This window comes from Flavobacterium sp. KACC 22763, assembly GCF_028736155.1.
Taxonomy (GTDB): Bacteria; Bacteroidota; Bacteroidia; order Flavobacteriales; family Flavobacteriaceae; genus Flavobacterium.
Genome location: NZ_CP117879.1, coordinates 5,478,790 through 5,536,460, shown reverse-complemented (window position 1 = coordinate 5,536,460; position 57,671 = coordinate 5,478,790). Strand labels below are relative to the sequence as shown.

The window sequence follows — 57,671 nt, the reverse complement described above, 5'->3', positions numbered from 1 at the left end:
AACGAAGAAGGCATCTTTTTTGATGTGCTTGTTAACAACCAAAAAAAAATACCCGAATATCTTGCTGTTGATGCTGCAAAAAAATTACTGCTGAAAAATAATAAAGATTTTTGGTTGATAAATGATTTTGATAATGTAACAATTAACAAATTACAACCACATTTAGAAGAAGCAAAAGCCATAGCCCTCGAAAGCACTGGAGGTTATAATGATTGGTTTACAGATTTAAGTAAAAAATCTCGAGCTGAAAAATTTTTAAATGATGGAGGTAGATGGTCTAATGGTCAATTAGTTGAAATACCAAGTGAAAATTACTTAAAAGCAAAAATAAATCCTGATGAAAATGTATATTTAAGCGTTGATATTGCATTCTATAATAAAAAGGATGTTAGAATAAGCGGTATGATTCAGGAGATCGATGGCTTATTAATAAACAATAGTACAGATAAAATTGAAAATATTATTAGTATGAAACTAGCAAAAAGAAGACACAGTTTCGACACTGATAACAATAAGTTAACATTAATGAAAAACTTACCTGATGACGGTTTGGAAATGAAAAACTATATATTAAACAATCCTTTATTTACTTTGTCAGATGAAATTAAAAACAATGCTATAAAAGCCAAAATCATTTATACGGATCTAAAAACTGGAAAAGAGATGATCGTTTCCCCTTCAATATTTAAATTAAAAATCAAGTCATCTTATGATCCAATAGAAAATTTTCAAAAAATACATCCAGAGACTCTTAATACCACTAAAGAAATATTAATAGAGAGCTCATATCAATCAATAAAAAATAAATTTTAATCATGAGAAAAACGAGAGCAATATATTTTGAATACAACGGTACTGTAGAGCATTTCGATTTTGGCACATTTTCATTATGTATGTATTATGCTACATTAATAAATTCTTTAAAGGCAAAAAAATTGTTTGAAGCTACTATTTCAGAATGGAAATATAGAGTTGAATATGATTTACCTGAAGACAATTTTACATCTGATGATGATATTGCACACTTTCAAATCTCAGAAATAACAGAAGCAATTGAATTTATTGAAGACATTTTAATTCCTTCTTTAAACAACGAAACAAAAGATATCTTATTGAAATATGGTGGGAAATCAAATTTCATAAAACTATATTATAGTAATGCTGGGTTTCTAAAATTTAATGGAATTACTGAGGATGAGTTTTTTGAAACTAAAGGTGAATCTTTAGCATATCACATGAATAGATTAAAAATAATACTGCAATATTCTTTAGATTTTAGTAAACCGTTTATGGTTTATGTAAACTAATAGAATACCCGATCGCGCAGATCTATCCCCCGCTGGCGCGAGCGTCCCGCTCGTGAACGCAAAGTATTTCTTACATTAGCTCAAAAATAATAAATGAGCAGAAAATACAAATTTGGAGATAAAACTGGAGCTTACTTTATAAGTTTTGCTACGGTATATTGGATAGATGTTTTTACGAGAGAAGAGTATTTTGGGAGCATTGTAGAATCATTAGACTACTGCAGAAAAAATAAAGGAATGGAGATTTATGGTTACTGCATAATGCCAAGCCACATCCATTTAATTTTCAGATCTGAAAATGGAGATCCTTCTGGCTTAATACGAGATTTCAAAGGTTTTACTTCTAGAAAAATGCTCAAAGCAATTGAAGAAAATCCGCAAGAAAGCAGAAAAGAATGGATGCTCTGGATGTTTGAAAGAGCAGGAAAGAAAAACAGCAATGTAAAATTCAGGCAATTTTGGCAGCAAAATAACAAACCTATTGAAATCTGGTCTTTAAAAGTTTTTGAGCAAAAGTTAAACTATATTCATAATACCCCTCTCGAAACTGGTTTTGTAACTAATCCTGTAGATTGGAAATACAGCTCTGCTAGAAATTATGGCGATAACGATCAAACTGTTTTAGAAATTGATATTAATTGACTTTCCTGTGTGTGCACGAGCGAGACGCTCGCGCCAGCAGGGGGCAAAAACTATAAAAAACAAAATTAAAGTTCTTACTGAATTCGAGAATATACTTTCATTAAAGGGTGTAAGAGACGATTTCAGATCTTTTATGTCTGTTCAATTTCCAAATGATAATATTGACGCATTTAATATTATGAGTGAACATATTGATCAAATCGAAAAAGAATTTAACAGATACAAATATCTAAAAAATAAAAATTTACAAATAAATTAAAAAATAAAAATGCTAATAACTCATCATTTTCTAGTTTTATGGGCAAGTAAATGGCGGGAGTATTTCAGAAAAAGTGCCAAATAAATTACCGCCTCGGTCTTTGAAAATCTTAATACTAGGATGATTACATATGATGAAACTATCTATATAAAGTCTCGATAATTTATTAGGGTTAATAATAACAATAGTATTACGTAAGTTATTGATACAATTAAGCTCAATTAATGCTTTATTTTTAGTTACATCTAAAATAGTAAGTTTATTATAGGCACAGTGAATGTTCCTCAAAACTTCATTATTCTCAAACTTAAGAGTTGTGATTAAATTATTATAGCAAATAAGATCAGTCAAATTATAGTTTTTACTTAGATCAAGAGTTTTCAGTTGATTATTACTGCAATTTAATTCTGTTAAATTTGTATTCTTACTTAAATCAAGTTGCGTTAATTTATTATGAATACAATAAATTTTTGTCAAAGCCTTATTTTTACTCAGATTTAAAGTTGAAATTTTATTATCAAAGCAATCCAATGTAGTCAAAGATGTAAAATATTCGATTCCCGATAAAGATGTAATATTCTTTCTTCTAACACTTATTACTCCATCATATGAAGCAACAGAAGAATGATTTGAAATGAATTTACCATCAGGAGTAAAAGCCAATGGAACTATTGTCTTTAAATAAGCTTTAAAATTTGCATCTGGTATTTCGGCGTATACTGGAGGTGGGTCATTTTTTTTAAAACAGCTATAACTGATATTTGCAATTGTAAGCATTACAGAAAAGATTATTATCCTTATCAAAACTGTCTTCTTCTTTTGCGTTCTAAATGTATTTTTTACCATTATTTCTTTAAAATGTCAATTATTGTATGCAAGTTTATAAATTAAATAATTTTTGAACAACACATTTGTAAGTTTTTTCAAAAGAAAACCCGATCGTGCAGATTTATCTCAGCAACGATAGCGCGGATTTGCAATCCGTGCCCGCAAAGATTGTTTTGTACCTATCTTGTCTTAAAATAGATTTACAAAAAATAATAACAACTCAAAGACAAAAAATCTTTGAGTTGTTTTAAAATCAAAAGAGAAAACCAAATCTCTTAAACTCCAAAAAAATACATTTTAAAAACTCTGGAAACTTAAAACCATAAGTTTCCTTACCCTACTATTGGCTATATCTAAGCCAATACAAACCTTATTTCTTTGTTTTACACTTCTGTAAAATAAAACCTATTGTGACGCCACTAACACAATTTTTAAACATTCAGATTACTTGCAATCATCCAAAATCAACAACTGTTTGTAAGTAACACATTTATCTGAATGCATTACGGTAAGCCCCTATAAGCCCGATTAAAAGCCTGTAAATTATTAAAAACCCGTAAAATTAATTAAAAATGAGTACAAATCACAACAGAATCAGAGTGGCGGATTTAGAAAAAAATCAGCCAAACAAAATTTTAAAAACAAATCAGAATGGTGAATTAGAATTTAGCGATGCAAACAATCTTCAAGTCGAAAGTTACAATGCCCTTGACTGTACCACCGAAGGAAAAGCTTTAGATGCCAGACAAGGAAAGGTATTAAAAGATATGATTGATAATGTCAATGTATCTCCTCCTTCTTTAGTGAATGATCTTACAACAGGAGGAACAACAAAAGCACTGACGGCTGAAATGGGAAAAACTTTAGAAAACACAAAGCTTACTGCATCATTAGCAACAGATGCAGAAACCCAAATAGCATCAACGGTAACTGAAGATAAAAAAGTTATTAGTCGTTCTAAATTGTTTAACTGGTGGGAGTGGGTTAAGAAACAATCTCAGACAATAACTGCAATCTGGACTTTCAAACTTGGTATAAAAGTAAATAACAGCACCGGCAATTATATTTATTCAACACAAATACTTGAAGACATGATAATTGCTCAATTAACTAGTGCTGGATATGGTACATATAAAGTTCAATACGGTTGGAATACTATTAGAATGTTTAATTCAAATGGTTATTATACACAGCTTGGTTTTATATCTTCAACACAAAATAACAATGTTAATCTTCCAAATAAATCAGGGACAGTTGCATTATTAAATGATTTTGTAACAACCGCCCCAGGTACTGCAACTGTTGCTCCTCTAGTGATTCCTAATGGAGTATTAACAATTGTTCCTCAAAATGGAGCAATTGAACGTGATATAAATGGTCAATTATGGGAAACTCATAACGGAGTTAGATCAAGCTTATTAACCACAAATGATATTAATATTGACCAATTTCTCGCTACAACATGGAAATCATCAATTACGCAAACGGCTTTTCTAAATTCTTCAATCAATAGTACTAGTGTTAAAACAGTATCGCTGCCTTCAAATGCTTTAGGCAGTTCTGATTCTGCAAATTTTCTTTTTAAAACATTTGACAAATATCATATAAAAAATTCGTCATACGAAACCCTTACACCACCTGCCTCAATAACTTTTGAAGTGTTTTTAAAGGGTAATGATTGCACATTCGGAGGGAATCAGTACATTAAATTGTATTCTTCCAAAAGAACAGATATACAAACAAATCAGTCGATTCGAAATTGTGAAATAGCCCTACATACCAATCTTGCAGTAATCAACGGTAACCCAGCATCATCATCTTTGAGTTTTTCATCACTTGCCTATGATAATTATGGAAATGTTTCGCAAGAAAATTTTAATCAATATTATTTACAAGCACTAAACGGTAATTACATAAAATTTAGCAATGCCTCTATATCTTTAGAGTATAGGATTTCTTGCGAGTTTAACGATCCTACAAATATTAATCGTAACAATGCTGAATGTCGTTCAATTTTTGATAATTTCTCATCTCTTTTCTTAAAATTATAAAACTGGAAATCTCAAATCCTAGAAGGTAGAAATTCTCTTAAAAGTAAATATGAAAGCTCAAAGACAAAAATCTTTGAGCTTTATTAAAAATATATTTTAAAGCTTAATCGAAAACTTAAAAAATACTAAATCTCCTGCTCTTTAATCATTTTTCTACAAACTTACCCTATTTATATCCACTCTCTTTACAACTCTGTAAAGCCCTAGAACATTCATGTTAAACCGCTAAGCAGCTCTTTTTTAAGCTCCATTTTTAGGCTCATCTTTACACTGTCAAAAGAAAAAAGAGTATAAAAACCTCTTAAAAACAAAGTCTTTTGAAAAAAATATTAAGGGAATAAATTGTTCCAACTGCTTAGAAAAATCCCTAAAAAAATTATGCATTTACACCCCAAAGATTGGTTAGATCTAACTACAATTTAATCATTCTGAATACGAACAAAATTAAAGTCAAAAACAAAATTAGAATATGCCAACTAATCCAATTCCTGCGATTCCAATTCCTACAGCACGATATTATCCGAGATTGTCCGAGATAATTACTGTAGACGATTTACCTGAATTCTTATCGTTTGTCGAAGATGGCTTGAACTCCATTTTTGATAAAATTCATTACAAAAATTTACAATATTCAAAAGGATATCGTGGTGATTCTGCCTTTTACAGTCTTGATATTGTTTCAAGTACAAAATTGGCCCTTCCCCTCCCTTTTGGTCTAGGTTTGGTTCTTAATCCAGATCTAAAAGACAATGATTCTTCTATATCATCATTTCCCATTACGTTAGAATATCAGTGGGAAATTCTGGCTTTCTTAAAAACATTTAGCGCCAGCAGTTTCTCCTTTTCTATGGAGGATTTTTATACTGTAGGACTTCAGGTTTTCCGCATCAGCGAAGAACAGGTTGTAGCTCATATGATGAATATTTTTGTAGAAGCTCAAGAAGGAAAAACAAAATATGAACAGCTTTTAGCTGATATTAATACATTTGATGAAGTTAGCAGTGATCCTACATATCAGGAATTAAAATTTCCAGAAAATGTAGAGCAATCTATTCAAAGTGTTATTGATGTAATCAATACGAATCCTCTTTTTACCAAATCGATTCCGTTATTACTTTTCGGAATTTACATTGCTAGAAATGGTTTTACTTTAGACGAAATCAAACAAAAATTACAAGATTTCTACAACATTGTAGCTCCAGACGGAATCGAAGCTCACATTAAAAGAATTATTACTCCAAAAGCGAAAGCAACCTTAGCTTTAAGCGCCGGTATTGAGTTTCCAAGAAACATCTTAAAACCTGTCCTTTCTAATGGGGCTGATTATGGTAATGGCACTGAAAAATCCATATTTATATTTGGTCAAGCGCAATTGTATGCTGATACCGAAGAAGGCATTGGCTATCAATTAGAAATGGGAGGCTCTCTTGCACCTTCAAATTATGCCATGATTGGCAATACGGGTTTACTTCTTCAATTAGACACTTTAAAAGTCGATTTAAGCAAGAAAACCAATATCTCAGAAGCCGATGCTGACGGACGTCCAAATGATTTCGTTGGAGTATATGCTCACGCTGTTTCGGTAACTCTCCCTTCAAAATGGTTTAATAAAGTTCCTGAAACTCCAGGAAGCACAACTCCAACACTACAAATTGGTGCTTCAGATTTATTAATAGGTACAGGTGGGCTTTCTGGAAATATTTATCTGGAAACAGTTCCGAGTACAAATGGTACTTTTAGTTATTTCAACGACAAATTCAATTTTAATTACCCAATCACCATGTTCGAAAAGGACGAAAACGGTGTGGCTAATAAAAAAGAAATTGCTGATTACCAATCTTTACTTGTCTTTTTACAAGAATTGAACAGTAAAAATTTGCCTTATGCATTTGATTATCCTTTATCGTTAACAACTATTAATGATTCAACCACTTATGTTTTTACCGAAGCAAAAGATTATCAAAGCTTTGTAACCGAACTTTACGACAATACGCTTTGGAAAACTATTGGTTCTGAGAAAAAAGGATTCAAAGTAGGCTTCAATAAATTTGATATTACTTTCAAACAAAATAAAGTTGTCAGCTCTAATATCAAAGGAGCTTTAGAAATTCCTAAACTTAAAGAAAAAAACGGCACTCCATTAAAAGTTAATCTTGAAGGACATTTGTATGATGACGGAGATTTTAACCTTACTGCTTCATTCCCAAAAGATAATAAACCGCAAGCAAATCTTTTTGACCTTGTAAATATTGATTTCCACAGTTTCGAACTTGGTAAACAAGATGACGATTACTATTTAGGCACTTCTTGTTATGTTTCTTTCCCTCAAGATACTTTAATGGGAAGTTTATTAAAAGGAAAAGGATTTGAGGTTGAAAAACTGCGTGTGTACAGCGATGGAAATATTGAAGTCGAAGGAGGATCAATTCCTATTCCGATTAGTCTTTCTGTTAATTTAGGTCCAGTTCAAATGGCGGTTACGAACATCAACTTTGGTTCAACCCAAATTAACGGCCGTAAATATAATTTCTGGGGATTTGATGGAGCAATCAGTATTAATCCGCTTGGAGTTGATGCTCGTGGTGAAGGAGTAAAATATTATTATTCTACAGATGGAGGTCCAAAAGATTCATTTATCAGAATCCAAACTATTGAAGTAGATTTAATTATTCCAGGAACCGCTACAGAAGCTTCGGCTATGGCCATTATTCACGGAATGATTTCGCTTCCTGAGCCTGGAAAATCTAAAGAATTTATTGGTGAGGTTGGTTTAAAACTGCCAAAAGCGAAAATTTCTGGAAGTGTTGGCATGCGTTTTATGCCTAAATATCCTGCCTTCTTAATTGATGCCAGTATTGAATTGCCTGTTCCTATTCCGCTTGGATTCTTGTCTATTAATGCCTTTAGAGGTTTATTAGGATTTAGATATGTCGCTACGAAAGAAGCTGTAGGATTAACAAAAGACGATTCATGGTATAAATATTACAAACATCCGAAGCCGGGTATCAATATTAAAAAATTCAGTGGCCCGCCAGATTCAATGCAGTACAATTCTCCATTCTCTATTGGAGCTGGAGCCACTTTTGGAACCGTTGCTGATGGCGGACATGTATTGTCATTGAGAGCCATGCTTTTATTGTCTCTGCCTACTCTGTTTTATATTGAGGCGGGACTGAATGTTATTTCTTCAAGATTAGGACTGATTGAAGATGACCCGAGTAATCCACCGTTCTTTGCCATGGTTGCTTTTGGAGACGATTCATTAGAATTAGCAGCTGGGGCTGATTTCAGCATTCCTAAAGACAGCGGACAAATTATTAAGCTTCATGCCTTATTAGAAGCTGGATTCTTCTTCAAGAATCAGAAGCCTTGGTATGTAAATCTTGGCTCTAAAAATGATCCAATTACAGCAGAAGTTTTGACCTTATTTACAGCAAAATCTTTTATTATGATTTCTGCTCAAGGTATCGAAGCTGGAGCAAGATTAGATTTCAAATTACAGCAGAGTTTTGGTCCAGCCAAAGTTAAATTATGGGCTTATTTGGAGATGGGCGGAAAAATCTCGTTCAAACGTCCTCAAATGGGTGGTTACATTAGCGCTGGCGGAGGAATTCAGATTAAACTGTGGATTATTAATGTCGAAATTGCTTTAGATACCATATTCTCTGTAGAATCATTTAAACCTTTCTTGATTTATGCCAAACTAGAACTGAGTGTTCGTGTGAAGATTGCTTTCGTAAGGGTACGTAAAAACTTCACTGTTGAACTGCAATGGGACATTAACCGAGTTATTGATCGTACGCCATACAGCCCGCTTCCAAAGGGAACTGTCGGTGATGGTGAAGATGACAGAACATTGGAAAATGTTAAAGGGGTTCATATGTTGACCAACCAGGCATTTACTTTGGATTATTTCAAATCTGCTGGTGAAAAAAATTATGATGAAGACAAACTTTATCCAGACGGTACGCCAAGACCTGAGTTTATTACGTCAGTAATTCCTTTGGATACTTATATCGACATTAAAACGGCTAAAGGATTAGTACCTAGTACTGAATTAGCCAAAAAAATTGGCGGATATACGGTTGAGCCTAAAAACTATACAGACATGATGCCTCCTGAAGGAACATCAAAAGCGGGTAGAAAAATACGACAGGTTAAGCATGAATACGGAATCAAATCGATCAATTTAAAATCTTGGAATGGCTCTGCTTGGGTAGATTATAATCCGTTTGAAGCTGTTGTAGAGAATAAAGAAGGGCCTCGTAATCAGGTTAAAGATTTGCCTTGGGCACATTGGCAAAAAGCAATTGATCAGTACGATTCTATTCGAGTATTAGCAACAAACCCGTTCTCGTTTTTAAGTGCGGCAGAACCAGGCTGGCATGTTCCTGAACAATTAGGAATTACGTCTACAAAACTATTCTGTTCATCAACAGAAATTGAAAAACAGCATATGGATTTCCTTAACAAACAAATTGGAAAGCGTTACTATGTGCCAATGCAGTATGAAGCTGACAAAATAAACAAATTGTTTTTTAGACTTATTGGAGAACTTCCTTTAATTGTTGGCAACTACACTATGGAAGGTGGTGATTTTATGAGCATTACTGCTGATCAGAATAATTTTGGGTACCGTAGATCTTTAACTTTTAAAAACGAAAACGAATTAGAAATCATTTTCCCAGAATCGTCTATTGATCCTGAATTAAGGCTTACCACTCAGGCAAAAGAAGTAAAAATTACAGCTTATACTGCCACATTTAATGATGGCGATAAATTAGTATCATATATGCCTGTAAGCTTTAGCAAAACTAAGACTGACGAATTTTCTCTAGAACAAACTTACTTGAAAGCGGAATTTTCAAATGCAATAACCTTATATACTGAGGAAATTGATGGTCAGAAGAAAAAAATAGATAAAATTGTAATTAGTCCCGTTTCAGCAAATGCAAAACGTATTAAAGAAATCAGAAATGAAATTGCAGCTTTATTTGATGATACTTACGATGAGCGTAGTGGAGAAACTGAAATTACGCTAACAGATCCTATAAAAATTACCAAATACAATTCGTTAATGACTGAATTGACCAATCTGAAATTGGATGCTGGTAATGAAAATCCTAATGCCGAAAGTAATCCAAATGCATTGACTTTTACTCATTATTATGGCTATAATGGAAGAGCTTTATATGATTTCGATAAGGTAATTAAATTCAAAGATTCGTATGTAGTAACATTCCATCCAAAAGAGAATCCTAAAACTACAATTCTATTACATGTCAATTCTGATGGTGCTATTATTGGAGAACGTTTAATCAATGGAATTGTAACTTCTCTGCAGGTTGTAAATGATCATTTGTTAGTAACCCAAGCCTTAAATGCAGAACAATGCAAAGGAATTGGAGAAGCAACAATCGATCTTGACTTTATTATAGGATGCTCCTCTCCTATTGCTGCAACTGCAATTGTTGAAATGGATGAAGAACTAAATCCGATTCTAGGAACGCAATATTTAAATACTTATTCTTTAGGCTTTAACAAAATATTGCCATTAGCCAATAATGATCTTCTTTGGATTAATAATACATCATCAACTGAAACTCAAATCAGTTGGATAAAAGGAAGCGACAGAACTGTGGTTTATCGTTCTAAAGTTAACGGAGAAGCAGTTAAAGTTCTCCAGTATAATGAGAATGAATTTAGTTTAATTACTAAGGATAAAAAAGTTATTCGTTTAGGCGTCAACAATGTATCAAAAGTAATTTCTGTAACGGATACAAAAGTAATTTCTACAACTGATGTAGTTGAAATTGTCGATGCCATAATTGCCAATAATAAAACGCTGCTTTCTGTTAAATTATCGAATGACAAATTTGCCTTGGCACAAATTGATGGAGACACTCTATCATTAGTAAAAAATGACAACATTTTTGATTCGGCAATTTATTTATCTAATCAAACATTAAATGATCATTCAGTTGTGGCTTACAATACGCATTATTTATTTGTATTGAATGAAACTTTGACCCAAGCAAGATTAATTAAGAGAGAATCAAATGTTACGGATGCTTCAATCATACATATTCAAAATGAACCATCTGTAAATGAAATTCTGATGCTTTCTAGCAAGCCAAAAGAAAAAGGTGTTTATTTTTCATTGTTTAACGATACGTTTAATAATTGTTCTTTACATCCTGCCGAACAAGTTTCTGTCACTAATTCCACAACAACTTTAACAAACGGAAGTGTCAATTATTCAGCACTGGATTTAATCAACGGATTAGATTTTAGAAGAAGTATTAGAAAATCAAACATAATTACAACTGATGCTGTTATTTGTTCAAATCTAGTAAATACTGAAGATCCAGAACTTAATTACACTACTTGTATTCAGAGAGTAGATTGGTTTAGTAAAGAAGAGTATTATCATAATAAAACGATTTTGGATATTCCTGCCGTAGCTGAGCAATTACAAGCGATGAAAAATGCGGTCGAAACAACAGTACAGCCAATTTGGAGACCAAATACGACATACTGTTTAGATTTTACCTTAACAGATACGGTTGATGATAATAAAAAGAATCCTGTAGAATTTAAATATTATTATGGATTTAAAACCCTTGGACCAGTTGGGCATTTCCCAGTTAAGGATCCTGAAGCAATTGATCCTCAAAATCCGCCGGCGAAAAATGAATTGACAGCATTGTCTAAATCTCCGCTCACTTCATTGAGAAATTATTTGGATTATAACCGTTCTTATCCAAATGCAGATGGAAGTTTATTACAGTCTAAACCTTCATTCTACGGCAGTGAGCAATGTGATATTTCTTTATTCTTTACGAGTACATATACTTCTCACATGTTTAAAAATTGGGCAGAATACGAAACGGAAAGACCTGAGATTAAAGGAAAACTTAATCTTTTCATTAAAGATCCGCTAACTGATCTTCTTATTGAATATCCTATAAAACCATTGGTAGAAGGACAAGAAGAAATCGCTTATCCACAACCGATAGAAAAAGATAATAGCGAAGAATGGACTGATGATAATGATCCTAGAATTCCATTGGGTGTTAGAATGTTAAACAATTTTATTGAAGATCCTTCTAAGACGCGATGCGCTCTTGTGTTAGGAAATCCTTTAAAACCAAAATCATTAAAATACAAAACAACTTTAACCAATTTAAAACCTTCTAAACTGTATACTGTTTTAGTCAATAACTTTTTTGATGGTGCTCAAATAGGAATTTCAAGCGAAAGCAAAAACATCCTTGTTCATCAATTTGGATTCCAGACTTCGCGTTATGAAGATTTTAAAGAACAAGTTCAGAGTTATTTTGTTGATAAAGAAAAAACTAAAGAAGCTTTGTATGATGTGAATGTTAATCTTGATCAGGAACGTATTGATGCTTTGCATTATTTAATCGCTCCTAAAACTGATACTGCTACAAATGCATTGAGCGATTCAATGGCTACAAAATATCAACATTTATTTGATCGTGCGACCGAAGGAATCTTAAAACTCTCTCCTCTTGATCCTGCTCAGGGTACCGAGGTGAATAGAATTATTGACACGAATACTGGAGCGACGATAGCGCTTTTAGTTCGAAACCCAGAGCCTTTTAATATTCCTAAAATACCTTTAGAAGAAATTCAAGATACTATTTCTGTTTTAGATGAACTAGGAAATCCAATATCTGGATACAGTGTACTGCATTCAAAAGATTACTCGCAAGCTTTGATCATGCATAGCAGCAAAATCATTTCTGGAATAGAAAACTTGAAAATCAGGTTTAAATACAAAATGTGGAATAACGAAGGAAGTGGTCCTTTAACAAACACAATTGATACGCAGATACTGCCATTATACAATACAAATCTTTAAAAAAATAAGAAAAAAATGAGTTCTATAAATCTTCAGGAAAGCCAGCTCTCGGGCTGTGCAACTTATGTAGCAATTGTAGTCGACGAATCTGGTTCGATCAATGGAAACGAAGCACAGCAGATTCGTGACGGACTATCTTTATTTATCAATTCTCAAAAACAAAGTAATATCACACTTTCGTTAATCGGAATGTCTAACAGCGATACTGCTGTTAGACTCGATAACGTCATTCAGAAAAAAATTTCGAGTAATTATCAAGATTTTATTGATTGGATTGATTTATATGGTCTTGGAAATGAAAGCATTCAATCAGATTATTGGGCTTCTGGTTTAAATGTTGCCAAAAACTTATCTGTTACTCCAGATATTGTCTTTGTAGTTACTGACGGTCTGCAAGTCAATAATTCTGAGTTTTTAAAAAATCTGTTTACTGAGTTAAATCTTAACTCAAAAGTTTTTGTGTACGGAGTGACAAGCTCGTTTGATACTATTGAAGAACTGACAACACCGCTTACAACCTTTTTAGGAAGAACACCAATTTTAAAAAATGATCAGACTTCTGCCTTAGATTCAGATTATATCAGAGTTCCCGATTTCAATACTTTAGGAATCGAATTAAATAAACTTGCAACCAATTTATCTGATTTACAGATTGGCTGTTTTCCTAGCGTCAGCATTATTGACGATAATTTAGCTTATCCTTCTTTAAGAAAAGGCATTAGAATTAGTAAACCATGCGGAACTTTACTTCTAAAAAATAAAAGCCGAGTTCCGCTGACTTTAAGTGGCGGAACAAAAATTCATAGAGAAAAAAATCTGAATGGGCTTATTTTTAAGCTTGATAACTCGGTAACTATTCCAGGAAAATCCGAAGTTGAAGTTCCTATTCGAATTGAAGGGAAAGCTTTAGCACTTGGTCATTTTTCAGCTCTTGTTGATCTAAACAATGTTTTTAATCCTTTAGGAATTAAGATTGATTTTAATGTCGGCAGAGAATCATCAATAATTGATATTTCTTCAGAAAAAACAAATCTGCAGTCGGCCTATTTACAAATCGCCGCAGCAGGTTCAAGAGGAATTGACAGTACAAGAGGAATTCACCTTCGATGGGTGCTGAATGGCAAACTGGGGGAAAATCACCTTCCTAAAGGTGAATTGTACGATGGCGAAAATTCTAATTCTAGTTTTAATAAACCTGATGACTTTGTAAAAGTCTACAGAGCGCCTTATACAAAAATCAGCCAAACAGTAGACTTGACTCAAAATCCAAATGTTGTTGACAACAAAAAGGCGCTTTGGATTTATAAAACAGCAAATCCGCAAAGATCGGTTTATGTTAATTTTAAAGATGACAAGAAATATAAATCAATTAAACTTAGCATTGATCCATTAACTAATCCTGTTGGTTTTATGCAAGCCTATGGAAATAGTTTGGTGGAAATTGAAACCAAAACAGATTTATTCTTTGCTGCCGAATTAGATTTTTCATCTTCAAATGCTTCAAAAAGTGTAAAACTGGAAACATTATCTGTTGCCGAAAACAAAATTACCGCTTCTAAAAATGTTAGCAACCGTAAAACCTACAATTCAGAGCAATTAAATAATAAAATTCGTGTAGTTGCTGAAAATGGAAGAAGTATTCGATTTAAAGCCAATTATTGCCTTTTAAATGCTATTCAATTTGAGTTTTATTCTGATTTCATTACTAATGCTAATGCAAACGGAGACTGGATTTTGAAAGGAAAATATGGTCTTGACACAAATGACTTTAAAGTTTTTGAACAGCTTGAACCAAAGTTAAACGCTGTTCATGGAAAATGGTTAAAATTTAATGATGGTGAATATGTAAACATTAAAAACTATAAAGCAAAATGGAACAGACCAACGGTTGAAAATGATATTACTGACGAAAACATCAAAGATATTGTACTGGAATATATCAAGTTAAGTAAATCCGATAATCCAAGAGCCGAAAAAAGTATTCCTTTTGGTGATCGCATACCTATTAATGATCCAAAAGATGGAGAAGTACAGCAATACGCTGACAATTTAACCGAAATATCGTATCTGGATATCTTAAACATTGCTGCAAACGATTATCACGTTGCACGTATGTTAGGTTTAGGTTGTTTAGATCTTGATGAAGAAGTTTATAATGGCGAGTACATTTACTTAACAGAATATACCACTTTTGGAAGTTTAGAAGATGGCATAGAAGGAAAAGAAATGCAGCATCTTTCGATGAGTATTCCAACTTCTGTAGATACAGAACGTATGCCTCTTCCTGTTCAGTTAAGCAAAATTGTTCCTGGATTAAATGCTGGTTCAGATGAAAACTCAAATACCCAAATTACAGATCTTGAAGGTTACAGTTTTGATGGAAAAAAAAGGTATGTGAGCTTGTTTATGGATGATGTAATGGATTATGATACTGTCAATCCCTATTCAAAAAATGACTTTTTCAAATCATCATCAGAATATGATGGAAGTACTTTTACTTTTCCTGTATATTTAGGAATTGATCATAAAATTGCTTCTGAAACAACATGGAAGAATCCAGAATTATCACACGATGTTGAATACAAAAGTGTCAATCAAAATCTAAAAGAATCAGAATTTGAAACCGTTCCAATTAATATTCCTGAGCCTGGAAAATCAGTTTTAAATGCTATTCAGGAACAAACTGGAGAAAACACCTATATCTATCAAGGATACGGAATTAATATTTTCTCGAGAGCCACATCTGGACGTCAAATTAGTATTAAATCTGACATTAAACCTGCCAATAATTTAATGCCTCCGAGCAATATGAATGCTCTTTTGGTTACAGAGGAAAATCCGTTATTATTTACTTCTCAATCAGAACAACAACTATTAGGTAAGATTACTGGTGCAGATAAAACATTAGTCAGAATTATGTTTGATTATTATTCTGCTCAGGAATTGTTAAGTTATCCTGTTCCAAAAGAAATATCTGTTGAAGATGCAGAAACCGATACAGAATCTATTTTTCCTGATACTGAAGAAATATTGGCAGATCATTTTAAACTGTATTACAAAGACGGACTTCCTGAAGTTGAATATGGTGAAATTGAAATTATTGACAACGATACTGCCAATAACCTTACTGCAATTGTAAAAATAAGAGAGTATAGAATTATCAGTAGTGGTCAGCAGGTCAAAATTGGATTAGACGATGCAAATAAAACCAGGTTTACTGGGGGGATTTTAACTATTGGAGATCAAAATTATATCATTCAAAATATCGAAGTTAAACTTAAAAAAGATGAAAATTCTAATGATGTTTTTGACTATGCTCTAATTGAAGTACTGAAAAAAGAAGTAACTGACAAACTTCATGCTGATGGAGATGCTACAATCGATTCTGAACAAATTCTAGACATTAAATATCCTGAAAGCAGATTATGCACACTGGTGCAAAATATGCAGACAGTTTCAAATTGGCATGATCCACAAATTGATTTTACAGTTCAATATCCTGAAAATTTAAATAAGATTCACCGTGAAGTTATTGATCACACCAATGAAAATGGAGAGAATCTGCAAGTCGAAAAAACAAGAGGAGTTTGGAATAAAGCTGTAATTGAAAGAGTTTTTGAAGATTCGTATGAAATGGATGAAAATGGAGAGTACAAAGTAGATAAAGAAGGCGATCTAATTCCATTACCAAAAGGTCAGAAAAAACATTTAGGATTATATAAAGTTATTTTCAAAAACTTTAGTTTACCTCAGCATCTTCAATTTAAATCGGAGAAAGAAAACTCTGTAGAATGGTCAAATGGTATTGTAAGATTGTTTACAAAAAATGCTTTTAAAGAAGGAAATTCGGTCCCTGTAAAATCGAGAAAAGAGTTTAAGGTTTTTAAAACCGAAAACATTGGTACAACTGGAAATCTAGTCTTATATATTGACGATCCTGATTTTAAACTTGGTAATTACGTCACACAAACCATGGCTGAGGACTATGATGAAATTTTAGGTTCTGAAGATGGTCCTCGTGAAGAAAATGAAGCTCCAAGCTATACAGATGAAATTGTTTCGCAAAGTGTAAACTACTATCCAAGTTACAAGGTTTACTTGTATGCAGATCCAGTTTCGGGAATCACAAAAGAAAACATTCAACCAAGAGAAAATGAAAATACTCACTACTCTAGTTTTGGAATCAGTACATATTCAAAGCCAGCTATCGGTTACAAATCAAAAATTAGTATTCCTTGTCCAATGTATGCTGTCAAGGTCGAGAAAACTGAAAAACCTGAAGAGATCATTGGCGGTAGTTTGTACGCAACACGTCCAGATTTTTACAACCGTTCGACTTTTACTTTCACAACTAAGTATAATCAAGACCGAAAACCTTATGGATTATTGCATTACAGAGCCAATGATGAAGACTTGTTGAATGTTTTATTCAAACCAACAACCGTAAGTACAATCCGTGAAGAATTAAACAAACTGGGTGGAAATGATGAAATTGACTTTAACAATAGATGGGCAGACTTTTTAGATTTTAATGAACTTGCCACAAGAGGTCAATATGATATTTTTCCAAAAAATAATCTTGAAGAAAATTATCAATTTCCAATGCCTGACAATGACGAGTTTATAGAACTAATTAATGACTTTATCAAATGGCATAACAGCACTTTAGATGTAAATGCAAAAAAAGCAGAAGAAATTATTTCAATAGAATCACTTAATCAGGTTCTTATTTCTGAAGATAAAGGAGTTCAGGAACCAATGTTAGCGGTATATTTTATTGAACAAGCTATTTACAATGCCTTTGTTCCATTAACTGAAGTGCCTGTAATTTATGAGTATATCAAAGGTAATGAGTATGTGCCGGTTAATAAAAAACAAACCATTAAAGATAAAAACGGAAATGCTTTAAAACCAACTGATGCCGATTTTGATATTGCTCCAATGATGAAAGTTGTAAATGAAAACCAAAACAGAGTCCAATTTACCGATTTTAATCTGGATGGAAATTCGCAAAACATCTATTTCTACGCTGTTCGTGAAATGGACATTAAAATGAATTTTGGAGAGTTTAGTGATCTTTTAGGACCTGTGAAATTAGTGGCTTCTACTCCACCTAAAACTCCCGAAATTAAAAGAATTATACCAATTCTTGAAAATAAAGTATTAGGAATTAAGCCCGCTGTTCAGATCGAGTTAAATGCATATCAGCCAGAATATAAAATTAGAAAAATCAATATTTATCGCGCTAATACAATGCTTGATGCCCAATCCATAAGAACAATGAAACTGGCTAAAGAAATTGTAATCGATGAAGATACTTTATCGACAGATTTTGAAAATGTATGGACTGTTTATGACGATTTTGAAGATTTAGAAGAAGTTCCTTTTGGAGATGGTCTTTTTTACAGAATCACAGTTTCTAAACAAATTGAGTATGCTGATCCAGAATCAACTACCGAAAGTCCGATTAAAAATGTTGATTATGCACCATCACAGCCTTCAAAAATTACAGCAACAGTTATTGTTGATAATGTTTCGCCTGAATCTCCAATTTTGGAAGCTTCTCGAACTGTCACGGGAGCAAATGGTGAAATCTTAAAGACTGTCGTCTTCAACTGGGAAAAAACAGTTTATAATGGTAAATATCATTTATACAAAATGAACGGTCAGGGGAATTGGGAGAAGATTCATGAAGTTTCAACAAATCTCAAAAATGTTGCCTTACCGCTTCAGCAGACTAAATTAAAAACGGATGAATTGATTATTAAAAATGAAGACGGTGACAGAATCTACCATCATTTTAAAGCAATTTCAGAAAACGCATCAGGCATGTTAAGCAGCGACGAAAAAATCCTAACTCTTTAAAACTTATAAATACCAATGGATCTAATCATTGGTATTTATTTCAGACCTATTAAAACATTTAAAAGCAAAGAAATAAAACTAAATAAAATGGCAACAAGCAGAAATGACTTTCACAACAAATTCAACAATGGGGATATTCCGTCGCACTTTGACTTTGTCGAAATTTTTGACAATTTCGTTCATAGAGACGATGACAAGGCCAATTTACAAATGGTCGAAACAGGAACAGATAACCAACGATACATCACTCCCGCGCTTTTAAAAGCCGCATTTCAAAATGCGGGAATTATTGCCGGTAATTGCTATGTTCCTTACAAAGAGTTTCAAGATAACTTTTCAGGATCATCTATTCAGCTAGATTCTACTCCTATTGCAGACAGCGCTAAAGTCTATAAAAACGGACAGTTACTAAAAGAAATTGAAGATTATAATGTAAACTATGACAGTGGTGTCCTTACATTTTCGGAACCTATAAGCGGTCGAAATATTGAAATAAATTACTGGTCTAAAAATTTTGATACTGAATCTGAAGGATCTGGTTCTAATCCGATTCTTGGCAGTTTGTCTATTCCTTTCAAAGAAAATTTTGATGAACTAACTTTTAATAATGATAAAATCACTTTAACAGAAATTCCCGTAAAAGACAGTATCAGAATTTATAAAAATGGTCAGCTGCTTCGAGAAGGCACAGGCAAAGATTATGATGTAGATTATAACAATGGTCTTATTACATTTTCAGCCGTAATAAGCGATCGTAATATCGAAGTTGATTATTGGTACAAAAGCACTGTCACTTTATCCGATTTGGAGTTGAACACCAAATATGTTGATTTAACAACGGCTCAAACAATTGGAGGAAATAAAACTTTTACAGAAGCTGTTGAAGGTAAAAGCTTTATTAAAACTGGCGGAACTTCAAATCAATTCTTAATGGCAGACGGCTCGGTATCAACTTCTCCAGGTTCTGACTACGATGCTGGACATTCTATAGGCGTAATTCCTTTCACCGGAGGTTATCAAAAATTCAGCAACGGATTAATATTGCAATGGGCTCGTTTAATGAGTAATGCTAATACATACACTTTCCCTTTAACCTGGCCACATGGTGCTTTGAGTGTTATGGTATCGACTATAAGAACAAATTCAGGAAGTAGAGGATACAATCACGTAGCCAATGTTACAGAGAGCACTTATTATGCCCTTATCGATGCCAATGAAGGATATATGTTCGCAATTGGATATTAACTATAAACTAAAAAATTTAAAATTATGTATAAAGCAACATATAACGTAAACGGAGAATACACAGGTTTTTATGTAGAAAAAATTCATGAAAACATTCCTCAACCTAATATTGAATTGACTGAAGAAGAATGGCAGCAAGCATTGTCAAAAAACTATAGAGTAATTGAAGGCAAACATTCCTTTTCTCCAGCTACTCAAAATAAAGAAGAGCTTTTAGAAAATTTGAGAATCAGAAGGAATGCACTGTTAGCTGAAAGTGACTGGACACAAGTAGAAGATTCTCCTCTTTCTGAAGAGAAAAAAGCAGCTTGGAAAAATTACAGACAAGAACTTAGAGATTTAACCTATTTAAAAGATGCAACTGTTGTCACTTGGCCAACACTTCCACTATAGATTCATCTCTCTTTTATGGTTTTCGAAAACTTAAAAAAATCAATGTTCTACTAAAATAAATATGGAAGAAAATATAACATACAAACCTTTTGCTTATATAGATCAATATACTCCAGCAGAAGGGACAACGGTTTATTATAATACCGAAAAAACCTTAGCCGTAAAAAAGAATGATTGCTCCTATGGAACATCTGGAAATCTAGTCACTTTAACTGCCCCTGCTAATAAATTTGTTTCAACGGAAAGCGTTGCAGACGCAGACCAGCAAGCTCAATCATGGTTAAATGCAAATGCACAAGCCTATGCAAACAATACCGGAATTTGCACTATTAGAACTACTGCATGGAGAGGAGAAAACCCTTCTTGTGTCTTAGAACCATCGACAACTTTGTTGCCTTTTGATTATATGATCATTAAATATAAATGGGCATTTGGCGCAGGTATTGACCTAGATACTTTTACAGGTTTTGTAAATACTGGCATTAATACTTTAGACAATAAATGGGTCGGATTTGGACTTGGCAGTGAAGTTCCTGCAAGTGCTTTGGCTCAAGATTCTTATGTAATGTGGGGTGGAGATGAAACGGATAAAACTGGTGTTGAAACCTGTCTTATAAATTTCAAAAAAACAAAAGAGGATTACTCTACTTTAAATGATATCCAAGTAAGAATGGCTGGTGTCTGGTGGGATTCAAAAAACACTGGAAATATCGATGTAGAAATCACAACCTACCTTGGTGGAACTATGGAGAAAGCAGGCAAAGACATTGTAAATAACAATGGACAGCAGGTGCAACAGCTGAATTTTTCAAAAAATGTCTCAATACAAGGAAAGCGTTTAACTATAGACCAAGTTAGCAATATTGGCTACATTAATTATTCTAGCAACCTCTCAACTGCAAATGTTGTGATAAATTATTAAAAATATGGGAAATACAGGATACAAATCTTTTGAAATATTAGAAAGATATTATACCGATGATGGTACTTCAACGGGAGAAACAAAGCTTAATATAAAAACAGATCCAGATTATATTGCTCCTTTTCTAGATGAAATTGATTGCCCGCCAGGCGCAAGATTTTATAATACCAAACAGACTAAAACTATAACTAGAAACAATTGTGGTGCCGGATATTTGGGTAGTGATGCCATACTTACAGCCTATCCAAATCAGTTTGTTTCGAATGAAAGTGTATTAGACGCAAATAACCAAGCAATTGCTTGGTTAGAGGCTAATGCTCAGATATATGCGAATAATGCTGGAACATGTGTACTTGATAACGTTCCTCCAAGTGCTAGTGTTTTAGCAGCGTCTTCAATTACTTCAAATTCATTAAAATTGTCTTGGACTGCTGCGACAGATAATCTGGGAGTCGTTGGTTATGAAATATATCAAAATAATATTTTTTTAGCCCCAACCACAGCTGATACAATTCAGTATGATGTAACAGGATTATCGCCAAACACGAGTTATAGTTACTATGTAAAAGCAAAAGATGCAGCTGGAAATTCATCTACATCTAATACAATAACTGCAACTACAAATGCAGCGACAGCAGATACAACTGCGCCAACAGTACCAGCTAATTTCTGGTGTGTTCCTGTTGGTTCAGATAATGTACATCTTGAATGGACTCCTTCAGAAGATGAGGATAGTCCCATAAACTATGAGCTTTCCCGTGGCTTCTACGGTTCTTTTGTAGTTTTGAAAAAAAATCCAGACACTTTTTATAGTGATAGAGTTTTATCGAACGGAACATACACCTATAGGCTTCGCGCAATAGACCCTAGCGGCAACGCTTCTGCTTATAAGGATGTCTCTATAACCATAAATTCCTTATAAAAATTGCATCAACTAATAATCTTTGGAGTATAAAAACCCAAAAAGATTATTTCCCTCCGAAAAAATTTTATACAAAATACCACAAAATGAGCACAAACCACAATAGAATAAAAGTATCTGATTTAGAAACAAATGAACCCAATAAAACTTTAGTTACCAATGAAAATGGCGAATTAACTTTTAATACTATTCCTGAAAAAACTTTTAAAACAGTTAATGGAGAATCAATTCTTGGAAATGGAGATATTGACCTGTCAAACAAACAGGATACTTCGAATCAAATTAGTGTGACATTGCCAACAACTGTTCAAGATTCATGGCATGGAAAAACAGTAAAATTTTCTGGCAATGGAACACTTACAATTCCTAGTTCGTTTATTAATTCAGGAATGTGTTTTGAAGGAATCACCAAAATAGGGACGAGTTTAAGCTGGTCTGTTACGTCTCCCAAAACATTTGAATTTGGACTACCTCCCACAGTTGGCGAAAAACAGATTTTTACATTTATGCAAAACGAAGGTCAGCATTCAATAATGATTTTAGGATTATAATTATGGGATTAAGAAAAACAATTTTTGGCAGATTAAAGTATAATCCTAACACATTTATCGGTGGAGTTTCTTCAATTTTAAATACCCCCGCTTTAGTTGCTTCTAAGCTCGGTATTTCAGCAAGTAGAATTAAAAGTTTCTCTATATCGGGAGATAATATTCAATTTGCCGTTACTGGTGGAACTTATGCCTCTATGAGTAATTGGCAGAGCAATACAAATATTACCTATTTTCATGATTTAAATGGATTAGTTAGCGCTTTACCAAATTATTGTTTTAGATATTGCTCTAATATGGTTGAAGCAAAATTTAAAAATCTTAAGATCGTTCCTGCTAACTGTTTTGATGGAACTGCTTTAAGTGGTACAGGTAATGATTTTAGTTCTGTAATACAAGTGGGGAATGCAACTGCTAATGGTGCATTTTATAATATTGCTTCTTCAATGCCAACAATTATAAATTTACCCAATTTAGCTACTTGCTTTGAGACAGCAGCTCAAGCTAATTTTGGTGGTCATGCTATACTCTCAAATAATTTGACATTCAACGTACCATTGTCGCTAATGACTTCTAATGCAGGGAAGCCTAACGCTTCTTTGACTTTAGCCGCTTTAAAAGCAGTTAATATTAATTATATAGGGTACATTGATAACACTTCGTTTAATACTGAAATTGGAAATTATACAGGCGGATTTATCAATAAAGGACAACTTGCAAACTTCTTAGGATTTGGAAGTGGAGGACTTGTAAATTATTACATTGATGGTTCGCATACGAAATTTAAGGCGCTAACAAATTATTCAATAAGTAGTTCGAGATTTAATAGTAATAGTTCAATTACGCATTACTACGATTTAGATGGTTTTGTTTCATCTGTTGGTTCTAACGCCTTTTACATGGCAACTAACTTTAAAAACCTAAAAGTAAAAAATGCGCACACTTTAAATAGTTATTGTTTAAGAAGTACAGGATTTATTGGCGATAATAGTGATTTTAGTTCTGTAACTACTGCTGGGCTGGAGGTTTTTACGGCTTGTGCAGCTGTGACTAATATCAATTTCCCTTCAATGACAAATTTAGGTGGTTCAGTTGTAAATAATGGAGTTTTTAATAGTATAAAAACAGGCACCATAATTACGGTTCCTATCGCTTTACAAACTGCAAACGGAGGCACTCCTGATGGCGATTTGGTTTACGCATCTGGAACTAGAGCGGCAGTAATTCTTTATATATAATAAAAAAATGAGCACAAATCATAACAGAATAAAAGTAGCCGATTTGGAAACAAGTCAGCAAAATAAAATTTTAATTACAAACTCCAGTGGTGAACTGGAGTTTAGTGATATTAATAATATTAAAGCAGATAGCTACAATGGATTAGATTATACCCAAGAAGGAAAAGCTTTGGATGCTAGGCAAGGGAAAGTTTTGAAAGATTTAATTGATAATATTAAAGATACCCTTAAAACTTATTTCGATACCTTATATCTAGGGATTTCAAATGATCAAAACATATCAGGAATTAAGACTTTTCTTTCTGGAAAATTTGGTCTTCGAAATACTGCAAATACGTTTACCTCTTTTTTTACAAATTCTAATACTGCTTCAAGAACGTATACTTTACAAAATAGAAACGGAACTTTATTAGATAATACCGATTTATCAACAATCAATTCTTCTTTAGCAACAAAACAATCTGTCTTTACAGGCACTATAAACTACATTCCAAAGTCTTTAAACTCAACAACATTAGGCTCAAGTAGATTAATTGATAATGGTATTTCTTTTGGAATAAATACATCTAAAGCTCCTACTAAGGACATTACATTGGGAAATCAATCAACAAAAGAAATTGGTATAGAACAAAGTACTAACCAAAGTTCAGGTGTTGATTTGACTATTTCAGCTGGGAGAACAATTAATTATGGAATTGATAATGATTTTGTTCCTTTAAATAATTCAACAGCTACAAAGTATGCGATGGCTGTAGATTCATATGGCAATCTATATTGCGTGGGAAATCAAATATGGGTTAGATATTACGGTACGAGTATATTTGTAAATATTGGATTACTAGGTACTGCTGGCGCTCATGGAGGAATTTGTTTTACCCCGTCTGGAACATCTTATATTGGTTCTTCAAATGGGAATGTGTATCGTCGACTCGCTGGAGAATCCACATACTCAGTTTTTGCATCTAATTTAGGAGATATTAGAGGATTAGCTTGTGCTCCAAATGGAGATGTTTATTTGGCAAATAGAGCCCAAATATATAAAATGGCATCAGGAGATGATGTTTTTTTATCCTGCAATCAAACCATAAGGTCTTGGTGGGCGTTATGTGTTTCTCCAAACGGAGATGTTTATTGTTGTGAAGATTCTGGCAATGTATACATACAAACTAATGGAAGTACAACATTTGTTCAAGTAGGTTTTGGAAATTTCCGATCAATGTGCGCTTCCCTAAACGGTGACATTTATGGAGCAACGGAGTTTGGACTTATATATAAAAGAACTTCAGGTTCTGGATCATTTATTGTTCAAAATGCTCCCACTGGCACCTGGAGAGGGATGGCTGCCGATGCAAATGGAAATATCTATGCAGGTCTTAATAATGGTGATGTATATGTTCAAATAAATGAGAATGTAGGTCTCCCTGATTTACATGGAGGAGCTCTTAACTTTAAGGCTGGTACTGGTAAAGGAATAGGTCAATCGAGAATTCATTTTATTACTGGCCAAAAAACAACTTCAGGAACTGATATGCAAATTGAAACAGTCAGAGCATACATTGATGAAAATGGTTATATGATTTGGACACAAATGCCAACTCATCCAGACAATGTTTCAGCAATTGCAGGAGGCCTTCCAATTGGTTGCGAATACAAAACTGCTACTGGAGACCGTAAAATAGTTTATTAAAAAATACCACAAAAAATGGATACAAACCACAACAGAATAAAAGTCGCTGATCTTGAAACAAATCAGCATGATAAAATTTTAATAACAAACTCCAATGGAGAATTGGAGTTTGGTGACATAACCTCAGCCTTAGATTTTAAAACAGTCAATGGAGAATCAATCCTTGGAAATGGAGATATCGACTTATCAAACAAGCAGGATATTTCAAATCAAGTAGAAGCAAATTCAAGCCAGACTATTCCATCTAACTGGCATGGTAAAACCGTACTCTTTACAACTAACTGCACAATTACAGTACCAGCTTCACTACCTCAAAGTTTTATTTTTAACGGAATCACATTACCAGGAGTAAGTGTGACTTGGGCAATTACCGCACCACATACTTGGTTATTCGGAACTCCATCTGTAACAGCCGAAAAACAGATTTTTACTTTTACCAAAAGAGGAGATACAAATAGTGTTTTATTATTAGGAGTATAAATATGGGAAGTTTAATTCAAAATACCATTTTTGGGAGAAGCAAAAACTCTTTTGTTGCTACTTGGCGAACTTCGAACACATCTATTGGATCTAGTACAACAACGCAGATTAAACTTCCATTAGTTTCATCGGGAACTTATAACTTCACAGTTGATTGGGGTGACGGAAGCTCTAATAAAATTACTTCTTGGAATCAAGCTCAGGTTATACATACTTATGCAGCAGCAGGAGATTATACTATAAGAATAAACGGAACTTGTACAGGATGGCAGTTTAATAATACTGGAGATAGATTAAAAATATTATCTGTTTCAAACTGGGGCAACTTAAATATTGGAGCTAATTTATCTTCTCATTTTGGAGGATGCGCTAATTTAAATCTTTCATCTGTATCTGATATTTTAAATTTAAGTGGAATTGGTTCTTTGGCAGCGATGTTTTCCAACTGTACCTCATTGACTACGATTAACAGATTGAATGAATGGAACACTTCTAATATTGGAAGTTTTTCATCAATGTTTAATGGCGCTACAAATTTTAATCAAGATATAAGTGCATGGAACGTTTCTTCGGCTACCAATTTTAGTAGCATGTTTTTATCTACGTCAAATTTCAACAATGGAGGAAGCCCAAATATTAATAATTGGTCATTAAATACAGTTTCCACATCTATAAATATGAACAGCATGTTTTTTGGCTCAAAGTTCAATCAGCCGATAGGTTTATGGAATACTTCTGGAGTAAATAATATGCAGAGTATGTTTCAAAATAATACTTCGTTCAATCAAAATATCGGTTCTTGGAATGTATCAAGGGTTTTAAATTTCTCTGCAATGTTTCAAGCTGCAACTTCGTTTAACAATGGCGGTAGCAACACGATTAATAATTGGGTATTAAGTAGTACTGGAACAATAATTATATTTTCAATTTTTCAAAGTGCTACAAATTTTAATCAGCCATTGAACAGTTGGAACACTTCTAAGATTCTAAGTATGGCTCAAATGTTTCAGTCAGCAACATCATTTAACCAAAATCTAGGAGCTTGGAACGTTTCAAATGTAACAAATTTTAGTTCAATGTTCAATGGAGCAACTGCATTCAACAATGGAGATAGTCCGGATATTAATAATTGGATAATTAACACAACTTCTGCTGTAGCAATGAACAGTTTATTTAACGGCGCATCCTCATTTAATCAACCAATTGGCAGTTGGAATGTATCTAGCGTAACAACTTTTCAACAAATGTTTTTAAACGCAACATCTTTCAATAATGGAGGAAGTTCTAACATCAATAACTGGTCTCTAAATACCACATCCGATTTTAATATAGCCGAAATGTTTTGGAATGCATCTGCATTCAATCAAAATATAGGATCATGGAATGTCTCTAGAGCAACAACATTTAATCAAATGTTTCAAAATGCTAGAGCGTTTAACAATGGCGGTAGCAGCTCAATTAATAATTGGACATTAAGGACTACTGGAACAATAGTGACAAATATGTTTAATGGAGCCTCTTCATTCAATCAACCTTTGGGTAATTGGAATGTTTCAGGCGTGACAAATATGGCTGGTATGTTCCAATATGCCACTGTTTTCAATCAAAATATTGGGGCGTGGAATACGACAAACGTTACAAATATGAACTTAATGTTTAATGGAGCTAGAGATTTTAATAATGGCGGCTCTTCAACTATCAACAATTGGAATACAGGAAATGTGATTACTACACAAAGAATGTTCTCTAAAGACAATGCAGCCAATGTAGTCATGACATTTAACCAGCCGATAGGCAATTGGGATATGTCAAAAAACACTGATATGAGTTACATGTTTGGTGCTTTCCAAGGCACATCTCCAACATCCTTTAATCAGGATATAGGTTCTTGGAATGTTTCTTCGTGTAGCAATTTTAGTGGAATGTTTAATTTATGTTTTCCGTTTAATAATGGAGGTAGTCCAACCATTAATAATTGGACTCTAAAAACTACTGGAACAATCAATATGTCAAATATGTTTTGCTATGCAACATCCTTCAACCAAAATATTGGCTCTTGGAATATGTCCAGGGTAACAAATATGAGTAGTATGTTTTACAATGCGAACGTATTTAATAATGGAAGTAGTCCTACAATTAACAATTGGGATACTGGAAATGTAACTAATATGGCAAGTATGTTTTTCTGGCTTTCTGGGCCAATTCCTACATTCAATCAGCCAATTGGAAATTGGAATACTGCTAATGTAACAAATATGAATGGGATGTTTGGAACAAACAATGGCACATATTCTTCGCCATTTAATCAGAACATTGGGGCTTGGAATATATCAAATGTAACTAATTTTGGAGGTTTTATGCAGAACAAAAAAGTAGCAAATTTCTCCACTGCAAATTTAGATGCTATTTATAATGGTTGGAGTTCTAGGCCAGTAAAAACTCCGATTACAATAACATTTGGAGCAGCGAAATATACATCAGCATCAAGCGCAGGAAGAGCTTTGTTAACTGGCTCTCCTAATAATTGGGTAATTACGGATGGCGGTGTATCTGCATAACTAGTAAAATTGTAACATTTAAGAGTAACGAAACTTGTAACACGTTTATAAAGTTTGCTTAACAGTTTTTCCTTTAACCGCCCCCTCATTTCTAGTCTTAATTGGAGGATACAATTCAAAATTACTACAAATAAAAACAACAATCCTTTTTAAACAAGAAAAAATACCACAATATGAGTACAAACTATAACAGAATAAAAGTCGCTGACTTAGAAACAAATGAATCAAACAAAATCCTAATTACTAATGAAAAAGGTGAATTAACCTTTAATACTATTCCTGAAAAAACTTTTAAAACTATCAGTGGTGAATCAATCCTTGGAAGCGGAGATATAGACTTATCAAACAAGCAGGATGTTTCTAATCAATTAGAAGTAAATTCAAATCAGACTATTCCATCTAACTGGCATGGTAAAACCGTACTCTTTACAACTAACTGTACAATTACAGTACCAGCTTCACTACCTCAAAGTTTTATTTTTAACGGAATCACATTACCAGGAGTAAGTGTGACTTGGGCAATTACAGCACCACATACTTGGTTATTCGGAACTCCATCAGTAACAGCCGAAAAACAGATTTTCACTTTTACAAAAAGAGGAAATACAAATAGTGTTTTATTATTAGGTGTATAACTATGGGAAGCTTAATACAAAATACCATTTTTGGGAGAAGCAAAAACTCTTTTGTTTCTACTTGGCGAACTTCAAACACATCAACTGGATCTAGTACTTCCACACAAGTAAAACTGCCGTTAGTTTCATCAGGAACATACAACTTCACAGTTGATTGGGGCGACGGAAGCTCTAATAAAATTACTGCTTGGAATCAAGCTCAAATTACACATACTTATGCAGTAGCAGGAGATTATACAATTAAAATAAACGGCACTTGTACAGGATGGCAGTTTAATAATGTAGGTGACAGATTAAAAATATTATCTGTTCAATCATGGGGGAAACTAAAATTAGGCACATCATTGTTTAATCATTTTCAAGGATGCTCAAATTTGAATCTTTCTAGTGTTTCTGATATTTTAGATTTGTCTGGTACAACTTCAATTAGTGGTTTATTTGCTGGTTGTACTTCCTTGACAACAATAGGAAGGGTTAGTGAATGGAATGTTTCTGCTGTAACAATTATGAGTGGTGTATTTTCAGGTGCAGCAGCCTTCAATCAAAATTTAGGTTCTTGGGATGTTTCGGCTGTAACCAATTTCTCTAATATGTTCTCAAGTGCATCTTTTAATAATGGCGGAAGCAATACTATTAACAACTGGACAATTAATACTACATCCGCTGTATTAATGAATGGAATGTTTGGTGGTGCATCTGTATTTAATCAACCAATAGGATCTTGGAACACTTCTAAGGTTTCTAATATGAGTCAAATGTTTTTTAATGCTGCTGTGTTTAATCAGCCTATAGGTTCTTGGAATACATCAGCTGTAACTAATATGAGCCAAATGTTTCAAGCTGCATTTAAATTTGATCAAAATATTGGCTCTTGGAACGTTTCAAATGTGGTTAATTTTTCAAACATGTTTCGAGGTGCAACCGTATTCAATAATGGTGGAAATTCAAATATTAACAACTGGACAATTAATACAATTAGTAATGTATCATTTGATTCTATGTTTTATAGTGCTTTAGCTTTCAATCAAAATATCGGTGCGTGGAATGTTTCTAATGTTACCAATATGGCATCCATGTTTCAAAGTGCAACAAAATTCAACCAGAACATCGGTTCTTGGAATGTTTCAAATGTTACTAACTTTGGAAGTATGTTTTCACTAGCTACTGAATTTAACCAAAATATAGGTGCTTGGAATGTCTCAAAAGTTACAAACTTTCAATCAGTATTTCAGGGTGCGTCTTCATTCAATAACGGCGGTAGCACTGATATAAATAATTGGGTTTTAAATTCAATAAACATGATTACAATGGCAAGTATGTTTGCTAGCGCTATATCATTTAATCAGCCAATTGATTCTTGGAATACACAAAAGGTTACAAATATGGCAAGTATGTTTCAAGGCGCTACTTCATTTAACCAAAATATAGGCGCTTGGAATGTGTCTGCTGTGATTAATTTCTCATCAATGTTTGCTAGTAATCCAGCGTTTAATAATGGAGAAAGTTCCGATATAAATAATTGGGTTTTAAATACGGTATCTACTGTTACAACGCAAGCTATGTTTAACCTTGCAACCGCATTCAATCAACCATTAAATAGTTGGAATACATCAAAAGTAACTAACATGCAAAGTATGTTTAGAAGCACTCCATTTAACCAAAATATTGGTTCTTGGAATGTTTCAGCGGTCACAACTATGGCTCAGATGTTTGATGGAGCAAGTGCTTTCAATAATGGTGGAAGTTCAACTATAAATAATTGGACTCCTTCATCAGTTATCAACATGAATGCTATGTTTATAAATGCATCATCCTTTAACCAAAACATAGGTTCTTGGGACGTTTCTAAAGTTACAAACATGTTAAGTATGTTTCAATTTGCTTCGACGTTTAACAATGGAAATAACAACTCAATTAATAATTGGATAACAACGTCTTGCACTAATATGCAACTTATGTTTAGTGACGCATTTGCATTCAATCAACCTATAGGTTCCTGGAGTATGACTAGCGTTACGAATATAGCAGCCATGTTTAGAGGAGCCTCAGCATTTAATCAGCCATTAAATTCTTGGAATGTATCTAACATTACAAACATGACTAGTGTGTTTCATACTTGTCGTGTTTTCAATCAGCCTCTAAATTCATGGAATACATCGTCAGTTACAAGTATAGGGAGTATGTTTTTAAATGCAAATGCATTTGACCAAAACTTAGGTTCTTGGAATGTTTCAAATGTAACAGATTTTTCGAATTTTATGTTATTCAAAACACCTGCTACATTTTCAGCAGCAAATTTGGATGCTATCTATAATGGTTGGAGTACAAGACCTGTAGTGTCTGGTCGAACAATATCTTTTGGCACAGCAAAATATACATCTGCATCAAGTACAGGAAGAGCAATTTTAACTGGTTCGCCTAACAACTGGGTAATTACTGATGGTGGAATTTAATCCCTGATAAAATCTTTTTTTCAAAGAATAAAACCTTCAACAAAATTGAAGGTTTTATTTTATACTAAAATTATACTCTTTTTCTAAAGCTAAAAGTAGCATATAACAACCAATCAAAAAAATCACTATTTTTAAAGTAACCATCATTCTTCGTATTATGACCGATAAATCACAACTTTTAAGTTCCATTTTCAGACATCTTGACGGCTTGGTTACTGCTCCTGTAGCAATAGCGCTTAAAAATAAATCCTTACTTGAATTTATTTTAGACAAAAAGCAAACGCAATTATCTGAGCTTACAACTGTTTTTAATGCCAACGAAGGCTATCTAAATGTTGCTTTGAGAGTTTTGGCTTCTCAGGGATTTCTGGATTATGAAGTCGATAACAAAACACAGGAAATCACGATTTCAATAAACGAAAAAACAGAAACAGCGTTTTCATTATTTTATCTTTATGAAGATGTGGTGAGTTTGCTACAGTTATCAATTCAGTTTCATTCGCGTTTATTTGAAGATGTTCCTTTTGAAAAGCTCAATACAATTTTTGAAAAATATAAAAAAAGATACGGAATTGAACCTTCAGATGATCTGTTGAAAAACAGTATTCAGGAGCAGATTTTAAAACATATTGAAGGCTATTTAATCGGACCAACAATTGTGCGATTAGCAATGAACGGAATGTTTCATAAATATTTTATGGAAACTTCTTTCAGGCCCGAAGAATTTCATAAATCGCCCGAAAATTTTAAAAAGATCTTAGACTTTTTTGTTCATCTGGGTTGGTTTCTGGAAAAAAATGGCAATTATCAATTTACCGAAGCGGGTTTGTTTTTTGCCAAAAGAGCCAACGCATATGGCGTTACGGTTTCTTACTTACCCACTTTTGCCAAAATCGAAGAATTAATCTTTGGAAATCCAGATATTTTAAGAACTGCCGAAGGTGAAACCGAACTTCATGTAGATCGCGAAATGAATGTTTGGGGAAGCGGTGGCGCTCACGATACTTATTTTAAAGTAGTCGACGAAATCCTGATCAAACTTTTTAATCTTCCTATCGAAGAACAGCCAAAAGGAATTCTAGACATGGGTTGCGGAAATGGTGCTTTCTTACAGCATATTTTTGAAGTAATCGACAGACAAACTTTAAGAGGAAAAATGCTCGACGAATATCCGCTATTTATAGTTGGGGTCGATTATAACCAAACCGCTTTGAAAGTAACCAGAGCCAATCTTATAAATGCCGATATTTGGGCAAAAGTAATTTGGGGCGATATCGGACGCCCTGATTTACTCGCCAATGATTTGAAAGAAAATTATAATATTGATCTCAAAGATCTTCTCAACGTAAGAACTTTTCTAGATCATAATAGAATTTGGCAAGATCCGAAGCATAGTAACGAAAATAGAGTCAGTACCTCAACAGGGGCATTTGCTTATAGAGGAAAAAGAATTAGCAATAATTTGGTTGAAGATAATCTTTTGGAACATCTGCAAAAATGGTCTCCGTATGTGCACAAATTTGGTTTGCTTCTGATTGAACTTCACACTATAAGTCCGAAACTTACGGCCAATAATTTAGGCAGAACTCCAGCAACAGCTTATGACGCTACTCACGGTTTTTCTGATCAGTATATTGTTGAAATTGACGTTTTTAATGCAATTGCCGCAGAAGCAGGATTATTTCCAGATAAATCAATTTTCAAGCGATTTCCAGATGCTGATACGGCAACGGTGAGCATTAATTTATTGAAAGGAAAATAAAAAATGCCTCTATTAATAGAGGCATTTAATTGAATTTATCATTTTAAAAGAAATTATTACTTTCCAATCAACTCCATAATCTTATCATAAATTGCAGTATTCTGATACACTCCCATGAATTTTTCAGATCCTGGCCCGTAAGAAAAAACAGGAACTGGAATTGCGGTATGATCATTTGTGCTGAAACTTCCATGAACGTATCCTTTTTCAATGCTTCCGTCAATTAGAGATAATCCTCCCGTTTCGTGATCTGCCGTTACGATTAATAAGGTTTCCGGATTTTTATCTACAAATTCCATTGCCTGACCCACCAATTTATCAAAATCAAGCATTTCTCTCACCACATATTCCACATTATTCTGGTGTCCACCGTAATCAATTTGAGCGCCTTCGGCCATAATAAAAAACGGATTCTTTGTTTTTGAAAAAGTAATTGTTGCTTTCGCTAAAGATTTCTTTAGAAAATCTCCTCTTCCGTTTTTCATAGAAACTACCGCTGCATCTTCTAAAACTACAAATCTGCTGTTTTTGATCGTATCCAAACTAGAGAATTTATCAGAGAAAGCATATCCTTTTTTGATTAAAGTTTTAGACAAATCTTTGCCATCTTTTCTAGAAATAAATTCTTTCTGCCCTCCCCCAATTAAAATATCTGACGGACTTGAAAGAAAATCGTTTGCAATTGGTTCGCTTAAACTTCTTTCTGGCTGATGCGCATAAAACGCCGCTGGAGTTGCATCTGTAATATTTCCAGCAGAAATAATGGCCGTTTTATAGTTTTTCTTTGCCAATTGTTCTGCAATGGTCTGAAGCGGTTTTCCTTGTTCATCAACACTTATAAAACGATTATTGGTTTTATGTCCTGTAGCCATTGCCGTTGCACCTGCTGCAGAATCTGTAATATAACTATCTGAAGCTTTTGTAATCGAGAATCCTTGTGTTGGAATATTAAATAAACTCAATTGCCCTTTGTTTGCCGTGTAACCAGAATAAATTTGCGCTAATCCCATTCCGTCTCCAATTAAGAGAATAACATTTTTTGGACGCTTGTTCTTGAAAACATTTTTAGGAACATAAGCTTGGTGAAATTCTGTATTCTGATAAAATGTCGTTTTAATATTATTTATAAATTGAGTCAGTTCGGAAACTTTATCCGTTCCTATAAAATCAACTTTTAAATTCATCAAAGTCATATATGTATTCACGTTGTCTTGCGTAGCCCAGAATCTTATCTTTTTGTTTTGATCGTGGACTTTTTTGATAATTGTCTGAATTTTTTCAGAATCTGGTTGCGTCAAAACACCTTTTCCGTTCCAAACCGTAATTTCATGTAAATCTTCGCTAATCATTTCAACTCTCGCCAATTGATCCGAAGTATAATTTTCATTCAATCTTCCATCAAAATAGATAAAATCTGGATATTCCTTCCATAGTGACGGTAAAGGCCTGTTTCCAGAAATAACCACTTTTATGTTTTTATTCGAAATAATATCCGGAAAAGTCTTTAACTGTTGTGTAATTGCTTTTAGAGTCGACTCGGCATCTGACTTAATATCGATCATTAAAATCAATGATTTATTGCTCGGATACGCTTTTCCTTCCAACGTTTTTAATTTATTAGAAAGCGGTTCCAAATACAGACTTTTAAGTGTATTGTGAGAAGCAATTTCTTTAGAAGTGTGAGCAACAAACAACTCGCTATTTACTAAAAAAACATCGGCTTCTATAACGCCCGTTTCGTTAGAATAAGCTCCGTAAAATGGCAATTTACTTTCGTAATCGTTATGAGAATGAATATTAGAAGAAGTGTATTCTTGGGCTTGGGCGAACAAGCAAAATTGAAGGCAAAAAAGGGTGATTATTTTTTTCATCGAAAATGATTTATATTCTAATAAAGTTGTAGGTAACTTTATTAGAAATAGATTTCTGTAATTTATTTTTAACACATAGAAACATTAGATTTTCTTTATGTGTAAAGGCGTTTCACTAGTTTAAATGCACATAGTAAAAAGTGATCTTGCCATTCCTCGGAATAACAAACTATACTTTTTTACAACTGCAGTCTCCTGACTAAGACTGCAGCGTAAAAAACTAAAAAAACACAACGAATTTTTTTATTACCAGCCTTGGTTTTGAGTCAAAGCCCCTTTACTTACTGCGATTTCATCTGGCGGTATTGGCCATACATGATGAATTGCAGGGTTGAAATTACGAGCAGGATAAATGACACTTCCATTATAATGGTGCAATGGTTTTGCATAAGTTTCTTTTGCATCTCCCCAGCGCACTAAATCAAAATGGCGGTCTGTCCACTCCCCTGCTAGTTCGCATCTTCTTTCTCTTTTTAAATCTACCATTGTCGCACCAGAAATATCTGCAAGACCTGCACGGTGGCGAATCATGTTGATTTCTGTATCTGCGTTTTGGCCTTTCATTAATTTCGCTTCCGCTAACATCAAAATCACATCTGCATAACGTAAAAGCGGAACATTTAAAGCTGTTGAAGGTTTGTCTCCATTCGCATTTACGTAACGAATGTCCACTCCACCCGATGTTGTTTTTGGATAACTGAATGGCTCCATATATTTTTTAAACTGATAACCAGTTCTATTACTTGAACTTACAACATGATTGCCTTCGTTGAAAGTTACAGTCTCTCCAAAATAAACAAATTTGTCTCCTTTTTGTAAAATCGTAGCACTGCGTCTTTTGTCGTTTGGCACATATGTATCAAATAATTCTTTTGTCGGATAGAAATTTCCCCAACCATTGTAAACTCCCCAACCTTTATCTTCTAGACAAACTCCAGGAAAAATAGAACCTAAAGAAGTATTTTCTGCACTTGAAGTTACCGACCAGATATATTCTGAAGACCAGTTGTTACTGATTTTAAATACATCTTCAAAATTGTCTAATAACTTGTGTTTTCCACTAGCCACAATCATATTCGCATATTTGATGGCATTGTCCCAATCTTTTGCATACAAATACGTACGCACTAAATAAGCCCAAGCTGCAGTTTTGTGAGCACGTCCGCGATTGTCTGGCGTAAGCTGATCAAAATAGGGCAATAAATCGGCTGCTTTGATTAAATCCGCTGCAATGTAAGCGTAGTTTTCGGCAACGTTTTTAGCGCGAGGCACATAAACATTTGTTGGGTTTTCTCTGTCCTGAATCGGAATTCCTGCACGATCGTCTCCATAATGATAAGCCAATTCTAAATGCATTACAGCATGATTAAAATAAGCTTCTCCCAACATTCCGTTTCTTGTTTTTTCATCCAAAGAAATGTTTGGAATATTACGAATCACGTCATTACAACGCTTCATAATTTCGTAGTGAATTCTCCAGATATCTTTAGTATCCGATTCTGATCCGTCTACAATAAAGTTTTTAATTCTTTCTGCATTTTGTCTTGGTTTTGTTCCAATATCATCGCTGGCATTATTCAGCCAAAAGAAGCCACGACCATACATATTATCATCTGAATACAAGGCGTAAATTGCATTTACTCCTGCTTTTGCATCTGCTGGCGTTTTCCAGAAATTCCCGCTCGAAGGAGCTCCTTGCGGCACAACATCAAGTTCGCTTTCGCAGGCAACAGTACTTGCCAAAAGCACAAAACTCAATAATAAAAGACTTATTTTTTTCATTTTAATTGTTTTTTATTTTTTAAAAAGTTGCGTTAACACCAGTCATGTAAATACGAGAAAGCGGATAACGCCCTAAATCCATTCCGAAGTTTTTAAGACCAACTTCAGGATCCATTCCAGAATAATTGGTAATCGTAAATAAGTTCTGCCCAGAGATAAAGAATCTTAATTTTGCTTTTCCGTTCAGCCAGCTTTCTTTAATGGTATAACCAATAGAAACGTTTTTCAATCTTAAGAAAGAAGCATCTTCAATAAAAAGATTAGAAATACGACCGAAATTGTTATTGTTATCTGTTGACGAAAGAACTGGAACATTTGTATCCGTATTGGTTGGAGTCCAAGCATCTTTTGATTCAGCCAATAAATTGTAACCAGGGAAAGAAGCATTTAAACCCGTGTGTTTTACAGCATTGAAAACACTATTTCCTGCAGCTCCGTTGAAAAAGATATTCATATCAAATCCTTTATATCTAAAGTTGGCATTTAAGCTGTAAGTTGTTTTCGGAAAAGGACTTCCTAATACTACTCTATCGCTATTGTTAATTACACCATCGCCATTTTCATCTCTAAATTTGATATCCCCAGCAACCGCATTTGGCTGATACATTACGCCATTTTTATTTACATACGCTTTCACCTCATCATTGCTTTGAAACAATCCGTCTGTCTGGTATCCGTAGAAAGCCCCAACTGGACTTCCAACTTGGTAAATATTTGCCAATGGCAAACTACGAACTCGACTTAAACCAAGTGGCTCTAATGAATTCAAATCGTCTTTAATAGAAACAATTCTATTGCTTAAGAATCCAGCGTTTGCTGTTACATCAAATTTAAATTCTCCGCGAGTTTTTTGGTACGTTAAACTCACCTCGATTCCTTTGTTTTCTACATCTCCTGAGTTTACAATTCTTCCTTGTGGTGTTCCAGAAACCCCAGGCAATTGATCACGAACCAACATGTCTTTGTTTTTCTTTACATAAGCATCAACAGATCCTACTAAACTATTATTTAGCATCGTAAAGTCTAAACCAATATTAGTCTGCTCAGAGCTTTCCCATTTTAAATTCGGGTTTGATAATTCGCTTTCAGCATAACCATAATTAATTGATGGTACAGCTCCAATTAAAGCTTGAGTTTGAACTAAAGGCACACTAAACTGATATGGCCCCAGATTTCCTAAGTTTCCAATTTGGCCCCAGCTTGCACGAAGTTTTAAGTTGCTGATGATTGGTTCAATACCTTTCATGAAATTTTCTTCAGAAATTAACCAACCTGCAGAAACAGAAGGATATACTTTCCAGCGGTTATTTTCTAATAATTTTGAAGTTCCGTCACGACGAACAATTCCTGAGATTAAATATTTTTGATTGAAATCGTAGTTAATTCTTCCCACATAAGAAGAAATAATTTCATCTGACATACCTGCCGCTGTCTGCTGAATCAATTTTGCATTCAACAAATAACGCTGTGATGGATCTTCATTATCAAAACCAGTTCCTTCAACAGTATAAAAATCTCTTTTAGTTTCTTGATACGTATATCCAGCTAAAGCTTTCAAATTGTGTTTTCCAAATGATTTCTCATAAGAAATAGTCTGCTCGCTCAATAAATCGGTAACTGTCATATTTTTCAGTGTCAATCTATTGAAATCAAATATTTTTCCTGGCTCAGTAACTTTTACTGTAAAGTCTGTTGCATTGTCTTGAATTCTGGTATAACCCCAGTTTGATTTTACTTTTAAACCTGGAATAATTTCCCATTCTGCATACGGATTGATCAAAATGGTAGAAATTGGATTTTTATTGTCTAATCTTTTTAAATACGCTACCGGATTGATAACGTCTCCATAAGAACCAATATATTTTTCTGGAACACCACCAAATTGCCCTGAACCATCTTCTCTATAAATTGTTGCGTTTGGCGGATATAAAATAGCTGCTTGAATTGCTCCTGTATATGAACTTGAAGTATTGGCTGTCTGACCATCTGTTAATGAGTACGAAATATTTTCTCCAATTGTGAAATTATCTGCCAATTTGAAAGAAGAATTTGCTCTTACCGTATAACGTTCTCCATACGTATTTAGCAAAATACCTTCGTTTTTTCTATAACTTCCAGAAAGAAAGAAATTGGATTTTTCTGTTTTTCCATTTACCGAAAGCGACAAATCTTGAATTTCTCCTGTACGGAAAATTTCATCCATCCAGTTGGTTTTTGTTGTTCTTGCTGTTGGTTCAAATGCAGGGTCGAACGCAGGAATTCTAGGTAAACCTGCGTTATCTCTCGCAATATTCATAGCATCAGCATATTCTGCAGCGTTTAAAACCTCTAGTTTTTTCGCTACATTCTGAAAACCTCCTTGGTAGTTTACATTGACATTAATTTTATCTGAAATTCCTTTTTTAGAAGTAATTAAAATTACCCCACCAGAAGCTCTCGCTCCATAAATAGCTGCAGAAGCAGCGTCTTTTAAAACGTTTATCGAAGCAATATCATTTGGATTTATAGTATTTAGTGAACCGCTGTAAATAATTCCGTCCAAAACAATTAGAGGTGTTTCGGCATTCAAAGATCCAATACCACGAATGTTGATTGTTGGCGATGCCGTTGGGTCACCACCATCATTGATTACTGTAACTCCGGCAACTGTTCCCTGCAATAATTCGGCAGCATTGTTGTATGTTCTGCTAGAAGTTTCTTTCATAGAAACAGAACCAACCGCTCCTAAAACTTCATTCTTTTTTACACTTCCGTAACCCATTACCACAACTTCTTGAAGCTGTTTTACATCGGCTGCTAATTTTACCGTAATGTTTTGCGAACTAGTAACTTTTACTTCTTGTGTTATATAACCCACGTAAGAAAAAATAAGTGTCGCTTCAGAAGCGTTTATTTCTAATTTGAATGTTCCGTCAAAATCTGTTGCTGTTGCTGCGTCTGAACCTTTATCTTTAATTCCAACTCCTGGTAAAGGCATATTGTCGTCTCCACCAAAAACAGTTCCTGAAACAATAATTTTATTCTGATCGGCAGAAGCAACTTTCTGATTTTTCTTGATCACGATATTGTTGCTCACAATCTCATATCTCAGAACATTACCGCAAATTTTATCCAGCGCCTGTTCAAGAGTTACATTATTCAGTTTTAAACTTAATTTCTGATTGGCATTTACTTGGCTGCTTTCGTACATAAAATGCACATCAACCTGATTTTCAATTTTTTGAAATATATTTTTTATACTCTCATTATCAACTTTTAAAGTGACTCTTTTGTTAATGTCAACATTCTCAGCTTTTACTGTTAGTGCGGCAAAAAACAAAGTCATAAATAGGAATAATTTTGTTCCTATTGTCCTTATGCTGGCATACCGCATTTGTTTTTCATTCATAGTTTTTAGATTTAGTGTAATTGTTTTGTTTATTAGTTTGCTACGTAGTTTTATTTTTGTTGTTTAAAGAATTATTCGATTTTATAAACCCCAGAATCCATTTTGTATTGGGCATTGATGATATTGCATACCAATCCAATCACCTGATCGGCAGGGAGTTCTTTAAAATAGGCGCTAATCTTTAAAGCATTTAGATTTTTATTTTTGACTTCAATTGCAACATTGTAATTGCGATTAATTGTCGCCACAACTTCTGGCAAAGGCGTTTCTTCAAAAACCATAATATTTTTTCGCCATAACGAAATGGTATTTACTGGAATATCCTTGAAAGCTTGAAGTTTGTTGTCTTGAGATTTAAAAACCACTTTCTGTCCTGGAGTTACATACACATTCTCTTCTGTAACAGTCGATTTCACGTTTACTCTTCCAGTTGCAACCGAAACTTCTTGCGTCGTTTGATCTGGATATGCTTGGACATTAAAACTGGTTCCGAGAACTTTGGTATCCATTTTATTGGTATGAATAATAAAAGGATGTTTTTTGTCTTTGGCTACGTCAAAAAAAGCCTCTCCGCTTAAATACACTTCTCTTGTATCGCCTCTAAATTCCTTTGGATATTTAAGAACACTTCCTGCATTTAGCCAGATTTGTGTTCCATCACTTAATTCTATTTTAGCATGCTCTCCAAGTTTTACTGCAAATTGTTTGCTTTCAACAACATTTGATGTTTGATAGAAAAATACCGATAACCCGATCAAGAAAACTAAAGAAGCCGCAACAGCCCAGTTTTTGTATTGAAGAGAAATAATTTTATTAGTATTCTTTATTTGTCTTAGTTCTTTTTTGAGTTTTGACCGGTCTGATTGAACCACTTCCATATTATCAAAAAAATCATCTGTACGATCGTACCATTTATTCCACATTTCTTGTCCTTTTGGGGAATACTTTCCTTCTAAAAAATTTTTGATTTCGTTATTTGAATTTTCAGGCATTATAATTTCTTTATGTCTTTAATAGTATGTCTTGGGAATTGTAATTTTAGGTAGGCGCAAAAGGTTACGCTTCTGTTAAGAAAAAAGCTGGATTCTTAATCTGAAGTTTACTTTTAATTGAATTCGCCCAAATAAGTGCGCATAAATTTTAGCGCGTACGTAATATGGTATTTTACAGTTTCGATTGAAACGTTCAATTCTTCGGCGATTTCTTTATTGGTGTAATGTTTTATGCGGCTAAGTATAAAAACCTCTTTTGATTTTTTAGGAAGTAACGATGTCGCTTCATCAACCGCTTTTTTCAACTCATCATAATAAATAGAATCTTCAATCGCGTTGTAGCTTGTTTGCGAAACAGTATTTTTTTCTAAAACTTCTTGAATGTATTGATCGGTAACTTCGTGTGATTTAATATAATCTAAAGTCATATAGCGAACCGAAGTATAGATATAAGCAGCAAAACTTTTCTGGATTACAATTGTTTTACGTCTTTCCCAAATAGAGGTAAAAACTTCCTGCACAATTTCTTCTGAAATGGCAATCGATTTCATTCGCAGATAGACGAATCGAACTAACAGATCTCGATATCTAAAATAAAGTTCATCAAAAGCTTTATCCTTGCCCGATTTTAATAATTCGACAAGTTCTTCGTCTGTAAACTTCTTATACATGATTCATTATTTTATGATTAATCAAATGAAAAGTGTGAGCCAAAACACTTTTTCTGATTTTGTCTTGATAATGATCATGCTGTTTAAAAAATGGCATATACAAAGTATTGGTTTCTTCTTATATGTCTCCAAAATTAAAGCTGAGGGTAGGTCGATTAGGTTACGTTTACATTAATAAAACCACTCTAAAGCGAAACATATTATTAACATTTGAAGTCAAAGGCCAAGTGAAAAATAAGGGTTTGTAGTATTTGGCGTAAAAAATGAAAAACTTTGTTTGGTATAACAATCTTTCTCTTATAAAAAGCAGAAAAAGTGCTTAACAAATAATTAATGGGAATGTATTAAAATGAGTTTATTCTTTTCAAAATTCCTCCATCAAAAAAATAAAAAACTAAAACTAGTTGACAAAAGCAACTAAATTTATATATTTGTACCTCAACAATACAATATTTCAAATCATGAATACTACAACTTCAAAAATTAGAAGTTTCAACCGATTTTATACAGCACATTTAGACATTTTAAGTCAGCATTATTTAGACAGCGAATATTCTTTAACCGAAATACGAATTCTCTATGAAATCAGCGAAAGCAAAACCATAACGGCTCAAAAAATCACAGAAATTTTAAATCTCGATAAAGGATATTTAAGCCGAATTTTGAAACGTTTTTTAAAAGAAAATTTAATTATGAAAGTAGCTTCAGCAGAAGATAAACGTGCTTTCAACATTAAACTGACAAATTCTGGAAACGAGTTATTGAGCGTTTTGAATGCTAAATCTGAAAACAAGATTGAAGGTAAAATCGAAAAACTAAATTCCTCAGAAAAAGAGATTTTAGTCGATTCGATGAATACCGTAAGAAACCTGCTGACAGAAAATAAAATAGCTCGAGAAGATATCTCGTATCGCCATGAAATTACGCCAGGAGATATCGGATATATTATTCATCTACACGGCGCTATCTACGGAAAAGAATACAATTTTTCGACTGATTTCGAAAAATATGTAATCAAGACTTTTTACGATTTCTTAGAAAAATATTCTCCAGAAAACGACCGAATCTGGATGGCAGAATACAATAATAAAATTGTGGGATGTGTCGCAATTGTGCATCAACCAAACGAAGAAGCTCAGCTAAGATGGTTTCTTCTAGATTCCGCTTTTAGAGGTCTTGGAATTGGTAAAAAACTCTTAACCGATGCCGTTGATTTTTGCACAGAAAAGAAATTTAAAAACGTTTTTCTGCTTACCACAAGTTTACAAGACAAAGCCCTTCAAATGTATAAAATGATGGGATTCGAACTTACAAAATCTGAAAAAGTTCAGGAATGGGGGAAAACGTTTTATGAGGAAAGATATGATTTGAAACTCTTTTAAAAATAAACCTCCAAAATCAAGTTGATTTTGGAGGTTTTATAAATTTCATTTAAAAAAAATTATTTCTTAAAACTTTTAATTCCGCTCTGGAGCCAACCATAATACTCCTCAATATTCGGATTATAAGCAGATGGCACTGTCAAGTTTGCGCTATTATGATCCACAATTACATAAAATGGCTGTGCATTTGCCTTGTAAGTTTTAATCTGTAAATCGCTCCATTTGTTACCGATTGTTTTAATCTTTTTTCCTGTTGTTTCAGAAACATACTGTTCGCTTTCAGGAAGCTCTTTTTTATCATCAACATACAGCGAAATCAGAACCACATCATTATTTAAAATGCCCAAAACTTTTGGATCTGACCAAACCAATTCTTCCATTTTTCGACAGTTTACGCAGGCATATCCTGTAAAGTCTAATAAAACTGGTTTTCCAACTTTTTTAGCATATTCCATTCCTTTGTCGTAATCATGAAAAGTAATGATGTTTTGTGGCCCATGCTCTGCTCCTTCTGGCAGCGAACCTGTAATTTTTAACTCAGAATTGCTTGAAACTCCCAATCCGTTTGGAGATTCGCTGTATTGCATTGGAGGAGGAAATCCGCTAATTAATTTTAATGGAGCGCCCCAAAGTCCTGGAATCAAATAAATCGTGAAACTTAAAACCAGCAATCCGAAACCTAATCTTCCGACTGAAATATGATTTAAAGGAGAATCGTGCGGAAGTGTAATTTTTCCGAATAAATAAAAAGCCAACATTCCGAAAACAGCAATCCAAATCGCTAAGAAAACTTCTCTTTCCAGCCAATGCAATTGCAAAACCAAATCGGCATTTGATAAAAATTTGAAAGCCAGAGCCAATTCCAGAAATCCTAAAACCACTTTTACCGTATTCAGCCATCCGCCCGATTTTGGCAAAGCATTCAGCCAGCCAGGGAAAGCTGCAAATAATGAAAATGGCAATGCAATCGCAATTGAAAATCCTAACATTCCAACAATTGGTGCGATTCCCCCTTTTGAGGCCGCTTCAACCAATAACGTTCCTACAATTGGTCCTGTGCACGAAAATGATACAATGGCTAAAGCCAAAGCCATAAAGAAAATCCCAATTAATCCTCCTTTATCTGCCTGCGAATCTACTTTATTTGCTAATGCATTTGGAAGCATAATTTCGAAAGCTCCCAAAAACGAACAGGCAAAAACAACCAATAAAATAAAGAAAATCAAATTGAACCAAACGTTGGTTGAAAGCGCGTTTAAAGAATCGGCGCCAAAAATCGCCGTTACAATCGAACCTAGTAAAACATAAATAATTACGATTGAAAAACCATAAATCATTGCGTTTCTAATTCCTGCTACTTTGGTTTTACTTTGTTTGGTAAAATAACTTACCGTCATCGGAATCATTGGAAAAACGCAAGGCGTCAACAAAGCTGCAAATCCTGATAAAAAAGCTAAAATAAAAATCGTCAGCAATCCTCTAGATTCTGCTTTTTTTGGTGAAGAAACAGCTGGTTTTATTGCTTTTTCTTCTGTCTGAACAACTGCTTTTTCTTCTGTTTTAGCTGTAGTAGTATCTTCTTTTACGATTGCTGTTTCTTCAGTAGCAGCTAGTTTCTTTTCAGTCGGAATTTTAAATGTTAATTCTTCCGAAGTTGGTGGCAAACAATTGCTATCATCGCAAACCATAAATTCGACTTCGCCTTCAATATTTGAAATGTTATCTGAAGTAAATTTGATCTTTTGCGTGAAAAGCGCTTTATCTTCAAAATATTTAATTTTCATATCAAATATTTTATCAACTACTTCATGCCCTTTTTCTTCGGTTGTTTTTCCGATTAATTCGAAATTTTTATTCGGATTTTTGAAAGTAAAAGCTGTTCTCGAAGGCCCACCTTCTTCAATATATTGTCCGTACAAATGCCAACCAGATTGTATTTTAGCTTGAGCTTTTAAAATATATTCTTTATCTGATACTTTCTCTACCGATGTTGACCATTTTACCGGATTGTACATTTGGGCAAACATACTTGCAGAAAAAAGCAGCAGTACTATTATTATGATTTTTTTCATTGTTTTTTGGTTTGATGTTTAAAAAAAGAGCTGTCGGCAAAACAGCTCTTTTTGTCTTTCACAGAAAATGGCTTACTAATTCAGATTCTAAAATGAAAAAATAATGAAAGACGACTATTAAAAATTGTTGGTATTAGTTTTTAGTGGTCAGTGGTCAGTTTTTTTAGTGGTCAGTCGCAGTCTGAAACTTTATCAAAGTTTTAAACTTTGACAAAGTTGATTTTCCTAGCTGAGACTGAACACTAAAAAAACTGATCACTACTAAAAACTACTTCAACGGATTCCCATCTTTAGCTAGAGAACCCGATTTGACGATAATCATTTTATCCAATTGAATGTATTTCTTAATGGCATCGTTTACCTGCTGTAAAGTTGCTTTTTCGATATCTTTTGGATACTGGTCTATATAGTTTGGCTCTAAACCTCTTTCAATAAAACTTAAAATCGTTCTCGCCATTCCGTTTGTAGTTGACATTCCTACTTTAAAACTTCCGATTAAGTTGGTTTTCTTATTTGCTAATTCTTCGGCTGTGATTCCATTTTTCACCCATTTATCCACCTGAACCATTGTCGCGTCAAGTCCTTTTTGAAATAAATTCGGGTTGAAAGAAGCGTTGACAAACCAGTAGCCTCCAGTTTCGATGTTTCCGCCCAAACCAGAAGAAATGTTGTATGTTAAACCATCATTATCACGAACTGTCTGCATTAATCGTCCAGCAAAACCTGCTCCTAAAGTGTAATTTCCAATGTAAAACGGAATATAATCGGCGTCGGCTCTTTTTAAACCTGTAAACTGTCCGATGAATAATTCTGCACTTGGTTTTTCTGGAATGGTTACCACTTCTGTTTTTGATGCAGCTTTTGTAGCTTCTTCAAATTTTAGTTTTTCTGCAACGCCCCCATTCCAGTTTTTGAATGATTTTTGTAATGATGCATTTAAGTTTGCGCCATCAGTATCTCCCACAATTACAAGTCTCATTGAAGCTGTTCCGAAATATTTTTTGTGGAAAGCTTTCACTTCATCCAAAGTTGCGTTTTTAATATTCGCAATATTATCTTCAACACTTAAACTATAATTTGGATTCCCCTTTGGATAAATCGCCTGAGATAAAGCAATGCTTCCTCTTTCTCCTGGATCGTTCAAATCCTGTTGTGTATTTCCAATAAACTGCTGTTTTAAATTTTCGAATTCTTTGGCATCAAACAACGGATTTCTCAGTTCTTCAGCCAATAAAGCAATTACCTGATCTAAGTCTTTTTTCAAACATTTAAATCCGATATTGATTTTGAAAGTCGAAGCATTTACGTTTAATGAAACTCCTAGTTTTTGCAGTTTTTCTGAAAATTTAAATTTGTCATTTAGCGTAGTTCCTTTTGATAACATTGAAGCTGTTAGCGCCGGAATAATATCATTTTTAGTTTCGCTGGCATAATTTCCTAACGAAATGCTTGCTGCAACGGTTACAAAATCTTTTGCCGAAGTTTTTACTGAAACCACATCAATTCCAGATACTTTTTCTCTTTTAAAAGCTGAAGCCGATTTTTCAATTAAACTTGATTCAGAAATTAATTCTTCTGCTGTACTTTTTACTAAAGCTGGAGCAGATGAAGACTCTTCATGAATATGTCCTTCGTCTGAATGTCTGTAATAAAACGGACCTTTCTCAGGCATAAAATTATTAGCTTTTGCCATATCCTGATTTTGTGCACCAGCCTGTTTCGGAATAAAATATCCTGTTGTGCTTTGGTCTTCAACCAAATATTTTTGAGCCACACGCAAAATATCTGCTGGAGTTACTTTTTTCAATCTGTCAACTCCTGTAATATAATCTGTCCAATCACCAGATGCAATCGCTTCATTTAATGCCGATGCAATCACTCCAGAACCATCGCGAGCTAAAATAGTCTGCGCACTTACTTTTGCTACAACACGATTAACCTCATCTTGAGTAACACCTTCTTTTTGAATTTTAGCCACAACTTCGCTGATTTTAGCATCGATATCTTCGTGTTTTGAAGTTGCAGGAAAACCAACGGTAACTGTAAAAAGTCCGACTTCTTTAAAATTTGTAGCTTCAGCGTACGAGTAAATTCCTAATCGAGTATCTACAAAAGTTTTGTTTAAAATTGCTGATGGCCCAACACCAATAATCTGAGCCAAAATATTCAATGCCGGAAGGTCTTCATGCAAAGCTCCTGGAATTTTATACGCTTTACTGACTACGCCTAATTCACCAGGTTTTTTTACCGTAATTTTACGCGCGCCATATTGTTGAGGTTCTTGTGTATAAGGCTGAGGCATTGCATTTGGCGCTTTTGTAATTTTACCGAAATACTTTTCGATCAATTCAAAAACATTTTCTTTTTTGAAATCGCCAATAATGGTTAAAGTTGCATTATCTGGCCAATAATAAGTATTATAGAAATTTCTTAATACTTCAATTGGAGCATTTTCAATATCCGATTTCCAACCAATTGTCGAATGATGATAAGGATGTGCAATATATGCCGAAGCCCAAATTTCTTTATCTAACAGACTATTCGGATTGTTTTCTCCACGTTCAAATTCGTTACGAACCACCGTCATTTCTGCTTCTTTATCTTCTTTTAATAATAAAGAATTACGCATTCTGTCGGCTTCAATCTGGATTGCCAGTTCTATTTTATCACTTGGCAATGTTTCAAAATAATTGGTTCGATCATACCAAGTTGTCGCATTCAATTGTGCGCCTGTATTTTGAAGCACATCTGTAATCGTGTTTCCATTTTTTTTATTGAAAGTTGGCGTTCCTTTAAACATTAAATGTTCTAAAAGGTGTGTTGATCCAGTGTTTCCTAAAACTTCATGTTTAGAGCCAACACGATATACAATCTGAACCGTTGCAACTGGCGAAGCATTGTCTTGCAAAAGCAAAACATTCATTCCGTTTGGCTGGTATAAATATTCTTCTATTCCGCCTAATTCTTTTATTTTCTTGAAGTTAACTGATTTGTTCTGCGCTGAAATTAGGGTACAGAAAGCTAATGAGCAATAGCCCAGTAAGATGTATTTTTTCATTTTTTGTTGAGAGATTTTATTTGAGTGTTCAGTAATTAGTGTTCAGTTGTAGTTTAGTATTACACTGAAAACTAAATGCTGAACACTAATTACCGAATACTGAATATTTTACGATTTGCTAAATATTTCCTTCAATTTAGATTGAAGTTCTGCTTCTCTAAGATTTTTAGCCACGATTTTTCCATCAGGTCCAATTAAGTAGTTGGTTGGAACCATTTTTACACCGTATAAAACAGCCGCTTCATTCTGCCATCCTTTTAAATCTGAAACATGTGTCCAGGTTAAACCGTCTTTTTCGATTGCTTTTCCCCAAAGTTTCTTTTTATCATCTAAAGAAACTCCCAAAACATCAAATCCTTTTTCATGATACGTTTTGTAGGCTAAAACTACATTTGGATTTTCTTTTCGGCAAGGACCGCACCAAGAAGCCGAAAAATCAACCAAAACATATTTGCCTTTGTAGTCTGAAAGTTTTACCACTTTTCCGCTTACATCTGTCTGAGAAAACTCTGGTGCAGTAACACCCACAGCAGTTTTATCGTTAAGATCAATCGCCTGTTTCAGTTGTTTTCCATAAATTGATTTCTGTATTTCTGGAGTTAAAACTCCGTAATACATTTTTACCTGCTCTGGTGTTCCGTACGAAACAATTCGATCATTAATTACCAAAGCACCAGCTATTTTATCTTTATTTTTTCTGATAAATTTATCGGTTAAATCATCGGCAAAAGATTGAAGATCTTTCCATTTTTTATCCATTGCCGTTTGCTGTTCTGGAGTTAATTTTACTTTTCCTCCTTGTGTCAGCGAATCGGATAATTTGTAAATTGGACCTGCAATGTTTTGTATTTTTTTGAACTCATTATCATAAAATGATTTATAAATATCATTTTGAGTTGCTCCCGTAACTTTAGCTTTAAAAATAGAATCCTTTTTAGCTTCCACTTTTATTTCTTCATTAGATAAAAGAAAATAAGCACCGTATTCTTCTCCTTTTAATTTAATGGTATGCAATAACGGTTCTGAAACTTTTCCTGCAAGAGTAAAAGTTCCGTCTTTTTGTATTTGCGCTGAATCTGCGATTTTTTTATTTCCTTTTTCATCTGTATTTTCAAGATAAACCATTCCTTTATCTAGTCCAGCGATCGTGCCATTGATTGTAAATCCTTCTTCTTTTTTAGAACAAGAATTCAGCACGATCAACAATGCCATTGCCGACAAACCTGCTTTTAAGATTGTACTTTTCATGTTATATTTTTTTGTTTGTTATTTTTTTGTTTTCAGTCTCAGTCGACAGTTTTCACTGAGACTGAAAACTGTGACTTAATTTAAGATTTTAAAAGCTCTTTTAATTTCGCTTCCAATTCTGCACCTCTTAAATTGTCGCCGATAATTACACCTTTGCTATCTACTAAATAAGTTGCTGGAATTGCTTTTACATTAAATGATTTACTCACTTTATCATCGTCCAGAAGATTGTGCCATTGCATGTTTTCTTGTCCAAGTGCTTTCTGCCAAGCTTTTTCGTCTTTATCAATCGACACGCTTAAAATTTCAAATCCTTTTGGGGCATATTCAGCATAAGCCGTTTTTAAGTTCGGAATTTCTTTTCGACATGGACCGCACCAAGATGCCCAAAAATCTACCAAAATATATTTTTTTCCTGCTACAATATCTTTTGCACTATATGCTTTTCCGTCTTTATCTTTTAAACTGAAATTTGCTATACTTGTTCCAATTAAAGATTTCGGATTCAAATCTTTATCTAAAATTTGTCCATAATAACTTTTTTTTGCTGCATCAGAAAACTGATCGTACAAAGGTTTTTGCTCTGCTGTGAAATAGCTAAAATTGGTCATCATAAAGAATGGCCCCCACCAAGTTGCTCTATGTTTTGCAATAAGAGCTAATGTTGTTTTTTCGACATTTGTAAAAAATGCTTTTTCATCTGCTTCAAATTTTTTCCAAACTGGAAGATTCTGAAGTGAGTCTACCGCTTTTGTATTTTTATCACGTCTTGCCGCACCGATTAATTTACTCAATTCGTCGGATTCTTTTGTGTGATACGCTTTGTAATCTTTATCAAGCTGATCTTTATAAGCAATTTCTTTTGCATAATAATCATGCGATTTCGAACCCGTAATTGCTACATCTTTAAATTTAATAAATTGACCTTCATCAGTTGAAACGCTTCCAATAGCAGTAATCTTTATTTTTGAATTTTCAACCATTACAGAAATATTTCCTTTGTTTTTACCAAAGACAACATAGAAAAAACGAGGCTCATTTAATTTTCCTGTGAAAGTAAATTTACCGTCTTTTAATGCTGTTTCAGCAACTGGCAGTTCAGAAGTATGTGTTGCTCCTGGTATTAATTTCACAGCTATTCCGTCCTCAAGACCTACAATATTTCCATCAATAGAATATGAAGTTGCTGCTGGAGTTACTGCTTTTTTCTTTTGTGCCTGACCGCTGTTTGAAATCATAAACAAGCAAATGCACAGTCCTAATATTTTATATTTAATTGTATTCATTTTTGATTGATATTTTAAGAAAAGCTTCCTTTTCGGAGTTCCTAATCAGGAAGCTTTACAGTTATTATTTATCTACGTTTTGTGTTATTGTTCCGTTTCCTGGATTATTTATTGCTCCTTGCGGGAACGGAGATGTCCATAAATGAGAATCAGAAGAAAGCGTGTATGTTTTACCTCCAACTACTTTTGTGAAACTAACTTTGTAAATTCCCTCTGCATTTAAACGGCGTGCATCTGCATATGGAATAAGTGTCATAATCAGTTCATTGTTTTTTGTTCTATAAATGGCATTCAAAGCTGTTGTTTTATCAGCAGTTGAAATGTCTTGATAAGAAGCTGGAAGAATACGTGTTTTACGAACAGTATTTAAAACTCCCAACGCTTCACTAATTTTATTATCACGAGCCAGACATTCTGCTTTAATTAAATAAACCTCTACGGTTGTGATTCCACCAAAATTGAAAGCTCCAGTCAAAGTTCTTCTGTATGAAGTCTCAGCACCTACTGTTCTAATTTTCCATCGAGAAATAAATCTTGCATCACCCGTTTCAAAACGCTGTGCACGTTCTACCGGAATGTCAAATTCTGCTCCTAAATTAGAAGAACTTCCGTGACGAAACGTATAATTTTCTACATAATTGAATCCCATTGGAGATGGAGTTGTAGTATACGAATTCGGAACATCAATCACTGCTTTATTGGCATTGTAATATCCAATCCAGTCATATAATTTATTGTTTTCTGCTAATGCTAAATCTGCATTTTTTAGAGCTTCTGCATAATTATTCATCTGCAGATTAACTCTTGCATTGAAAGCATAACCAGCGCCTAAATTTGGATGCAGCGCCGTCTGAGAAACTTTTGGCAGATAAGGCAGCGCATCTTTTATATCATTTAAAATAAAATCATATAATTCCTGAATAGTTACCTGTTTGCTTGGTGCATTAATATTAGCACTCGTAATTAACGGAACTGATAATTTTGTAGATGCTGTTGAAGCCACATACGTATCTGCGTAAAAATTTACCAGATTAAAATAATTCATGGCACGCAATAATTTTGCCTGAGCCCAAACTACTCTTTGCTCCTGTTCGGTTGCTTTTGTTGTTGTTAAAGCATTTTCGATTATTAAATTAAAAGTCGAAATTCCTTGATAACCTCCATAGTAAGTTCCTTCATCTGATGGTTTCAATTCGATACGATTTGCATTTTCATCCCACATATAGTTTGCATTATACAATCTATTGCTTGATAAAGTTGCTGCATTTACAAACTGATCGTTTAATACGTGCAAAGCAGGTAAAACGTCTACTCTCTGGTTGGTGTATTCATCTCTCAAAAAAGCTTCAAAATCGGCTAAAGTGGTTGGTGTTTTTGATCCTTTTGGAATATCGTCTAGATAATTTTCGCAAGATGCCAAAGTCAATCCTAAAGCTAATAGGCACACTGCCTTTTTATATATATTTTTCATTGTCTCGTCTTTAAAAATTAAAAGTTAACATTTACACCAAAAACAAAACTTGGAGATTGGAAACCATTCAATAAGAATTTGGCATCTCTGCTTTTTGCCACAGTAAATACATTTTCGGCATTTAGATTAAAACGAACTCCATCTAATTTTACCCTCTTCATCAATTCTTTTGGCATTTGATAAGCCAATGAAACGTTGCTCAATCTAATATTTGAAGCGTCTAGAATGTTAATGTCTGCGTATGAATAAATAGTACGTGAATCTGAACTAAAATCGGATTCATATTCATAAACTACTCTCGGAACATTTGTAAAAGCTTCGTCTCCTGGCTGCTGCCAACGATCTCTAATATGATTATTTACTACCGTAATATCTGTTACATAACCCCCCATTGCGCTATTATAATTATTGCTTAGCATTGGCAAGTAGCTATTTCTAATTTTATGTCCTAACTCGTAAACGAAAAGTGCTGAAAGCGAGAAATTTTTGTAATTAGCTGAAGTATGGAATGATCCGCTGTGAGTTGGTACTGTTGAACCATAATCTTTAATAGCATCAAGTTGCCCCGGATTGTATTTTACTGCTGTTCCGTTTGCATCATAAACCTGTGGCAATCCTGCGTTGTTCAGTCCTGCCCATTGGTAGCCATAAATAGAGTTAAAATTTGTCCCAACTCTCGGAAAAAATTGTGGTTGATCTAACTGTAAATAATAAACTGGTGCTTTTACATTTATAAAATCTACTTTATTTTTATTATTAGCATACAAAATAGCAGCATCCCATGAGAATGAAGGTGTTTTTATGATTGTTCCTCTCAAAGTTACCTCGATTCCTTTATTTGTCATTCCTCCATTGTTGATGGTATAAGTAGAATAGCCCCATCCTTCTGTTGGAATTCCTTGGCTGCTTGCTAATAAATCTTCTCCTTTTTTGTTATAAAAGTCAAAGCTTCCGCTTAGTCTGCTTTTGAATAATGAAAAATCCAAACCAATATTGGTCGTAGTTGTTTTTTCCCAAGATAATTCTGGATTTGGTCTTGATCTTACGGTTCCCTGAGTTCCTCCAACATTCGAATTTGAATTGTAATAAGCTGTTAAATAAGGAGCTGTATCTTTGGCAATATTTCCTAAAATACCATAAGAAGCACGTACTTTAAGCGCGTCTACCCACGAAACTTTAAAGAAAGATTCTTTATCAATATTCCACCCTGCTCCAGCAGACCAAGTTGGTTTATTTTGATATTTACTGTCTGTTCCCCAAAGATTAGAACGGTCCATACGTATACTTCCAGAAATAGTATATCTTCCATCATACGTGTATCCGCCTGTTGAGTAGAGAGATACAAAACGGTTTAGCATTTCTTTTTCTAATGAAAAATCGTCTTGAATCATGTAGCCTCCAAAAACTCCTCCGTATACTTTAAGTAAATCTGCCTGATTTATTGGAGTAAAACCTAAAGTTTGAGCATCATAACCGTAACGTGTATTATTGCTAAATTCTAATTTTGTATGGCGAATTTCCATACCGGCAATGGCAGAAAAATCATGTTTTTCATTAAACGTCTGATTGAAATTTAACTGCTGACGGAAATTGTAAGCGTTTGTAAACTGATTGGTTTCTTTTATAATATCGCCATAAGGAAGATTGTAAACCGCTTTATTGTTTACAATAGTAACCAATTCGTTTACTCTCTTTCTTGTGTAATAAGAATCTTTGCCAAAAAGCTGTTCTGCACGATCTGAACCATATTCGTATTGGAACATCGCATTGTATGTAAAGGCTTTGCTGAATTTCACATTAAACTTTGCGTACGTTCTGTTTAGGAAATTTTTGTTTTCAATAAGGTTTCTTCCAAATTCATCCATTGGCGTAATGTCCATATTGTACAGTCCATAATTCTGCATAGACTGAAGCGTAAAATTATTGTAGCGAGACGCAGCAGTCGAAACAAAATTAGTTCCGTCGTTATTTACCAATTGGTTATATGGCTGAAATTTAAATCCTGGGGCTGATGCCAAATAACTTTGTGTATCGCCAGTTCCGTAATTTAAATAAGTTCCTAAATCTAGTGACAGCCAGTTATTAATTTGAGTAGAATTCTTCAGATTAATTCCCACAGACTGATTTTCAGAGTACATATCTTCTAACTGATTGTCTTTGTAAGTTATCGATGCATTAAAAGTATTGTTTTCACTTGCTTTACCTAAACTAAGATTGTGCTGCATAAAATATTGATCGCGTTTTGCATATTTTGCAATATCATCATAATACTTATATCCTTGTGCGCCAAGTGTGTTCAATCGATTATTCATTTCTGCCATAGAAATTTTGCCTGCATAACCATTCAATAAAGTATTCATTCCTAAACTTGTAAATGCAGCATTATTCAATAATGATTGCGCATAAGTTCCAGCATTTGCTCCTTGTAAATTTGGGTTTCCTGCCGCCCAACCCTTTTCTAAACCAATAATATCAGCTGAATCCGTTAGGTTTCCAGTATAATTTCTATAAGGCGTAACGGTCAAATTGCTTGAAAAAGAAATATTTGTTTTTCCAGCTTTTGCTTTTTTGGTTGTAATAACTACAACTCCATTTGCTGCACGCGAACCATAAATAGAAGCCGCCGCTGCATCTTTTAAAACTGTAATTGTTTCAATATCTTCTAAATTCAGATTCGGTACATTTTCTTCTATAGTCGCATAAGGCGTCAGTTTTGTACTTTCTACAGGAAATCCGTCAATAACGTATAGAGGATAAACTACACCTCTCATAGTTGTAGTACCACGAATTTTACCATCCTGATATCCAACAATACGTCCTTCCAAAATTTTATCCATACTGCTCAAACGCTGTTCCTGAAACTCTTTTGCTTTCAGATTGGAGAAAGAACCTGTTATTTTTTCAGCCGAAATATTCTGATATCCAGTTGTTAAAACCAAACCTTCTAATTGCTGCACATCTTCTTTTAAAACAACATTGATAACACTTCTTCCTTCAACTTTTATTTCCTGTCTTACATATCCTAAATAAGAATAAGCCAAAGTCGTTTCGCCGCTTACCGCAATAATCTGATATTCTCCATTAAAATCGGTATTTACACCTCTTCCAGAGCCATTATCCGCAACTGCTGCACCAACTAATGGCATTCCTTTTTCATCTGTAACCCTACCTTTTACGATAAAATCAGCCACTTCCTTTTTTGTTTCAATCGGTTTTTCGGCAGCTATTTTTTTCGGCGTCAGAATAATATGGTTTCCTGATACTTTAAAATCGGTACTAGAATTATTAAAAATTTTGTTTAAAATAACTTCGATTGAAGTTTCGTATGCATTTACGTCGATTACTCTGTTTAAATCTACAGATCTTACATTGTAAACAAATCTGTAATCTGTAGTATATTCAAGCCTTTCAATCACTTTGGCAACAGTCATATTGCTGGCATTAAAAGAAATCTTGTTTTTTTGAGAATAAGTGGTTCCGGCGTGCATTACTGTTAAGGCAGTTAGCAGAAATAATGTGGTCAATTTCATTTTCAAATCAAATTTCAAAAAAGGCTTATCAAACCTGATTCTGTTCAAGAGTTTTTTCATACTTTTAAAATGTTTTTTTAATGTTGGTTGGTTAATTAACTGACCGCATATACTCTACCGGGAAATGTTGGCGCATTTTCCGGTTTTTTTATAACGATCCTTTTCATTTTGGATTTTTGTTACATAGGCTTTTTTTTAATTGTTAATTATGAATTGTTAATTGATAATTTATTTTATAGTAATCCTGTCTCGATCAATATCATAATCAATCTTATAGCTGTCGCTGAAATATTTTAGAACAACTTCGATTGGTTCATTGTCAAAACGGGCGTTAAAAATTTCTTTTCCGAGAGTTTTATTTCTATTAATGAACGTTACGTTGTATTGGCGTTCCAGTTTTTTGATAATATCATCAAAAGAAGCATTTTTAAAAACCAGACTTCCTTTTACCCAAGCTGTATAATATTCTGTATTAACTTGTTCTATTGCAATTTTTGATTGCCCTTTTAGATTCGAACCTTTGTCTCCCGGTTTCAAATACACCTGATCTTCTTTTGTTTTCTGATCTTTATAAAGCGAGACTTTTCCTTCAACCAAAACAACATCGGTGCTTACATTTTCGCTATACGTGTCCACGTTGAATTTTGTTCCCAAAACCTCAACATTCATATTCTGTGTATTCACATTAAATGGATGTGCTTTGTCTTTTTCCACTTCAAAAAAAGCTTCTCCTAAAAGGTACACTTGACGATTCTGATTTTTACCAAACTGTACCGGATATCTCAATGAGGTTCCTGCATTTAAATGCACAAGCGTTCCGTCAGACAATTGCACTTCAAACTTTTTTCCGTACGGAATCCTGATCGTATTGTAAACCAGCGCGCCATCAGAATACGCTTTTGTATAAACCAATTTGCCTTTTTCCTGTCTTCCAATTACATTCCCGTATTTATCGGTTATGTTTCTGGCATCGTTTGCATTAAGATTCTGCGATTCGTTTCCTAGCTGCAATACAATTTCATCTTCTCTCGGAATAATAATATTTGGTTTTGAATGAGAATTGCTTGAATTTTTATAGAAATAAAAACCTCCCAAAGCCACAATCAAAATCGCTGCGTATTTGTAATAAGATGAAAATCTGCGTTTATAAAAAACATTATTTTCGTTCTTGATTCGCTCCGCAAGTTTTTTTCTAACCTCAGTCGAATCAAAAGTGTTCAAAGCAGTATCAATTGCA

The 57,671-nt window shown here is 33.8% G+C and carries 32 protein-coding genes (2 of these 32 only partly in view); 19 read left to right on the top strand and 13 right to left on the bottom strand.

Going from position 1 to position 57,671, the window contains the following annotated elements; all coding sequences use genetic code 11:
- The 3 genes from PQ463_RS23315 to PQ463_RS23305 all read left to right on the top strand — a co-directional run.
- Nucleotides 1–813, top strand: the end of a protein-coding gene (locus PQ463_RS23315) for a hypothetical protein (protein WP_274255710.1). The gene continues 2,574 nt to the left of window position 1, outside the view; 813 of the gene's 3,387 nt are visible here — the last part of the coding sequence; its start codon lies off the left edge, out of view; the stop codon is at nucleotides 811–813.
- Between the two features lie 2 nt (nucleotides 814–815).
- A complete protein-coding gene (locus tag PQ463_RS23310; protein ID WP_274255709.1) occupies nucleotides 816–1,307 on the top strand; it encodes a hypothetical protein in 492 nt (163 codons plus the stop codon).
- A 93-nt stretch (nucleotides 1,308–1,400) separates the two neighbouring features.
- On the top strand, nucleotides 1,401–1,949 hold the full coding sequence (locus tag PQ463_RS23305; RefSeq protein ID WP_274255708.1) for an REP-associated tyrosine transposase: 549 nt from the start codon (nucleotides 1,401–1,403) through the stop codon (nucleotides 1,947–1,949).
- A gap of 295 nt (nucleotides 1,950–2,244) precedes the next feature.
- Here PQ463_RS23305 and PQ463_RS23300 read toward each other — a convergent pair whose 3' ends face one another.
- Complete coding sequence (locus PQ463_RS23300; RefSeq protein ID WP_274255707.1) at nucleotides 2,245–2,985, bottom strand: leucine-rich repeat domain-containing protein; 741 nt, start codon at nucleotides 2,983–2,985, stop codon at nucleotides 2,245–2,247.
- A 623-nt stretch (nucleotides 2,986–3,608) separates the two neighbouring features.
- Here PQ463_RS23300 and PQ463_RS23295 point away from each other — a divergent pair.
- From PQ463_RS23295 to PQ463_RS23225, 15 genes are all read left to right on the top strand, one after another.
- Complete coding sequence (locus PQ463_RS23295; RefSeq protein WP_274255706.1) at nucleotides 3,609–5,087, top strand: hypothetical protein; 1,479 nt, start codon at nucleotides 3,609–3,611, stop codon at nucleotides 5,085–5,087.
- A 469-nt stretch (nucleotides 5,088–5,556) separates the two neighbouring features.
- Entirely contained in the window at nucleotides 5,557–12,975 is a 7,419-nt protein-coding gene (locus PQ463_RS23290) for a hypothetical protein (RefSeq protein ID WP_274255705.1), read from the top strand.
- A gap of 15 nt (nucleotides 12,976–12,990) precedes the next feature.
- A complete protein-coding gene (locus tag PQ463_RS23285; protein WP_274255704.1) occupies nucleotides 12,991–18,840 on the top strand; it encodes a vWA domain-containing protein in 5,850 nt (1,949 codons plus the stop codon).
- 15 nt (nucleotides 18,841–18,855) lie between these two features.
- Complete coding sequence (locus PQ463_RS23280) at nucleotides 18,856–20,085, top strand: DUF8818 domain-containing protein (protein ID WP_274255703.1); 1,230 nt, start codon at nucleotides 18,856–18,858, stop codon at nucleotides 20,083–20,085.
- A gap of 24 nt (nucleotides 20,086–20,109) precedes the next feature.
- Nucleotides 20,110–20,478, top strand: coding sequence for a tail fiber assembly protein (locus PQ463_RS23275; RefSeq protein WP_274255702.1), 369 nt, complete (start codon nucleotides 20,110–20,112; stop codon nucleotides 20,476–20,478).
- A gap of 61 nt (nucleotides 20,479–20,539) precedes the next feature.
- Nucleotides 20,540–21,400, top strand: coding sequence for a DUF5977 domain-containing protein (locus PQ463_RS23270; RefSeq protein ID WP_274255701.1), 861 nt, complete (start codon nucleotides 20,540–20,542; stop codon nucleotides 21,398–21,400).
- Between the two features lie 4 nt (nucleotides 21,401–21,404).
- A complete protein-coding gene (locus PQ463_RS23265) occupies nucleotides 21,405–22,322 on the top strand; it encodes a DUF5977 domain-containing protein (RefSeq protein ID WP_274255700.1) in 918 nt (305 codons plus the stop codon).
- Between the two features lie 86 nt (nucleotides 22,323–22,408).
- On the top strand, nucleotides 22,409–22,873 hold the full coding sequence (locus PQ463_RS23260; RefSeq protein ID WP_274255699.1) for a hypothetical protein: 465 nt from the start codon (nucleotides 22,409–22,411) through the stop codon (nucleotides 22,871–22,873).
- A 2-nt stretch (nucleotides 22,874–22,875) separates the two neighbouring features.
- On the top strand, nucleotides 22,876–24,108 hold the full coding sequence (locus PQ463_RS23255) for a leucine-rich repeat protein (protein WP_274255698.1): 1,233 nt from the start codon (nucleotides 22,876–22,878) through the stop codon (nucleotides 24,106–24,108).
- A 7-nt stretch (nucleotides 24,109–24,115) separates the two neighbouring features.
- The gene (locus tag PQ463_RS23250) at nucleotides 24,116–25,795 is read left to right on the top strand and encodes an NHL repeat-containing protein (protein WP_274255697.1); all 1,680 of its coding nucleotides are present in this window, start codon (nucleotides 24,116–24,118) and stop codon (nucleotides 25,793–25,795) included.
- A gap of 15 nt (nucleotides 25,796–25,810) precedes the next feature.
- Entirely contained in the window at nucleotides 25,811–26,275 is a 465-nt protein-coding gene (locus tag PQ463_RS23245; RefSeq protein WP_274255696.1) for a hypothetical protein, read from the top strand.
- 2 nt (nucleotides 26,276–26,277) lie between these two features.
- Entirely contained in the window at nucleotides 26,278–28,833 is a 2,556-nt protein-coding gene (locus PQ463_RS23240; RefSeq protein WP_274255695.1) for a BspA family leucine-rich repeat surface protein, read from the top strand.
- Between the two features lie 173 nt (nucleotides 28,834–29,006).
- Nucleotides 29,007–29,468, top strand: a complete 462-nt coding sequence (locus PQ463_RS23235) for a hypothetical protein (protein ID WP_274255694.1) — start codon at nucleotides 29,007–29,009, stop codon at nucleotides 29,466–29,468.
- A gap of 2 nt (nucleotides 29,469–29,470) precedes the next feature.
- Entirely contained in the window at nucleotides 29,471–31,921 is a 2,451-nt protein-coding gene (locus PQ463_RS23230) for a BspA family leucine-rich repeat surface protein (RefSeq protein ID WP_274255693.1), read from the top strand.
- Nucleotides 31,922–32,078: 157 nt separating this feature from the next.
- On the top strand, nucleotides 32,079–33,683 hold the full coding sequence (locus PQ463_RS23225) for a class I SAM-dependent methyltransferase (RefSeq protein WP_274255692.1): 1,605 nt from the start codon (nucleotides 32,079–32,081) through the stop codon (nucleotides 33,681–33,683).
- 56 nt (nucleotides 33,684–33,739) lie between these two features.
- Here PQ463_RS23225 and PQ463_RS23220 read toward each other — a convergent pair whose 3' ends face one another.
- From PQ463_RS23220 to PQ463_RS23200, 5 genes are all read right to left on the bottom strand, one after another.
- Nucleotides 33,740–35,554: an alkaline phosphatase gene (locus PQ463_RS23220; protein ID WP_274255691.1), complete on the bottom strand. Its 1,815-nt coding sequence runs from the start codon at nucleotides 35,552–35,554 to the stop codon at nucleotides 33,740–33,742.
- A gap of 246 nt (nucleotides 35,555–35,800) precedes the next feature.
- Complete coding sequence (locus tag PQ463_RS23215) at nucleotides 35,801–37,336, bottom strand: RagB/SusD family nutrient uptake outer membrane protein (protein WP_274255690.1); 1,536 nt, start codon at nucleotides 37,334–37,336, stop codon at nucleotides 35,801–35,803.
- Nucleotides 37,337–37,355: 19 nt separating this feature from the next.
- A complete protein-coding gene (locus PQ463_RS23210) occupies nucleotides 37,356–40,724 on the bottom strand; it encodes a TonB-dependent receptor (RefSeq protein WP_274255689.1) in 3,369 nt (1,122 codons plus the stop codon).
- 71 nt (nucleotides 40,725–40,795) lie between these two features.
- Complete coding sequence (locus tag PQ463_RS23205) at nucleotides 40,796–41,716, bottom strand: FecR family protein (protein WP_274255688.1); 921 nt, start codon at nucleotides 41,714–41,716, stop codon at nucleotides 40,796–40,798.
- Between the two features lie 113 nt (nucleotides 41,717–41,829).
- Complete coding sequence (locus PQ463_RS23200) at nucleotides 41,830–42,387, bottom strand: RNA polymerase sigma-70 factor (RefSeq protein ID WP_274255687.1); 558 nt, start codon at nucleotides 42,385–42,387, stop codon at nucleotides 41,830–41,832.
- Between the two features lie 461 nt (nucleotides 42,388–42,848).
- Here PQ463_RS23200 and PQ463_RS23195 point away from each other — a divergent pair, with 461 nt between their 5' ends.
- Complete coding sequence (locus tag PQ463_RS23195) at nucleotides 42,849–43,769, top strand: bifunctional helix-turn-helix transcriptional regulator/GNAT family N-acetyltransferase (RefSeq protein WP_274255686.1); 921 nt, start codon at nucleotides 42,849–42,851, stop codon at nucleotides 43,767–43,769.
- A gap of 59 nt (nucleotides 43,770–43,828) precedes the next feature.
- Here PQ463_RS23195 and PQ463_RS23190 read toward each other — a convergent pair whose 3' ends face one another.
- The 7 genes from PQ463_RS23190 to PQ463_RS23160 form a co-directional block, all read right to left on the bottom strand.
- Complete coding sequence (locus PQ463_RS23190; protein ID WP_274255685.1) at nucleotides 43,829–45,841, bottom strand: protein-disulfide reductase DsbD family protein; 2,013 nt, start codon at nucleotides 45,839–45,841, stop codon at nucleotides 43,829–43,831.
- A 268-nt stretch (nucleotides 45,842–46,109) separates the two neighbouring features.
- Nucleotides 46,110–48,899, bottom strand: coding sequence for a M16 family metallopeptidase (locus PQ463_RS23185; protein ID WP_274255684.1), 2,790 nt, complete (start codon nucleotides 48,897–48,899; stop codon nucleotides 46,110–46,112).
- Between the two features lie 108 nt (nucleotides 48,900–49,007).
- Nucleotides 49,008–50,147: a TlpA disulfide reductase family protein gene (locus PQ463_RS23180; protein ID WP_274255683.1), complete on the bottom strand. Its 1,140-nt coding sequence runs from the start codon at nucleotides 50,145–50,147 to the stop codon at nucleotides 49,008–49,010.
- Between the two features lie 80 nt (nucleotides 50,148–50,227).
- Entirely contained in the window at nucleotides 50,228–51,433 is a 1,206-nt protein-coding gene (locus PQ463_RS23175) for a TlpA disulfide reductase family protein (protein WP_274255682.1), read from the bottom strand.
- 64 nt (nucleotides 51,434–51,497) lie between these two features.
- A complete protein-coding gene (locus PQ463_RS23170) occupies nucleotides 51,498–52,904 on the bottom strand; it encodes a RagB/SusD family nutrient uptake outer membrane protein (RefSeq protein WP_274255681.1) in 1,407 nt (468 codons plus the stop codon).
- 17 nt (nucleotides 52,905–52,921) lie between these two features.
- On the bottom strand, nucleotides 52,922–56,494 hold the full coding sequence (locus PQ463_RS23165) for a SusC/RagA family TonB-linked outer membrane protein (RefSeq protein WP_274255680.1): 3,573 nt from the start codon (nucleotides 56,492–56,494) through the stop codon (nucleotides 52,922–52,924).
- A 168-nt stretch (nucleotides 56,495–56,662) separates the two neighbouring features.
- Nucleotides 56,663–57,671: the 3' portion of a FecR family protein gene (locus PQ463_RS23160; RefSeq protein ID WP_274255679.1), read on the bottom strand. Its footprint extends 140 nt past the window's final position; 1,009 of the gene's 1,149 nt are visible here — the last part of the coding sequence; its start codon lies off the right edge, out of view; it ends in the stop codon at nucleotides 56,663–56,665.

Coding starts and splice junctions, on each gene's coding strand:
- PQ463_RS23310 (WP_274255709.1), top strand. CDS start 816: ATGAGAAAAACGAGAGCAATATATTTTGAATACAACGGTACTGTAGAG.
- PQ463_RS23305 (WP_274255708.1), top strand. CDS start 1,401: ATGAGCAGAAAATACAAATTTGGAGATAAAACTGGAGCTTACTTTATA.
- PQ463_RS23300 (WP_274255707.1), bottom strand. CDS start 2,985: ATGCTTACAATTGCAAATATCAGTTATAGCTGTTTTAAAAAAAATGAC.
- PQ463_RS23295 (WP_274255706.1), top strand. CDS start 3,609: ATGAGTACAAATCACAACAGAATCAGAGTGGCGGATTTAGAAAAAAAT.
- PQ463_RS23290 (WP_274255705.1), top strand. CDS start 5,557: ATGCCAACTAATCCAATTCCTGCGATTCCAATTCCTACAGCACGATAT.
- PQ463_RS23285 (WP_274255704.1), top strand. CDS start 12,991: ATGAGTTCTATAAATCTTCAGGAAAGCCAGCTCTCGGGCTGTGCAACT.
- PQ463_RS23280 (WP_274255703.1), top strand. CDS start 18,856: ATGGATCTAATCATTGGTATTTATTTCAGACCTATTAAAACATTTAAA.
- PQ463_RS23275 (WP_274255702.1), top strand. CDS start 20,110: ATGTATAAAGCAACATATAACGTAAACGGAGAATACACAGGTTTTTAT.
- PQ463_RS23270 (WP_274255701.1), top strand. CDS start 20,540: ATGGAAGAAAATATAACATACAAACCTTTTGCTTATATAGATCAATAT.
- PQ463_RS23265 (WP_274255700.1), top strand. CDS start 21,405: ATGGGAAATACAGGATACAAATCTTTTGAAATATTAGAAAGATATTAT.
- PQ463_RS23260 (WP_274255699.1), top strand. CDS start 22,409: ATGAGCACAAACCACAATAGAATAAAAGTATCTGATTTAGAAACAAAT.
- PQ463_RS23255 (WP_274255698.1), top strand. CDS start 22,876: ATGGGATTAAGAAAAACAATTTTTGGCAGATTAAAGTATAATCCTAAC.
- PQ463_RS23250 (WP_274255697.1), top strand. CDS start 24,116: ATGAGCACAAATCATAACAGAATAAAAGTAGCCGATTTGGAAACAAGT.
- PQ463_RS23245 (WP_274255696.1), top strand. CDS start 25,811: ATGGATACAAACCACAACAGAATAAAAGTCGCTGATCTTGAAACAAAT.
- PQ463_RS23240 (WP_274255695.1), top strand. CDS start 26,278: ATGGGAAGTTTAATTCAAAATACCATTTTTGGGAGAAGCAAAAACTCT.
- PQ463_RS23235 (WP_274255694.1), top strand. CDS start 29,007: ATGAGTACAAACTATAACAGAATAAAAGTCGCTGACTTAGAAACAAAT.
- PQ463_RS23230 (WP_274255693.1), top strand. CDS start 29,471: ATGGGAAGCTTAATACAAAATACCATTTTTGGGAGAAGCAAAAACTCT.
- PQ463_RS23225 (WP_274255692.1), top strand. CDS start 32,079: ATGACCGATAAATCACAACTTTTAAGTTCCATTTTCAGACATCTTGAC.
- PQ463_RS23220 (WP_274255691.1), bottom strand. CDS start 35,554: ATGAAAAAAATAATCACCCTTTTTTGCCTTCAATTTTGCTTGTTCGCC.
- PQ463_RS23215 (WP_274255690.1), bottom strand. CDS start 37,336: ATGAAAAAAATAAGTCTTTTATTATTGAGTTTTGTGCTTTTGGCAAGT.
- PQ463_RS23210 (WP_274255689.1), bottom strand. CDS start 40,724: ATGAATGAAAAACAAATGCGGTATGCCAGCATAAGGACAATAGGAACA.
- PQ463_RS23205 (WP_274255688.1), bottom strand. CDS start 41,716: ATGCCTGAAAATTCAAATAACGAAATCAAAAATTTTTTAGAAGGAAAG.
- PQ463_RS23200 (WP_274255687.1), bottom strand. CDS start 42,387: ATGTATAAGAAGTTTACAGACGAAGAACTTGTCGAATTATTAAAATCG.
- PQ463_RS23195 (WP_274255686.1), top strand. CDS start 42,849: ATGAATACTACAACTTCAAAAATTAGAAGTTTCAACCGATTTTATACA.
- PQ463_RS23190 (WP_274255685.1), bottom strand. CDS start 45,841: ATGAAAAAAATCATAATAATAGTACTGCTGCTTTTTTCTGCAAGTATG.
- PQ463_RS23185 (WP_274255684.1), bottom strand. CDS start 48,899: ATGAAAAAATACATCTTACTGGGCTATTGCTCATTAGCTTTCTGTACC.
- PQ463_RS23180 (WP_274255683.1), bottom strand. CDS start 50,147: ATGAAAAGTACAATCTTAAAAGCAGGTTTGTCGGCAATGGCATTGTTG.
- PQ463_RS23175 (WP_274255682.1), bottom strand. CDS start 51,433: ATGAATACAATTAAATATAAAATATTAGGACTGTGCATTTGCTTGTTT.
- PQ463_RS23170 (WP_274255681.1), bottom strand. CDS start 52,904: ATGAAAAATATATATAAAAAGGCAGTGTGCCTATTAGCTTTAGGATTG.
- PQ463_RS23165 (WP_274255680.1), bottom strand. CDS start 56,494: ATGAAAAAACTCTTGAACAGAATCAGGTTTGATAAGCCTTTTTTGAAA.